The organism is Klebsiella sp. K-3 (genome assembly GCF_051207495.1).
Taxonomy (GTDB): Bacteria; Pseudomonadota; Gammaproteobacteria; order Enterobacterales; family Enterobacteriaceae; genus Klebsiella; species Klebsiella aerogenes.
The window spans coordinates 1-57,671 of record NZ_JBPNXF010000013.1 but is presented as its reverse complement, the minus strand read 5'-3'; the positions used below and the strand labels follow the sequence as shown (position 1 = coordinate 57,671).

General features: G+C 46.9%; 40 protein-coding genes (1 of these 40 running past the window's edge). 13 read left to right on the top strand and 27 right to left on the bottom strand.

Features of this window, described 5'->3' with window-relative positions; all coding sequences use genetic code 11:
• From ACSEMK_RS20570 to galF, 22 genes are all read right to left on the bottom strand, one after another.
• Positions 1-602 carry the 5' end (the start) of a TolC family outer membrane protein gene (locus ACSEMK_RS20570; RefSeq protein WP_228302325.1) on the bottom strand. The gene continues 751 nt to the left of window position 1, outside the view, so 602 of the gene's 1,353 nt are visible here — the first part of the coding sequence; the start codon lies at positions 600-602; the stop codon falls past the left edge of the window.
• Positions 603-625: 23 nt separating this feature from the next.
• Positions 626-1,957: an HlyD family type I secretion periplasmic adaptor subunit gene (locus ACSEMK_RS20565; RefSeq protein ID WP_087860461.1), complete on the bottom strand. Its 1,332-nt coding sequence runs from the start codon at positions 1,955-1,957 to the stop codon at positions 626-628.
• Positions 1,958-2,009: 52 nt separating this feature from the next.
• Entirely contained in the window at positions 2,010-3,785 is a 1,776-nt protein-coding gene (locus ACSEMK_RS20560; protein WP_087860460.1) for a type I secretion system permease/ATPase, read from the bottom strand.
• Positions 3,786-4,041: 256 nt separating this feature from the next.
• Positions 4,042-6,636, bottom strand: a complete 2,595-nt coding sequence (locus ACSEMK_RS20555; RefSeq protein WP_430914574.1) for a beta strand repeat-containing protein — start codon at positions 6,634-6,636, stop codon at positions 4,042-4,044.
• Between the two features lie 510 nt (positions 6,637-7,146).
• On the bottom strand, positions 7,147-8,208 hold the full coding sequence (locus ACSEMK_RS20550; RefSeq protein WP_430914575.1) for a glycosyltransferase family 4 protein: 1,062 nt from the start codon (positions 8,206-8,208) through the stop codon (positions 7,147-7,149).
• 156 nt (positions 8,209-8,364) lie between these two features.
• Positions 8,365-9,771: an NADP-dependent phosphogluconate dehydrogenase gene (gndA, locus tag ACSEMK_RS20545; RefSeq protein WP_113373497.1), complete on the bottom strand. Its 1,407-nt coding sequence runs from the start codon at positions 9,769-9,771 to the stop codon at positions 8,365-8,367.
• A gap of 219 nt (positions 9,772-9,990) precedes the next feature.
• Complete coding sequence (locus tag ACSEMK_RS20540; RefSeq protein WP_337071930.1) at positions 9,991-11,142, bottom strand: glycosyltransferase family 4 protein; 1,152 nt, start codon at positions 11,140-11,142, stop codon at positions 9,991-9,993.
• Positions 11,143-11,225: 83 nt separating this feature from the next.
• Complete coding sequence (gene cpsG, locus ACSEMK_RS20535; RefSeq protein WP_411325143.1) at positions 11,226-12,599, bottom strand: phosphomannomutase CpsG; 1,374 nt, start codon at positions 12,597-12,599, stop codon at positions 11,226-11,228.
• Positions 12,600-12,615: 16 nt separating this feature from the next.
• Complete coding sequence (locus tag ACSEMK_RS20530; protein WP_113373495.1) at positions 12,616-14,034, bottom strand: mannose-1-phosphate guanylyltransferase/mannose-6-phosphate isomerase; 1,419 nt, start codon at positions 14,032-14,034, stop codon at positions 12,616-12,618.
• A 55-nt stretch (positions 14,035-14,089) separates the two neighbouring features.
• Positions 14,090-15,079 carry a polysaccharide pyruvyl transferase family protein gene (locus ACSEMK_RS20525; protein ID WP_049047040.1) on the bottom strand — a complete coding sequence of 330 codons (990 nt, stop codon included), beginning with the start codon at positions 15,077-15,079 and terminating at the stop codon, positions 14,090-14,092.
• Position 15,080: 1 nt separating this feature from the next.
• Positions 15,081-16,622 carry a lipopolysaccharide biosynthesis protein gene (locus ACSEMK_RS20520; RefSeq protein ID WP_316424209.1) on the bottom strand — a complete coding sequence of 514 codons (1,542 nt, stop codon included), beginning with the start codon at positions 16,620-16,622 and terminating at the stop codon, positions 15,081-15,083.
• 60 nt (positions 16,623-16,682) lie between these two features.
• Positions 16,683-17,666 (bottom strand): glycosyltransferase family 4 protein, encoded by a 984-nt coding sequence (locus tag ACSEMK_RS20515; protein WP_430914576.1) that lies wholly within the window; start codon positions 17,664-17,666, stop codon positions 16,683-16,685.
• Positions 17,667-17,679: 13 nt separating this feature from the next.
• Complete coding sequence (locus ACSEMK_RS20510; RefSeq protein WP_316424211.1) at positions 17,680-18,726, bottom strand: glycosyltransferase family 4 protein; 1,047 nt, start codon at positions 18,724-18,726, stop codon at positions 17,680-17,682.
• Positions 18,719-19,945, bottom strand: a complete 1,227-nt coding sequence (locus ACSEMK_RS20505) for a hypothetical protein (protein WP_316424212.1) — start codon at positions 19,943-19,945, stop codon at positions 18,719-18,721. Before ACSEMK_RS20505 ends, ACSEMK_RS20510 begins: the two co-directional genes overlap by 8 nt.
• 37 nt (positions 19,946-19,982) lie before the next feature.
• Positions 19,983-21,347, bottom strand: coding sequence for a right-handed parallel beta-helix repeat-containing protein (locus tag ACSEMK_RS20500; protein ID WP_316424213.1), 1,365 nt, complete (start codon positions 21,345-21,347; stop codon positions 19,983-19,985).
• A gap of 20 nt (positions 21,348-21,367) precedes the next feature.
• Complete coding sequence (wbaP, locus tag ACSEMK_RS20495; RefSeq protein WP_316424214.1) at positions 21,368-22,798, bottom strand: undecaprenyl-phosphate galactose phosphotransferase WbaP; 1,431 nt, start codon at positions 22,796-22,798, stop codon at positions 21,368-21,370.
• 91 nt (positions 22,799-22,889) lie between these two features.
• On the bottom strand, positions 22,890-25,043 hold the full coding sequence (locus ACSEMK_RS20490) for a polysaccharide biosynthesis tyrosine autokinase (protein WP_316424215.1): 2,154 nt from the start codon (positions 25,041-25,043) through the stop codon (positions 22,890-22,892).
• A 16-nt stretch (positions 25,044-25,059) separates the two neighbouring features.
• Entirely contained in the window at positions 25,060-25,494 is a 435-nt protein-coding gene (locus ACSEMK_RS20485) for a protein tyrosine phosphatase (protein ID WP_072057560.1), read from the bottom strand.
• A 2-nt stretch (positions 25,495-25,496) separates the two neighbouring features.
• Positions 25,497-26,633 carry a polysaccharide export protein gene (locus ACSEMK_RS20480; RefSeq protein WP_316424216.1) on the bottom strand — a complete coding sequence of 379 codons (1,137 nt, stop codon included), beginning with the start codon at positions 26,631-26,633 and terminating at the stop codon, positions 25,497-25,499.
• 110 nt (positions 26,634-26,743) lie between these two features.
• A complete protein-coding gene (locus ACSEMK_RS20475; RefSeq protein ID WP_047046462.1) occupies positions 26,744-28,183 on the bottom strand; it encodes a capsule assembly Wzi family protein in 1,440 nt (479 codons plus the stop codon).
• A gap of 919 nt (positions 28,184-29,102) precedes the next feature.
• Entirely contained in the window at positions 29,103-29,732 is a 630-nt protein-coding gene (locus ACSEMK_RS20470) for a phosphatase PAP2 family protein (protein WP_430914577.1), read from the bottom strand.
• 448 nt (positions 29,733-30,180) lie between these two features.
• Positions 30,181-31,071, bottom strand: coding sequence for a UTP--glucose-1-phosphate uridylyltransferase GalF (gene galF, locus ACSEMK_RS20465; RefSeq protein WP_015706060.1), 891 nt, complete (start codon positions 31,069-31,071; stop codon positions 30,181-30,183).
• 854 nt (positions 31,072-31,925) lie between these two features.
• Here galF and ACSEMK_RS20460 point away from each other — a divergent pair.
• Positions 31,926-33,512, top strand: a complete 1,587-nt coding sequence (locus ACSEMK_RS20460; protein ID WP_430914578.1) for a TerC family protein — start codon at positions 31,926-31,928, stop codon at positions 33,510-33,512.
• Between the two features lie 48 nt (positions 33,513-33,560).
• Here ACSEMK_RS20460 and asmA read toward each other — a convergent pair whose 3' ends face one another.
• The 4 genes from asmA to alkA form a co-directional block, all read right to left on the bottom strand.
• Complete coding sequence (gene asmA, locus ACSEMK_RS20455; RefSeq protein WP_430914579.1) at positions 33,561-35,408, bottom strand: outer membrane assembly protein AsmA; 1,848 nt, start codon at positions 35,406-35,408, stop codon at positions 33,561-33,563.
• 27 nt (positions 35,409-35,435) lie between these two features.
• Positions 35,436-36,017: a dCTP deaminase gene (gene dcd, locus ACSEMK_RS20450; protein WP_015365790.1), complete on the bottom strand. Its 582-nt coding sequence runs from the start codon at positions 36,015-36,017 to the stop codon at positions 35,436-35,438.
• 90 nt (positions 36,018-36,107) lie between these two features.
• Positions 36,108-36,749, bottom strand: a complete 642-nt coding sequence (gene udk, locus ACSEMK_RS20445; RefSeq protein WP_015365789.1) for a uridine kinase — start codon at positions 36,747-36,749, stop codon at positions 36,108-36,110.
• A 114-nt stretch (positions 36,750-36,863) separates the two neighbouring features.
• Positions 36,864-37,712 carry a DNA-3-methyladenine glycosylase 2 gene (gene alkA / locus ACSEMK_RS20440; RefSeq protein WP_213316814.1) on the bottom strand — a complete coding sequence of 283 codons (849 nt, stop codon included), beginning with the start codon at positions 37,710-37,712 and terminating at the stop codon, positions 36,864-36,866.
• Between the two features lie 136 nt (positions 37,713-37,848).
• On the opposite strand from alkA, the gene yegD reads away from it, so the two are divergent.
• On the top strand, positions 37,849-39,201 hold the full coding sequence (gene yegD / locus ACSEMK_RS20435) for a molecular chaperone (protein WP_430914580.1): 1,353 nt from the start codon (positions 37,849-37,851) through the stop codon (positions 39,199-39,201).
• Positions 39,202-39,303: 102 nt separating this feature from the next.
• Here yegD and ACSEMK_RS20430 read toward each other — a convergent pair whose 3' ends face one another.
• Positions 39,304-39,363, bottom strand: a complete 60-nt coding sequence (locus tag ACSEMK_RS20430) for a type I toxin-antitoxin system Ibs family toxin (protein ID WP_113373696.1) — start codon at positions 39,361-39,363, stop codon at positions 39,304-39,306.
• Positions 39,364-39,616: 253 nt separating this feature from the next.
• On the opposite strand from ACSEMK_RS20430, the gene ACSEMK_RS20425 reads away from it, so the two are divergent.
• The 11 genes from ACSEMK_RS20425 (at position 39,617) to yegS (ending at position 57,520) form a co-directional block, all read left to right on the top strand.
• Entirely contained in the window at positions 39,617-40,861 is a 1,245-nt protein-coding gene (locus tag ACSEMK_RS20425) for an MdtA/MuxA family multidrug efflux RND transporter periplasmic adaptor subunit (protein WP_430914581.1), read from the top strand.
• Entirely contained in the window at positions 40,861-43,983 is a 3,123-nt protein-coding gene (locus tag ACSEMK_RS20420) for an MdtB/MuxB family multidrug efflux RND transporter permease subunit (protein WP_430914582.1), read from the top strand. Before ACSEMK_RS20425 ends, ACSEMK_RS20420 begins: the two co-directional genes overlap by 1 nt.
• On the top strand, positions 43,984-47,061 hold the full coding sequence (gene mdtC, locus ACSEMK_RS20415; protein ID WP_430914583.1) for a multidrug efflux RND transporter permease subunit MdtC: 3,078 nt from the start codon (positions 43,984-43,986) through the stop codon (positions 47,059-47,061).
• Between the two features lies 1 nt (position 47,062).
• Positions 47,063-48,478 carry an MFS transporter gene (locus ACSEMK_RS20410; RefSeq protein WP_113373482.1) on the top strand — a complete coding sequence of 472 codons (1,416 nt, stop codon included), beginning with the start codon at positions 47,063-47,065 and terminating at the stop codon, positions 48,476-48,478.
• Positions 48,475-49,929: a two-component system sensor histidine kinase BaeS gene (baeS, locus tag ACSEMK_RS20405; protein ID WP_213794955.1), complete on the top strand. Its 1,455-nt coding sequence runs from the start codon at positions 48,475-48,477 to the stop codon at positions 49,927-49,929. Before ACSEMK_RS20410 ends, baeS begins: the two co-directional genes overlap by 4 nt.
• Positions 49,926-50,648 carry a two-component system response regulator BaeR gene (gene baeR / locus ACSEMK_RS20400; RefSeq protein WP_087860434.1) on the top strand — a complete coding sequence of 241 codons (723 nt, stop codon included), beginning with the start codon at positions 49,926-49,928 and terminating at the stop codon, positions 50,646-50,648. Before baeS ends, baeR begins: the two co-directional genes overlap by 4 nt.
• A gap of 204 nt (positions 50,649-50,852) precedes the next feature.
• Positions 50,853-52,052, top strand: coding sequence for a cytoplasmic protein (locus ACSEMK_RS20395; protein ID WP_411325157.1), 1,200 nt, complete (start codon positions 50,853-50,855; stop codon positions 52,050-52,052).
• Complete coding sequence (locus ACSEMK_RS20390; protein ID WP_316424226.1) at positions 52,052-52,768, top strand: DUF1266 domain-containing protein; 717 nt, start codon at positions 52,052-52,054, stop codon at positions 52,766-52,768. Before ACSEMK_RS20395 ends, ACSEMK_RS20390 begins: the two co-directional genes overlap by 1 nt.
• An 11-nt stretch (positions 52,769-52,779) precedes the next feature.
• Positions 52,780-54,891: a DUF4034 domain-containing protein gene (locus ACSEMK_RS20385; RefSeq protein WP_430914584.1), complete on the top strand. Its 2,112-nt coding sequence runs from the start codon at positions 52,780-52,782 to the stop codon at positions 54,889-54,891.
• A gap of 116 nt (positions 54,892-55,007) precedes the next feature.
• Entirely contained in the window at positions 55,008-56,369 is a 1,362-nt protein-coding gene (yegQ, locus tag ACSEMK_RS20380; protein WP_213316811.1) for a tRNA 5-hydroxyuridine modification protein YegQ, read from the top strand.
• 257 nt (positions 56,370-56,626) lie between these two features.
• Positions 56,627-57,520, top strand: coding sequence for a lipid kinase YegS (gene yegS, locus ACSEMK_RS20375; protein ID WP_015365779.1), 894 nt, complete (start codon positions 56,627-56,629; stop codon positions 57,518-57,520).
• The last annotated feature ends 151 nt before the right edge of the window (positions 57,521-57,671 follow it).

Here is a 57,671-nt window from a genome sequence, read left to right as displayed (position 1 = left end):
ACCTGAGCTTCAGCAAGACTATACCGTGCCTGAGTCTCAGCAACGTCCGTCACAGTGCCCTCACCAGCGGACATCAGGCGATCATTCAACGCAAGTTGTTCTTTATAGGCTGCCTTTTGCGCCTCAGCTAGTGCAATTTGATCTTTGGCGTATGCAACACTGACGTAAGCCGAAATGACCCGGACTGCAAGATCGAGGTATTTACTGCGATATTTTTCGTCAGCCATCAAACTTTGTGCGACTCCGGTTTTATATTTCGCATAAGCCTCATAATCAAATAGAGGTTGCGTTAGGGTCACGGAACCCGCATAACTGCGGTACTGCTGTCGTTTAGTCACATCGCTAACATTGCCAAAAATATCACTCGTCTGATATTTTTGAGTCTGCCAATTACGTGGCGCATTCTGATAATTGAGAGAGACTTTTGGTAATAACCCTGCTCGTCCAATATTTTTTGCTTCATCCCCGGCTTCCTTTTCTTTAATCGCCGCCTGAAATGTCGGGTCTTTTTCCAGCGCTAGCGAATAGGCGTCCAGAATGCCCAATGCATACACCGGTGAGGATACCACCCACACTATCGAACTAAGGGTGAGATTAATCATCTTCCTTTTCATGAAAATCACGATTATTCCTCGGTCAATGAAGTACGCGCACGATCCAAAATTGGTTTAAACAGATAACTTAACAGCGAACGGGACCCCGTCCTTACGAACACCTCAACTGGCATCCCTGGTTTGATTTCCTCACCCTGGAGCATTTTGATTCCTTCCGGAGTGACCGTTACCTGCATCTGATAATAAGCTTCCCCATTTGCTTTATCGATTAAACGGTCGGCAGAAACAAGCGTCACCGTACCAGGTATTTTAGGCGTCCTGTTTTGGTTAAAAGCAGTAAACATAAGCTCAACGGGGAGCCCGGTATATACTTTATCGATTAGTTGTACTTTCAATTGAGCATCAACAACCAACGCAGCTTCACTGGGTACCACATCCATAAGGTGATCTCCAGCCCCCACCACGCCGCCTTGGGTAAATATATTCAGTCCAACAACGGTACCATCAACTGGCGAAATAATTTCGGTATTCCCTAGCTCAAAATTAGCCATATCCAGTTTGTTTTTATAATCATTTACATCCATTTGCGTTTGCGCTAACTGTGTTCTCACTTCACGCTGATAGTCCGCATACCGCTGGTCGATACGCTGCTGCGACTCCAACAGTTGCTTTTGTAGCTGTCCGATCCTGCCTATCGTCTCATCGATACTGCTACTGATCTCTGCAAACTGACGTTGAGCCTCCAGATAACGGTTGCGCGGCAAATACCCTTCCGCAGAAAGCTGTTTCATACTTGTCATCTGCTCACGGATGCTGTTTAGTTGAATCTGTTTGTTCGCCCGGGAATCCTGTAATCCCTTGAGCTGGAAACGGATACCGTCAATTGACTGCCTAAAACCATCGACTTCACTACGTAATGCCTGTCGGCGAGAAATAAAAAGCTGTTGCTGCAAGGCAATTATTTCCGCTGCACGAGGCTTATCTTTGATAGCATTGAAAACGTCAGAGAATTTAATTGCATCCAGATTATCTCTTTCAGCTAACAAACGCCCCTCTGTTGCCAGTGTTGTGTAATATTGGATCTTCAGGGAGTCCACCTGCGCCTGTGCCTGCACCTGGCTCATTTGAACCAGTACCTGCCCGGCCTTGACCTTATCCCCTTCTTTAACCGCGATATTGCTGATAATACCACTGGTTGGAGATTGAATAGTTTTACGGTTTCCTGAAACAGTTACCGACCCTTGAGAGGCAACGCCTTTATCCAGAGGAGCGAAAGCTGCCCATAACAGGAAACCGCATAAACCAATCGCGATCACCAACCAACCAAAGCGCGTATATTTCCGCTCATCAGTAGAATCTGATGGCACATCGCCACTAAAAGACTGATTCATTTGAGAAGACATATTCCCCCCTTTAACAACAGATAGTTGCAGCTTTTATCTGGCAAGCCGTTATTTAGTTTATTTGTGTTTTAGGGGTAACCCCGTTGCCGTCATGCGATTCACTATTAACTGCATGCATTGCCTGTTGCTGTGCTGCCTGAGTCCTCTGAGCATTATTCAAAGCCTGAAGTACCTGTTGTGTGGTACCAAACGCGTTAACCTTACCATTGACCAATAGTAACAACTTACTGGTCATTGAAAGCAAATTAGTTCGATGCGTAATCAGTACCACCGTTTTTTGCCGCTCCCGAAGAAAGGCAATAGCCTTATTAAGGGCCAATTCGCCAGCGTCATCCAGATTAGAATTCGGTTCATCAAGAACAATCAACGAGGGATCGCCATACAAGGCCCTTGCAAGCCCAATACGTTGCTTTTGACCTCCAGAAAGTCCGCTCCCGCCGTTGCCAATCACTGAGTCATAGCCATGTGGGAAACGTAAAATCAGTTCGTGTACCCCTGCCAGTTTCGCGGCAGCAATCACTTTCTCAGCATCGACGTCATTAAATCTCGCTATGTTCTCCGCTATGGTTCCAGCGAACAATTCAATGTCTTGAGGTAAATAGCCAATATGCGGCCCCAGTTCATCTTTATTCCACTGATAAATATCAGCGCCATCCAACCGAACAATTCCTTCACTTACCGGCCAAATCCCAACTAATAATCGTGCCAGGGTCGATTTTCCGGATGCACTAGGGCCAATAATGCCAAGCACATCACCCGCCTGTAAATTAAATGACACAGTGTGCAATACCGGTTCACCCTGTGCGCCCGGCGGTTTCGCCGATACATTTTCTACGCTCAGTACCCCTTCAGGTTTCGGCAGAGACATCCCGGTGCCACGGGGTGGGTTACTATCCAGTAATTTAACCAACCGGCGATAAGATAGTTTTGCCGAGCTCCAGCTTTTCCAGACGTTAATCACTTGTTCTATCGGAGCAAGCGTCCTCCCCATCAAAATAGAACCGGCGATCATCATTCCAGGAGTAATATGACCATCGATAGCCAGCCAGCCCCCCAGCCCGAGCACCAAAGATTGCAAGGAAAGACGCACAAATTTCGTAATAGAATTGATACGGGAAGCTCGTTCACTCGCGACTCGCTGACTGTTCAGAAATCGTTGATGTAAACTAAACCATCGTCCCTTGATATTTGGCAACATTCCTAATGCTTCTATAACTTCCGCATTGCGCAAGTTAGTACTGGCAAGACTTCCTGATTGCAACGCAAGCTTACTCGCTTCAGCCAATGGTTCTTTTGATACTATTTCATTCACCACGGCCAGCGCTATCAATATTAATGAGCCAATTAATGCAAACAACCCTAACCAGGGATTAAACAGAAAAATGACCAACAAATAGATCGGGAACCAGGGCGCATCAAAAAAAGCAAAAAGCGCGCTGCCGGTCAAAAACTGACGCATATTAGTAAGATCGTTAAGCATTTGCCCGGCATCAGCAGATTTATTTTTGAGATTATCTTCGTATGCTGCGGTATAAACACGTGTATTTAAACGCATATCTAGCTGCGCGCCAATCCGTATGACCACCATGCTACGGACATACTCCAGCAATGCCATCATACCAAACATGGCCAGCATGATAAGGGTTAGCATCAGCAGAGTGATTTCATTACCAGAGGGTAGCACCCGGTCATAAACCTGGAGCATATAAATCGAAGGTACTAACATTAAGATATTAATGAATGCGGTAAAAACACCGACTGTCCAGAATATTTTACTGCGAGTGCGTATTACGTCCGCAATTTCATTGCGCGGTAAATAGTGCTCCACTGCTTTTTCCCTTATTTTTGTGTACCTTCAGCCACACCTCTACCGACAGTAGAGCAATCAGATCCCAACAACTCAGGCTGGAGATATTTATAATATATAGATAGGAAAACACTAAAATATCAAGCTACCAAAAAAAATATTTTTTCATAATCCATGCAAAAATTAATGTTAATAAAAATACGACAAAGATCACAATAAAAAGGGGGAAGAGCATCCTCCCCCCTTTTTTTATAAAACAGCCATCACATCACGCTACTCAAGCGTAGTGCAAAGTATCAACCAACTGCTGATGGGTTTGCCCGTTGAGATACACTACTGTATCGTTCGCATCCAGAGTATGGTTGTTGTTGTTATCAACAATCAGGTAGTTACTAGCCTCGTGGGAGTTATCAGTCCAGACAACCGACGCGACACCCACCTTAGCAGTGAGATCACCGTTACCACCGATACCAAGGATTTGCCCTAACAGACCGACAACGCCGCCAACCACACCACCAACCAATGTACCTAACAACGCGTCAACAACATCAGTCGTACGTACACCATAATCAGCTACCTGGGTATGCGTGGCATCATTGTTAATAGTCAGACCTGAAGCAGTGTCAAAAATGCTATCTTTACCGCTATTAAAATCTGAAATGGTCACACCAGAGTTGACGGTGCTTGCTTTCAATTGGTAAAGGTTCGCACCGTCACCACCTGAAACAATGGTGTTACCGAGAACCTTAAAGGTATCCGCAACGCTAGTTCCTTGAACCGATAAGTTATGCCCACCACCTAACCCCAACAGATTAATAATCGTTGTTGTCACACCAGCAGCAGGAAGAATAGTCAGAAGTTGATAAAGGATTCCTTTACCAGTTCCCCCCACATTAGCATCCAGATTCAATCCTGCGGAATTTGCCGAAGCATTGATAGTCTCCAGGTTGCCGTAACCTGTGCCTACCGTCAGATTAAGCAAATGATCGCCGGTGACATTGATAGTTTGTAGTTGGCTACCGGTTCCCGCCAAGCTGATAGCGTTAGCGAAACTACCGGTACCACCCGAGCCGACATTCAGGGTTGTCAACGCAGTGGCGCCACTGCTGTTTAGGGCCAGCGAGCCTGCGTTGATATCGCTATTACTGGTTGCGGTGAAGTTAACATTGAAATGATCGGTGATACCTGGACGGAACGTAATATCGACACTACTTGCCGCAGTCGCGTTACCTGTGACTTCAAGTTGCGCGGAATTGCCACCTGCCGCATTGATCACATGGACATTACTTGCCAGGCCCGATAACACAAATCCCTGCGAGCCGACTGTTGAAGTTCCGGCCTGGGTGATATTTGTCCCAAGAGTACCAGTCAAACTCGATTCGGTGGATGCATTACCCGTTAATACGCCAAAGTCAAATGTATGGGCCTGAGCGGTAGAACTTGCACTAACAGTTGCCTGCCCTACATAGCCAGCAAGGTCCAGCTTTTCGAAATTACTGAACTGCGAAGAGTTGGAAGTGATAACTGCAGTTCGGGTAACAATATTCCCACCCATAACGACATTTTTCGTAATAAAGTTAGCCGAAATGGTATCAATCCCAGCTCCACCATCAGCGGTGACAGACGTGCTCACTGTATTTGCCCCGCCAGTAGAGTTACCGGCCCACTTCAGCGTATCGTTACCCGTTCCGAGGTTAAACTTAGCCGTGGCGGTGGTCATATTAACAAGGTTACTCACAATAACATCATCAGCGCCGGAACTGGCATTGAGGATCACGCTACCGTTGTTAACAACGATGTCTACCCCAGGGTTCACCCCATTATCGGACAGGTTAACAGTGGCTGCGCTTGAACCATTAATTTCTAGATTTGCCAAATGATCGGCGAATTTGAGGTTAACGGTGCTCGCCACGTTAGCATTGAGTTGCGCGTTAGTCAGAACCGCAGTTTCAGCATTAGTGAGCTGATGGCTAGCATTGGTATTGACTGTACCAGTGGCGTTGCCGCCTGTAGCGCTGGCGCTGAGGACAGCGCTAGTTTTATAAAGTAACCCGGTACCAATCTGATATTCAAAGGCATGCTGATTGGTTACAGTTGCCGCATCTGTAGCCGTAGAACCGCGTAAATCGTTGATAATTGCCTGGGTAATGGTTGCCTTATTGGTGCCGAGAGCGCTGTATTGCGCTAAAACCGCTGCACTAGGGGCGACGCCGTAAATTCCCTGGTAAACATGCGTGATAAAGGCATCGCCAGTTAAATTAGAACCTTTGCTTTGAAACTCAGAAGAAGCAATTAATTTTGTCAGTAATGAACTATATGTATTACCACCGGTGGCAAGATAATTAGTCCAGTCACCAAGCCCGCCCATGTCAACTGAACGTCCCACTAACGAAATGTACGCAGCTTCGACTTGCTCCTTACTACTTAGAGCAACGCTCCATGTATTCCAGTTCGCTGAGCCATAATCTTTGTACATGGCTTTATTCAGCGCATTATCAAAGCTATTTTGTGCCGTTAGCGTCGCAGAATCGAATCCTGTATAATTCAGAACACCATTAATTACATTATTAAGAGCCGCGTTTAAATTTGAGCCTGTTAAAAAAGTTTGGGCGACACTATCTGCTGGGGTGCTTCCCCAAATGGACGCATAGACAAGTTTAACTATCTCAAGATCGGTTTTGCCAGAATACAAAGTCTGACCCGCTGTGGATGCTAACAGGTTAGAAATATATTGTTCTTGGCTAATCGCCCCCGTACGAAACTGGCCTGCTACGGCATCATAGGTGGAAGCCGTCGTATAGGTGTTTTTCCCAAGAATTGCAAATTGTATAGCTGCAACTGCTTTTTGTGTGAGTAGCACTTGAGTAACCATTTAAGAATCCTCAAAATTTCGTATCAGGAGCAATCCAGGCCCAGAGTTATTGGGAGTTCATTGGAAGCGTTTGCATCAGCATAGATGCACCTTCCCCTTAATAAGAAAAGTCTAAAAAAATCACACCGTCAACACGCTAGAATAAAAAAATAAATTACGAATAGTTTCCATAAGTTATGTAGGTATGAATTAAAATCTCACTGCCCCACTCCCCACTAAATTCAGTAGGTAAAAAGACAAAAAGATAAATGTGTATTAGCAACGGCAGATACCATTACATAAAACAAGGACATTATAGATATTGATAGAATAACGGAAATTTTAAGGGTACCGTCAAAAGCAGGTGTGGTAAAAGTAAAAAACGGGGCAGAATTAGCAAATGCTGGCAGTTTGAGGTCAAAGCAAGTGGAGTTAACAATAAATGTTAATTAGCTAAAACAATTAACATTATCATGAGTAAAATAAATTTGTTGGCAGTTAATTAAGTTTAATGCGAACCATAGTGTATAATTAATAAATTTTAGCAATAAGTATATTCAGCTTTTCAGCAGAACGTTCCCATGAATACCTCTCTACATTAGACTTACCCTTATCAATCAACAGGTTGCGTTCGTCAGCGTTATTATTTAATTTAATGATCGCTTTGATAAGCTCATATTTTGAGTCTGGGTCAAAGTACAACACACTATCCCCCAAAGTCTCTTTAAGAGACGCTCTATTTGAGGAAATAACCGGACAAGAGCATGACTGGGCTTCAAGTGGAGGTATACCGAACCCTTCATAATATGATGGAAAAATAAAAGCCTTTGCGCCTCTATATAAAGCAATTAATTCTTCATCAGGTACACGCCCCAAAAAATCTATTCTTGGGTCATCAGTTTTGATATTTACACAATTAAATACCGTGTTCCTGTCACCTATTATCTTCAAATTTATATTTAAATCTGCAGATAGTAAAGTTTCAATAAGACCATGAATATTTTTATGATGATTAACCGAAGATACGGTCAAAAAGTAATCACCTTCACATATTTCATTGACCCTAACCATACTATCATCTGGTTTAAAAAAAACATTACTTACAGCATTCGGGATAATGTGAATTTTACTCGCATCACAATTATAATAATTTAATAGCTCACTTTTCGAAAAATCACTGACAGTCACTATTAATTTTGAATTCTTTAGTAAAACAGGAGTGAACAATGAGTATAACAGCCTGAAACCGAATGAAAAACTTTCAGGATAACGTATATAAGTAATATCATGTTGCGTTACAATCTGCCTTTTGAAAAACAAAGGGCCACTATTGCATAAATTGACTAGCACGCAATCTTTTTGTTTTTTTAGAAAAAGCGGTAATGTAAATTGTTCCCAAAAATGACCTCTCCCCCCCTTGATTTCTTTAATACTAAAACTTGAAATGTTATAGCTTTTATCAATGGCTGACATATCAGGCACCAATACCACAACATCATGTCTCAATTTTGATAACCTAAGACTCATTTCATAAGCAAATCGCTGCACACCGGTAAGTTTTTGAGTAAGAAAACGACCATTAACATAAATCATTAGCGACCTACTTGAGGTTTATTATTATAAGAAACTTATTATGACAGGATTATAAATTTAAAAAAACCATTTTCGAAGAAAATGTAATATCTGATTAGTCATAGGTAAAAAAAAAGCCCTGTAAAAACAGGGCTTAGAAAGTAAAACTTTACTGGCTTAGTTAATCCATTCAGTATGGAACACACCGTCTTTGTCAATGCGCTTATAAGTATGTGCGCCGAAGTAATCACGCTGAGCCTGAATTAGATTTGCTGGCAATACTGCAGAGCGATAACTGTCATAATAAGCGATGGCGGCTGAGAATGTCGGAACAGGGATACCATTTTGCACCGCATAAGCGACAACATCACGTAATGCCTGCTGATAATCATCAGCAATCTGTTTGAAGTAAGGAGCTAATAACAGATTAGCAATTTTTGCATCCTGATTATATGCATCGGTGATCTTCTGGAGGAACTGAGCGCGGATGATGCACCCTGCACGGAAAATTTTAGCAATTTCTCCGTAGTTAAGATCCCAATGATACTCATTCGAGGCTGCTCGCAACTGAGAAAAACCTTGAGCATAAGAAACGATCTTACCTAAATATAATGCTCTACGGACTTTCTCAACAAATGCTGTTTTATCACCAGCAAGTTTAGCTTGTGGGCCCGTCAATACTTTAGACGCTGCAACACGCTGCTCTTTAAGGGACGAGATATAGCGAGCGAAAACTGATTCCGTAATAAGGGACAATGGTTCACCTAAATCAAGAGAGCTCTGGCTTGTCCACTTACCAGTGCCTTTATTCGCGGCCTCGTCAAGAATGACATCAACCAAATAGTTACCTGCCTCATCTTTCTTGGTGAAGATATCTTTAGTAATATCAATGAGATAACTACTTAATTCACCTTCATTCCATTTGGTGAAAGTTTCCGCCAATTCCTGGTTGGAAAGATTTAAACCACCCTTCAACAATGCATAGGCTTCAGCGATTAGTTGCATATCGCCGTATTCGATACCATTGTGAACCATCTTAACATAATGGCCCGCGCCATCAGCCCCGATGTAGGTCACGCAAGGCTCACCGTCTTCCGCTACAGCCGCAATTTGTTTAAGAATTGGCGCAACCAGTTCATAAGCTTCTTTTTGACCACCAGGCATAATTGAAGGACCTTTCAATGCCCCTTCTTCTCCGCCGGATACACCTGTCCCGATAAAGTTGAACCCTTCAGCAGAGAGTTCGCGATTACGGCGAATAGTATCCTGGAAGAATGTATTACCCCCATCAATTATGATGTCACCTTTTTCCAGGTATGGCTTCAGCGATTCAATTGCACTATCAGTGCCGGCACCGGCTTTAACCATCAACAGGATACGTCGAGGGGTTTCCAGAGATTCAACAAACTCTTTCACTGTGAAATAAGGGACTAATTTTTTGCCTGGATTTTCAGCAATAACTTCTTCAGTCTTTTCACGGGAGCGGTTGAAAACAGAGACGGTATAGCCACGACTTTCGATGTTGAGCGCAAGGTTTCGGCCCATCACCGCCATACCAACAACCCCTATCTGTTGCTTGGACATTACTTACTCCTGTCTGGTGTGGTCACTGCGACACGTTCGCAGTTTAAATGTGATGTTTATATTAGCTCAAAGCCCGTATGACGTATAGTGTAAAAATGTTAACAAATGAAGAATAAAAAACATAACCCATTGAAAAATATGGCATTCTACTCTTACATACAGCACCATTAACGCAATAAAAGCCAACCGATATGAAATTGTTTAGTTTTTCTGCATTTATTAATAATTGATTTTTTTAGTTTCAATAAACTCCGAATATTTAGAATTAACGTATTCAGCAATTTCCTGGTTAAAGCGCTCGGTAGAAAATTTTAACGCATGTGCGCGGCAATCATTTGGAAGAATTTGATCTTGCATCGTTTCAAACTTTTGCACAGCATCAATGACAGAAGCTACATCCTGTTTGTCAAAAAGGATACCTGTTGGATTATCTACACCAAATGGTCTTACTGTTTCAAGTGAACCACCTTTTCCAAACGCAATTACAGGCGTCCCACAAGACTGTGCTTCAACTGGAGTAATTCCAAAATCTTCTTCTGCAGCAAAAACAAATGCTTTAGCATTCCTCATATGCTCTTGCATGACCTCATTTGATTGATAACCCAGAATTTCAATGTTAGCCGTGGCTTTAGACTTTATCTTTTGCATCTCCGGGCCATCACCAACGACGACGAGTTTACGATCTGGCATGTGACTGAAAGCCTCAACAATCAGATCAATACGCTTATAAGGGACAAGCCGTGATGCTGTAAAGAAATAATCTTCTTTATCTTCATTCAGAAGGAAGCGATTGACGTCAACAGGCGGATAAATGACATCAGCTTCACGCCCATAAACTTTTTTAATCCGGCGCGCGATGAATTGAGAGTTAGCAATGAAATGATCAACGCCATTTGCAGTTCGATAATCCCACATACGCATTTTATGCAGAATCAATTTTGCAATCATTCCCTTTAAGCCATGATCTAAACCTGCTTCTCGAAGATACTGATGCTGAAGATCCCAAGCATATCTTATAGGGGAATGAACATAACTAATATGGAGTTGATCAGGACCAGTTAAAACCCCTTTAGCAACAGCATGGCTGCTTGAAAGAATGACATCGTGCTTTGATACATCAAGTTGCTCAATTGCTATTGGCATCAAAGGAAGATATGTTTGATATTTTTTCTTCGCTTTCGGTAGGCGTTGAATGAATGTTGTGGTTATTTCTTTATTCTGAAAGTGTTTTTTATTTTCAGAGGAGAGAAAATCCACAACAGAATACAAGTGCGATTCTGGATAGGATTTAATAAGTTCAGCTACAACTTTTTCTGAACCAGCATAAGTTATAAACCAATCAGCAACAATACCAACATTTAAATCGCGCATAAAAACCCATCGTATATTTATAATTCAACATGCAAAATATATAAGGTGCTCCATAATTGCAAAGCACCTTTAGGAATTTAAATTTAAGCCCTTAATAATGCCAAAATCTCTGCAGTTTTGTTTTCCATTAAAGTAACATCACCTCTGGACTCTACATTTAGGCGAACTACAGGCTCAGTGTTAGAACTACGTAGATTGAAGCGCCATTCCGCAAACTCAAGGCTTATACCATCAGTATGGTTGATATCAAGGGCTTCCCCCTGATAGCGTTCAAGAACCCGTTTGATCGCAGACTGTGGATCGCTAAGGGAGCTGTTGATTTCTCCAGAAGCTGGGTAAGCTTGCATCCGCGTATTAACTAATTGGTTCAGCGTTTTATCTTTGATACATAGCAACTCGGCAACAAGGAGCCATGGGATCATCCCGCTATCGCAATAGGCAAAATCGCGGAAATAATGGTGAGCACTCATTTCGCCACCGTATATCGCATCTTCTGCGCGCATACGTTCTTTAATGAAAGCATGACCTGTTTTGGACATCACGGGAATGCCGCCCGCTTTATTTACAATATCAATTGTATTCCAGCTTAAACGCGGATCATGAATAATACGAGATCCTGGATTCTTTTCAAGGAATGCATCAGCCAAAAGACCAACAATATAGTATCCTTCAATAAAGTTACCCATATTATCGAATAGGAAGCATCGATCGAAATCACCATCAAATGCAATCCCCATATCAGCTTTATTCTTTATGACAGCGTCAGTGGTATCTTTTCTGCACTCAGGTAATAATGGATTAGGTATACCATTTGGAAAGGTACCATCAGGTTCATGATGCACCTTTATAAATTCAACAGGAACATTCTGTTTTATAAATCGCTTCTCAAGGGCATCAATAACGTGGCCAGCTGCGCCGTTTCCAGAATTAACAACTAATTTTAGCGTTCTATTAATATTATTAAGATTAATATAGCTCAATAATTTATCAATATATGCATCTAATACTGAAATCGATTGATAAGTACCTTTAGGCTGTGATGAGTTTATAGCAAAATTATTCTCTTCGGCCAGACGCTGGATCTCCCTTAGCCCAGTATCACCACTGATTGGCTTTGAGTTCTCACGCACGAGTTTCATGCCATTATAATCAATTGGGTTATGACTGGCTGTTACTTCCACTCCCCCATCAACACCGAGATAGGATGTAGCAAAGTAGATCTCCTCTGTACCTGATAATCCGATGTCAAGAACATCAGTACCAGCGTCCTGTAATCCTTTGGCAAGGGAAAGTTTAAGGGATTCACTAGTTAGTCTAACATCGCCTCCAACAACCATTTTTTTAGGCTTAAGATACTCACCATAGGCACGACCAATACGATATGCGATGTCCTCCGTAAGTTCAGAGCCTAACTTGCCGCGAATGTCATACGCTTTAAAGCAGGTTAATAATTCCATCATTTTCCCCAATTAATCAAATTCCATAATGATCTTTTAGACGAACAATATCATCTTCACCTAAATATGAACCAGACTGAATCTCAAGGATTTCAAGAGCTATTTTTCCTGGATTTTCCAGCATATGAGTCGAACCTGCAGGAATAAATGTTGACTGGTTTTCAGTAAGTAAAAACTCACGATCGTTTAAGGTAATCTTCGCTGTTCCTGATAATATAATCCAGTGCTCGGCACGGTGATGATGCATTTGTAATGAAAACTTACCGCCCGGTTTAACTGTGACTTTGTTAATATGATATTTAGTTGTATTAACAACTTTATCACTATGCCCCCAAGGGCTATAGGATTCGCGGTGGATTCTATACTCACGGCGCGAAGTCATTTTAAGATGTTCAACTACGCGTTTAACGTCCTGCACTTGGGATTTATCAATAACGAGCACAGCATCTTTGGTACTAACTACTACCAGATTATTAACCCCAACCGCAGCTACAAGTTGTTCTTCGCTGTTTATATAACAATTAGAAGAATCATGGACAAAAACATCCCCTGATAGTGAATTCCCTTTACCATCCTTGTCGTTAACTTCCCACAATGCGGACCATGAACCCACATCATTCCAACCAGCATCCAATGGTACCACAGATGCAGACTGCGTTTTTTCCATCACTGCATAATCAACTGACTCATCAGGACAAGCAGAGAAAGCATCTTTGTCAACACGAATAAAGTCACGTAAAGAATCGGTATGCACAGTCTGCATTGCCTGTTTACATGAACTGAGAATATCTGGACGGAACTCATCCAACTCTTGTAGAAAGCGACTTGCTCGAAACATGAACATGCCGCTATTCCAGTAATATTCACCGCTGTCTAGATATTCCTGTGCTGTAGGCAAATTGGGTTTTTCAACGAAACGTTTTACATCATAAGCTACATGATCATCAAAATGTTCTTCGCTACCCCGCTGGATATAACCATAACCCGTTTCGGGACCAGTAGGAACAATCCCAAATGTTACAAGCTTTCCTTGATTTGCATAAACTACAGCACTGTTGATTGCAGCTTGAAAAGCTTCATTATTCTCAATAACGTGGTCTGCAGCCAAAACAAGGAGCAATGGGTCATCATCATGTGCAACTGCGTGTAACGCGGCAAGAGCTATAGCTGGAGCCGTATTACGCCCAATGGGCTCAAGAATAATATTATTAGAGAGCTTCTCGATTTGACGTAGTTGTTCAGCGACTAAAAAACGATGTTGTTCGTTACAAATTACAATAGGTTCTTTAGTCTCTAAACCATTAAGGCGAGTAATAGTCTCCTGAAGCATCGATAGCTCGCCGTGTAAACGTAAAAACTGTTTCGGATATAGCTCTCGCGACATCGGCCATAAACGACTTCCAGTACCTCCAGCCATTATCACTGGGAGAATCATGACTTAACCTCATTTAGTATATTAACAGTTCGACATAGAGACATTAAGAATTAAATTAAACAACAAAACTTTTGCATTTATCAGCTAATTCATTAGCATATTGCTCATGCAAAGTTTTATTTTTAATAATGGTATTCATTCCAATTTTCTTACCATCAAATTCAAAATTAGCAGTCGCATTGGCGTTCATATCGACGTCAATTCTATTAAAGAAGTCAAACAATCCATCGAAACGGCAGTTATCAACTTTATTTTTAAAGCCACCATTTACAAAAATAACTGGAGTCCCCATAGCCAGGCACGGAAGAGCTGTATGGATCCTGGATGTTACAACCAGTTTTGCATTAGCTAATTTCCTAAGAAATTCATCAGCTAATTTAAAACCTTCATCCGCAGAAAGGTACGGGATGATCTGTTTTTCATATTTAGCATGCTTAAGTAATTCACTATCAAAAAACTGATTAAGGACTTTACTTCTATGATTAAATTCAAATGCACGACCATTTAGTAAGCGCTTACCAAAACGTAACGGTTGGCTAATTAACTCTGGTAATGACATTGAGTCATACATTACATCAATAAAATAAACATCATCCGTTACATTATCTCGTTTATATTTATTCCCCAAAGTAAGGGTCATGCAACCTGAATAATATGCATCAATTCCTTTTGAAATAAGCAAGTCACGTGTGTAAAAATCACGGCAACCTATAGGTGCATGCTTTTTAAAATGCTCGATACTCGCAGGTGTGAAAATTTTGTCTACAATAGTAGAGTTAATATGGATTGATACATATAAAGGAGTTATATCTTCAGATGGTGGAAAGTTTTCTGGTATATCCATGTACCACGCATTCATGATCATTTTTACTTTATTACCACTATAAGTATTCATATGATCTCGTGGTATATACTCATTCACGCAAGGTAAAAACTGGCGTGCTGCTGTACTTTGTACATAATCACCCAGATTGATCCAGTTTCTTTTGACATAGATGTCACTTTCGTATGTCAGGACGCCATATTGAGTATTGTTTACTTGCATGTTATTTCCTACCTAATTTTTTCTTTATTAAAGATATTAAATATTTTCTTTCTGAACTAATTAGCACCAAATAGAAAAAGAGTATAGTCACTGCAATTGTGTTTAAGGATATTAGAAGCAGTAATCCTAAAAAACCTACAGGAAGAACGGTGTTGATATAAAATGAAATTGCAAATGATATTAAAGAAACAGATAATAATCGCGGAAAAATATTAAGAAAAAATATTTTACTATTTAATCCTGTTACCTTTTCCACATACAGAACCCTGAATATAAGCATTGCAACTGCACAAAGTATACGACTCGAAACCGCCACGACCAATGCAAACCCTAATGAGTAAAGAGCATATGTAACTACTAAAGTTAAAAGCATTATCAATGATGCTATTAATTGATAGTTACGCAATTTCCCCACTGCATATGCTACTGTAACGAAAGGTCCTGAAAGAGAATCAACGATGACATACAGTATGACAATTCTTACCAACACCACCAAATGTTCTGGAACTTGTTTCAACCATAGGTTAATAACAAAAGGCGCATCTACAAAAGCAGGTACCGCTGCAATGAGTACGATAAAGCCAGTCAACTTACATGATAAAGACAGAAGAGAGGAAACCTCTTCATGATTTCCAGTTGAATGCTGCTTTATCAGTTGAGGATTAAATGCGGTTTGCAAAGTACCTATGACACGGTTAAATGCAATCAATACCTGCTCCGCTAACCAAACAGAACCATTCGCCACTACACCTACAAAGAAATATGTCAGCAGAGCGATACCTTGAGAAAGCCCAACTAAACTCAATGAGCCCATCATGGACCAACTCGAGAAGGTTAATATTTCTTTAAGCAGTTCTTTATTTTCTTTGAAACTCACCTTTACAGTGCATATATCTATTTTTCTAATACAGTTAACAAAATAGACAAAATACACTGAAATATATCCAAAAAGCAAGAACGCAGCATACCATATCAATTTCGAGTCGAAATCAAATAAGGTAAATAAATACACCATCCCCCAACGCTGAATGGCATCAAATATCCCTATTTTTGCAAACAAATCCATTTTTTCAGTAGCGATTAAAGCTGCGATAAATGGTGTTTGCATTATCTGAACGAGGAGAGATACGACAGATAGTTGATACACCCAAAATATTTCTGTCATACGCTCAGCAGGAACTCTTAATTTATAGATTAAGAACCATAAGCCAATTGTTTCAGCGAGGAATAAAACAGCACCGCATATTATAAAATGGACCAATATACTTGTCGAAAATACTCTTTTAGTCCAGGAAAAATCCCTTCTACCTAAACCAACTGACAAGAACCTTTGAGTTGCCAAAGCCGACACGTTTTGAATGAACGAAAATAAAACGATAATACTGCCAATGACACTGTAAAGCCCAAAGTCATAAACCCCAAGCGCATTTAAAACCAAGCGTGAGGTATAAAAAGTTGCAAACATTATCAGTAGCATCCTGCCATAAAGCATGAATGTGTTCTTTGCAACTATTTTTTTATTTGTAGCGTATTTTTCACTCATTTTTACCAACATTATCGTCAACACAGAAAAATTAATTCTTGTTTTACGATTTCTATACTCTTAATTACTTGTTAGATACGTATTAACAAGTTCAGCGGTAGCACTCCACGAATATTTACCGACCTGTTTAGAGCCTTTTCTAATAAGTTGGTTTTTAAGTTCAATATCAGAATGTAATTTAGATATTGCTGTTGCTATTTGCTGTATATTCTCAGGGTCGACCACCAGTGCTGCATCGCCAGCGACCTCTCCGAGGGAGGTTGTTTTGGAAGTAATAACGGGCACACCACTGGCCATTGCCTCAATGACCGGAAGACCAAAACCTTCATAGAAGGAGACAAAAATCAGTCCTTCTGCACCACGGTATAACTCAGGTAATTCTTCGGTTTTAACGAATCCAGTAAATACAACTCTATCAGTAAGTTCATTGATTTCAATGAGAGTCGCTAACTCATCTGTTTTCTTCCCAGTAAAAACAAGTTTTACGCTTTTAGGGATATCTGCTCTGGCAAAGGCCTGAATCGTTCCAACCTCATTCTTATGGCTTTTTCTGTTGCTGACACATAAATAATAAGGATAGCCAAACTCTTTCTTTTTCCCATCAGGTCTGAAATCGTTGGATACTCCATTACCGACATTTACAACCTTTTCAGCAGGAACTCCGGACCATTGAATGATTTTTTGTCGAGAAAACTCGGAAACAGTAAAAATATACTTAGCTTTTTGACACCCTCTTTTTATGACAACCTTATAAAATATTTTTTTTAACAAGCTGGAGTTTTCAGGACGTTCCAAATGATTCAAATCATGGATTGTAAATACATATGGTACCCTGGTAAATAACGGGGGAATATAACCTGGAAAAAAAACAATACCATCACGCATCTTCAACATCTTTAATGATGTTTTTATGCAATCAACAGGGCTGAATGGTTTGCCAGTGAAACCCGCACTTTTATAATTTGTTATTTTATTAATTTCTTCAGCAAATGTTCCGATTCCGCCTGAACCTGACCATCGGTCATCAATTAGAATGTTTTTCATAAATATCCATTGGTTAGTTGCTACTTATAATTTCTTTTAACTTTTGCGATAATGCTTCTATTTCTTCTTCTTCACTACCAGTTTTATATAAATAACCCTGAGGTATATAATCACGCATACCATCACGAGCAGGAGCTATAATGGAGACATTTGCCTTAATTGCTTCAAGCATTACAAGCGGTACCCCTTCATACAATGAAGGTAAAACTAATGCATCCACATCTTTGGTATGGTCCCATATATTATTCTTCCAGCCCATGTATTCAAAAGTCACATTAGAACTCAATGCGTCTGACATCTCTTTCATTTTGTTAAGGTCTGGACCATCACCAATAACCTTAACTCTTATATTTTTCTTGACATTAATTTTTTTTAAAGCGCCAACTAGTAAGTGTTGTCCTTTTTGCCGAAAATAGACCCTTCCAGCCATAAGCAAAACAAATTCATTTTCCTTGGGACGGTAAGTGTAACCACTCCCTCTTATATTTTCAGGGTTAAAATTAACTATAACATTACGCAACACTCTAACAGCAGCATTTGGGTTTCTTTTTGTAAGCTCACTAGCAAATATATTACTAATAGAGATATATTTGTCGCATTTTTTATAAACACTTCTTGATAGAATATCTTTAATCAAGGAAAGCTTACTTCCCATTAAAGAAAAACTATGTGTGTAAGGGATATAGCTAATTATTTGTTCCCTACAAACCCTAACCCCTTCATTTAAGAAAACAGACCCTAACTCAATATCACCTTGAACAATGATAATATAGTCATAATCAGTACTTATTTTTTTTAAGAAATTCCTTGCCAGTGTTCTATATTTGAGATTAAAAAAAGAGTGAAGGATTTCTAATCTTTTATGACAAATCGCATGCGTATTATATTCCACACCTTGATTCGCAAGGATTTTTTTTAATTGTGAATTATCATCTGGTACAAAACATGATAAATCAATCCCTTTATTAAGGAATCTTTTTATATGAGCTATGGTCATTAATTCATGACCACCCACGATTGATGCAGTAAATACAACCGCTGTTTTAAATTTATTAATCATTTGCACCTTCAGTTTTATTTTTATAATCTTGGTTAAACCAAACCGTACACAACCCCATCATGATAAATAGATTTGTTGCAGTCGGGGGCAGCCAAAAAGCACCATCTGATAATGCAGCGCAAAAATATGCGACAAATGGCAGAATATAAGGCGATCTTAACAACGGTTTTAATTTAAGAAAAATAAAACTCAAGAAATATAACATCATTGGCACACCAAAAATTTGCGCTATTGAAGCTGGGAGAACTTCATAAATCTCATAAAACGTTCTGTTGTAAGATAACATACCATTTAGCAGTATTAATGGGTGCTCTGTAATAATATCGATATAATATATAATCTTTTCAATTCTTCCGCTCCCTTGACTTAGGTCACGGTTAACCAATCTTTCATAAATTATTTTTGAAAAAATATTATCGGTATTTAATAAAATTAAAAACATGACTACCGAGGCTACGATTACAAGTAGCATTATTATCAATGCCATTGGTGATTTTTTTTCTGCGGTAAAAAACATCCATAAAAGCGCGCCAATCATACCAAGATATATAGATGCTGAGGCTGTCAATAATACGACTATTCCAAGTAAAGCCAATGGGACAATTGTCCCCTTTAACTCATTTCTTAAATTTGCAATAACAGCGAAACCAATTAATAATAGATTGGCGCCAAATACATTACCGTTTTGATATGTGGATGTGGCTTTTAGATAATGTATCCCCCAAATCATATTGTTTTTGTCTGCAAGAAAGTTTGGCGTTACTGCATCCTGGAAATTGGCTGTAATACCAGGAATAACCACAGTATAGTCACCAATTATCTTTTGCATTAAAGCATAAATAACAAGGATGTAAAAAATTAATTTTAAATAACGTTTCCAATTGTCAGCATTGTTGATACCAAGAGCGCCATAATAACAAAAAAAAGCAAACATCGAACTAATATATGCTATTTGAGATGACAATGGTAAAAATGGTGACCCCGAAAAAAACAATGCATTGTATGAAGATTGATTTATTAAAAATGAAAGCAATAATAATATTAATGGTATTAATGCGAGTAAAAGTTCTTTCGGTCTTGTCAGTGCATGCAGGGCTCCCATGAACATAAAATACATACTACTCAACAGGGAAATATATAGTGGGAACCCTCCGATTTTAGCACCTGCTTTGGGGATCGCAAATGTTATGAAAAGCAGTGCATCTTTTAACCTACTCATATTTCTTATCCATTTTTATATTCTTAATTTCAAAAAATCAATTTTGATATGATATTTGCTCTTTATTTATTAAAATATCATTTAATACATTGTTATTCGTTTTTACACTCAATTTCTTATTTATCTCAGTCTTAAAAAACTGTATAGCTTTAAAATTTTTTGATGGAACATTTATGAACGAATTATTAGCAATTGTTATGCTTGCATTCGGCTTCTTAACATTTCCAACCTTGATTGTGCTAGCCAGTTCATCAATTACAGTATCATATTTAAACTTATTATCGGAAATGTCAATATCGCCATTATTATTGCTAGTAAAATCAACAACCACATTGCCAAAATAATTATTTCTAACATTTAAATAATCAGCCGCACCATTTTGTTTGAAATACGAAATCAAACCTTCACTAACAAACACATTACCGATAAAGTTAATATTTTTATTAAGAGGTCTTTGACTAGCATTAAATATGGCAGCAATCGATTTGCCATAAACACCAGTGTTAAGTGCAAGATTATTTTTAAATATAATATTATCGCATATAAAAAAAGTAGCTAAACAGCCATGCTTAAAATTTTTGACAATATTATTTTTAGCAATGCTATTGTTACAACCTTCAAAATCGATACCCACATCACCGCCGTTTTCTACATAATTTGCAGCAATGTTTACACGATCCCCCATTGACCCCCAAATTCCCCCTAATCTAACATCACGAATTATATTATTATTAATTACTAATTCCGTACATTTTCTTTCATTATTCGGCTCACCATCTTTAACGGGATCCGAATCCCCCCCCCAGAACATAACTCCATGATAGAAAGCTGAGATTATATTATTACTACACCGCCCTCCATTTATATAACTAAGTTCAATACAGGCATGATTAGTTTTTATTTGTTTTGCATTAGCGCTACAAGATGACACATTTATATCCTGACTTATTTTTCCGATAAGAATATCAGAATATCTTTGTGTCATTTTGGAAGCAAAAATCCTACACCCTATACATTTGATTTTTTTTACAGTGATATCTTTAACATAGTCTATACACTGTACTACTACCATCATATCGTCTTCAGCAATGAAGGTCCCTCCTGAAATCTGTATATTTTTAGCATCTTTAATATTAAATATCGCAGTGCTATTATTACTTTTTTGTGTATTAATATAAATATTAGCCCCATCTGAGAAAATTATTTCTGACATCGAGCTAATGTTAATAGATGTTCCATCAAAGTAATAATCTCCAGAAGGGATTACAATTTTCTTACTATTTTGACCTTTAAATAATTCTGATAAATTTTTTTTAGTATTATTTATTGTTACTGCGCGTGCAAACTGACTGCTTAATGCTACACTAGAAATTGTTGATAACAAGAATGCTCTTCTATTCATGTTCACACCCACAGTAATTATTAATAAGCACCATCTTTTTTCAAAACAACTGTAATTGTTTTGAATAATATGGCTATATCATTCCACATTGACCAGTTTTTAACATACCAAGCATCGAGATATACTCGTGTGTCATAGTCAACATCACTTCTACCACTTACCTGCCATAATCCAGTCATTCCTGGTTTGCTCAGAAGGTAGTACTCCACTTCATCGTTATATCTTTCTAACTCAGCAGTGATAATTGGTCTGGGGCCAACCAGGCTCATCTCACCTTTTAAAACATTAAACAACTGAGGTAACTCATCCAAACTCGTTTTCCTCAGGAATTGACCAATCTTGGTAATTCGTGGATCATTTTTTAACTTAAATGTTGCATCCCATTCCGCTTTAGCATCAGCATCTGTAAGGAGTAACTCTTCCAAAACCTGCTTTGAATTAACAACCATTGAACGAAATTTCAAGCATTTAAAGGATTTACCGTCTTTCCCTACTCGTTCATGACCATAAATTGCCGGCCCACCATCCTTTTTAACCTTGCGGCTGATATATATCAGAAGTGGTGACAATATCACTATAATACTTATTGACCCTAAAATATCAAAAGTTCGTTTAAGTATTCTTGACGAAAGCTTCGCTAAATTTTGTTGAACTCGGAATATCATTACCTCATGACTAAAAATAAATGACATATCCGTACTGTCGAGTGGTACACCCCGTAACGTTGGAATAACCGATACGAATCGGTATCCTTTAATCATGAAATCTCTTAACCAAGCATTTCGTACATCGCCTTGATTTGCTTCTACTGCTACAATGAACTGTGTTCTTTTATCAATGCTATTCAGCCAGTTTTCTTCTGGCTTCAAAACATTTGCATTTTTTAACTTTTCTTTTATTAAATCCTGTTGCTCACCATCTGAAATAAAACCAACAATATTTAAACCAAGGTTTTTTTCACTTTGTATCGCATTATATGCATCTAATGCATTTTTACCACTGCCAACAATCCAAGTATCCCTTAGCCATAGCCCAATCTTTTTGAGTATCCATTTTGCAGCGATTCTTGACAATGGAACTAAAGCAAGGGCAAATAACCATGTCAGCAACCATACATATCTTGAAAAATACCATTTAGCAAATGCAATGACAGCGATCTCTATAACAGCAAAAATTATTAATGTCCGCAATATTTCTTTTAATTCAAACCAAAATGTTTTCCGATAAAAATAATGTCTGAGTCGTACTCCATACCAGCATATGCAACATACTCCCAGCAGCCAATGTAAAGCAACCCACCCGGATATTTGTTCTTCTGGCACGCGTTCTTCAAAGTGACTTAGCGTAACTGAAAGAATTCCTAAGGAAAGATATAAAGAGAGAACAAAGCCAAAAAAATCGGCAAGCGCGAGGATTACGCTGCAAGTTATATTTTTAGAAAAGTGCGTCATAGCTCCCTCTGTGTACACATAGAGATTTAAATTGTATATGACAATATTTAAGGTGAGCTATATTGCTCACCTTTAATATCATAAAAATTTATTATTCTTTATTTGAATATGAATAACCATAATGATTATATCCATAACCATAATAGCTACTAGCTTTCTTTAACACACCATTCAATATACAACCTTTAATATTGACACCACTTTGTTCAAATCGCTTAACACTTACTGAGATTTCTTTCGTAGTATTAGCCTCGAAACGAGCAACCAGCAATGTCGTTCCTGCGTAGCGACCAATGATTGCAGCATCGGTAACTGCAAGAATTGGTGGTGTGTCGACAATTACAAGGTCATAATTACTTGATGCCCATTCGATCATGTCAGAGAAACGGGTATGCATTAGCAATTCAGCAGGATTCGGAGGTATTTGTCCACGGCCGATATAATCAAATTCGCCACCGGGAACTCGTTCGATGACTTTTTCAATTGATTCTTGACCAGATAATATCTCAGAAAGTCCCTTGGCATGCTGTTTACCCAACATTTTGTGTACATAGCCCTTACGTAAATCAGCATCCACAAAGAGAACTTTTTTTCCTGTTAAAGCAATTATTGCAGCTAAATTAGTACTAATAAAAGTTTTACCTGCATTAGGGCTAGCACCAGAAATCATAAGAACATTATTCTTTGCTTCCATCATTGCAAAGTGAAGACTGGTACGTAAACTACGGATAGCCTCAACAGCCAAATCAGCTGGATTCTCTACAGCAAGTAAAGTGCTGGATTGATTTTTATTGCGCTTAATTTTTCCGCTATTTTGTTTTGTTAACCATTCAGAAACCGGTACACTTGCATAAACATTTACACCGAGTTCTTCTAATTGTTCAGGAGATTCGATTCCTCTACGTAAGACGACACGAATCAATACAAGCCCTACCGAAATAAATAACCCCAATATAATTCCGATTACGATAACAAGGATTTTTTTGGGTTTTACCGGACTCGGTTCTGTTATTGCCTGATCAATTATACGGACATTACCAATAGCACTCGATTTAGCAATACTTAACTCCTGTTGCCGGTTGAGTAACTGCATATACACAGCTCGCCCTGACTCAACATCACGGCTTAATCGGAGTACTTCTTGTTGAGTTGATGGCATCGCGCTTACGCGCTTACTTAGTTTTCCTTTTTCTTGTTGCAGAGTTTTACGTTTTTCCATCAATGCTTTATATGTAGGATGCTCTTTCGTATATAACTGCGAAATTTCAGCCTCTTTAAATGTCAATGTATTCAATTGGTTATCGACATTTACAATTTGATCAAGTACTGATTTTGCCTCCATAGACAAATCAACTGAGTCTTTTTGTTTCCTGTATGCATTTAATTTATCCTCAGCAGCATCTAAATCAGAGCGAACAGTCGGCAACTGATTACTCAAAAACTCTAAACTCTTTGCATCTTGTGCTGCTTGCCGATCAACATTCTGTGTTAGATAATTTTGACTAATATTATCTAACATGTGAGCAATAAGCTCAGGATCATCTCCGGTTAATGTCAAATTAAGCATCCCGGTATCTTTGCCTTGATCGACAACGCTAAAGGAATCTTGAAGATTACTTATTGCTAAAAGTCGTGGTAAGTATCTTATTTTAAATTGTGTTCCCGGTTCTGCGTCAATTGATTGAACTAATAATGATATTCCTTTATCTTCAATCAACTTACCAACAATTCCATTAATGACCAAATCACCACTTTCAATTTGGTAATTATTTTTATCCTTAACTGTCAGTATGATTTCAGGTGTATCGCCTTTCAGGCTTTTTGGCAAATACAGCCTGGATACATTTATTTTGCCTCGTTTTTCACCTAGTATTCTGGATAAACCTTTCCCAAACACGGGAAAGTAAATCTGCTCTGTCTGAGCTTGAAGATTTAAATCATCAACAGATTTGCCAAGAATCATTCGCGATTGTAGTAATGCTATTTCAGGTGCAGACTGAGGTTGACTATCGGGCAACATCTGACTGAGACTGTCTAAAAGTGCATTCCCTTGTTTTTGCTCAACTTGAATTAAAGCATTTGCTTGATATATTGGAGTAGCTAACAGTGAGTACAAGACCGCCAGTACTGTAAAACCAGCAGTAACAGCAATGATGAGTTTTTTATGGTCAATCAACTCACCAATCAGCCGCCCGAAATCAATGTCGTTACTATCTTGCGAAGTATTGTTATTTAATGATGCCATGCAGAAAATTCCTGAATTATCTACCTAGTTTCTCTGCCCAGTGCTGGCAGCTTTGGTCTATTAATCGATACACCGACTCAAATGCCTCATCACTTTTGCGATAAGGATCGGGGATTTCTTTTCCTTGCAGCCAATGTCCAAGTAGCATCGTCTTGCCTCTAACCTCTGGTGCAATTCGACTAACTTGTTCTAAATGCTCAGTTTCCATTACAAGTAGCAGATCGTATTGTCGACCCAAAGCACTAGTAAATTGTATTGCTTTATGTCCTTCAAGGGATATGCCATGGTTACTAGCTACCCTTATCGCTGAATTATCTGCTGCATGACCTACCAATGCACCAACACCAGCTGAATCAATTTTTTTGTCTGGAAAAATACTACGTAGTATTCGCTCTCCTATTGGAGAGCGACAAATGTTACCTGTACAGATCACTAATATGGAATCAAACATTATTATGGCCACGTTTTGATATATCTAACAGTTTCAGTCATATCATGCACACCACTAATTGTTGGTACCAATTGTGAAATAACGCGGTTCCATCTAACCAGCGGAGCTGTTGTAACATAAACAATGTCATATGGCTGTAATTGGAATTCAGTACCTAATACCATTGCGGATGCATCTTGAGCATTAAGTTGGTAAATATTAGCAATTTTGCCCTGTTTATCACCCTTAAGCTGGCGAACAACAAATACTCCTGTTGCATCGCTCATTGCTTGGGAAATTCCTTCTGCATTCCCTAGAGCTTCTGCAAGCGTCATGCCACTTCGATCCATTTTCATGGTGCTTTGCTTGCCCACTTCTCCCATTACAAATACCTTGAGATCATCATTTCTTGGTACAAACAAAATATCACCCGGATACAGTAAGTGGTTTTGAGTTAAATCTCCTTTTTGCATCAAAGCATATAATGAAATCTTAGTATCTTTACCATTATGCGTCAGGACTACATTTCTCCAATCAGCATCAGGTGCTAACCCACCCGCGTTATTTATTGCGTCCATAACTGTCAGCGGTATATTGGTTATCGGTTGTTGACCTGATTTAACCACTTCACCTGTAACATATGCTTTTTGAGAGCGGAAAGCTGCCACGCTGATGTCGACTTGTGGACTCTCGATGTATGTTGTCAATCTGCTCGCTATTTCTTGTCTAACTTGACTCAACGGTTTTCCTGCTACCTGAACTTTACCTATATAAGGATAAAATATTGAGCCGTCAGAATTTACCCAGTTGCCTGTGTCACTTGCACTACGATACTGGCCAGCTGGTGTAGTTAACTCTGGATGATCCCATACAGTGACCATTAGTACGTCCCCCACCCCAATACGGTACTCATAATTTTTCAATAAGTTATCTAATTGGGGGTTTGGGCGAGCCAACACAGTCTCAGGTCTAAGCTGCTCCACCAAACTCGGAGTCATTGGATATACGTTCACCAACTTGTCCAGGTCATAATCGCTATCCGGAAGTTCAACTACATTTTTGCGTAAGCTGTTCAGCCCCTGACCCGGAACAATAGTACACCCCGTCAAAAAGCTAATTGCCAATGCCACTGCTGAAACCCTAACAATTTTTTTCTTCATAATGTCACATCATCAATAAACCAAATTTTTTCAATTACTGATTTGCTGTCTGAGTTTTACCGATTAACAATTTACAATCAGTAATCCTTACCCTCTTCTCAGCATCCAGCCTATAAACTAAATGGAATCTCTATCCCTGCACTGGCGCCAACATCGTCACTATCGCTGTTATCGGCATTGGTATACCAAAGATTAGTATTCAATCGAACAGATTTATAGACATCGCCACTCCAGCCCAACTGTATCCCTTTTAAGGTGTCTGAATTAGGAAACGCTTTATTGATAGTCTGATTTTCCGGGTTCACTTTCGCGTACACCAGACGGGTACTCCAGCGTTGATTATCTTCAGTCACCAACTCAACTTTGCCTGCAAACAACTGGCCATCACCCCCCATCGCGTCACCAAGTGGATAGCCTTGCTGATAATAACCATCTTTATAGATGTGATGGGTATAACTGTAATTGGTGCGACTCATATTCGTACGGGTATCATGCGCTTCCACATACCAGTTAATCGCATCTTTACCCCAGCCGTGGTGGCCTTCAATACCACCAAGATACATATTCGCCGAAGGTAAGAATCCTGACTCATCTTCGCCAATCATTTGGCCATAGAAACTCACCGGCCAGCCCAGGGTAGGTTCGAGCTTAAACTTAAAATCAAAACCGGCAAGTTGGTTGCCCGGTTCATTTGGGTCGTTGGCTGAGGTGTTGTCTTTACCGGTGAACCCATCCCAGAAGTTGCTAAACGACTGAGGGCGTCCCTCCCCCCCCCACTGCATTATTCTTGAAGCGCCAAGCTCAAGTGACTGGAACGGGGTAAAGGTAAAACGGCCACCGATAATTTTGGTATGAGGTACGGCCGTGTATTGGTTCATCTGGCTAGCGGAAATCTGATACTGCCACGGACCAATCCAGCGCAGCCACCATGTCTCAGGAGCAGCTTGCTCAGCACGTTGCATTAAAAAACCGGTCATCGGTCTGGCCGCATCGCCACGAATCAGGCTACCTTCATAACCAGGGCCCCACCACTGAGGCACCTGCCCGAATGATAACCACTGGTTCCAGAACTTGACTGCGCCATAAGCGCCGTTGGCATTAAAACGTGATCCATTGCTAATTCGCTCCCCGCCTTCGACATTCCCCTGTAGATGTACATCCCACCACTCACCGCTGTTGTTGAAGGCAAGAGACAAGGAGTTATCCGCTGGTTGACTTTGGCCAAATCCCTGCGGTGTTCCTGGTTGGTCAGTCGACGTATAGCCGCTTACGCGAAAATCCGCCTTCAAATTAGAAAGACGTTGATTGATGCGCGCAAGGACAACTTGTTCAGAGGAATATGAAGGTTTTGCTTTTTTCAGCGCTCGGGTAATTTCTTCCTGGCTGAGCGGCCAGGTGGAGAGACTTAGATGAATGACTCCGCGATCGGATAACCATGCCAGGTCGTTGCGAAGTTCATTATCATTTTGCACCAATCCTGCTGCATATACCTGCGAGCTAACTGATGCAACCAGACCCAAAGCAAGTGCGATACGAGCAATTTTTATCATTGTTCAAGTTCCATTTACGAGTCCCTTCCCACCAGGTGGGTACGGCAATGGGGATTTTTAAGAATCAGGAGCTTATGAGTTCGACAAGCCTTTTTTTACAACAGCGATCCATTGCCTCGATGGACAACTCCTCAAGCACGAGCGGTTTGCTGCAAACGGATGTGAACTTAACGCATTCATAATGTAAGCGATATTGGTTGCTAAGGCTACTTTCATGGCCTCAATAATGTGCACATGATCAGAAGTCTGACCACGTCGCTAAGCGTAGGATGAGTATTCAAAACGCTGGGTACCGTGAGTGTCAGGATACGCTACCGCCCTTGGCTTAACAGCTACCAACGCACTGTACCTCTAACCCAGCAATTTTCTTTACATTGACTGTTGGTGAATTAACCACAGCAATTATTTTTTACCGCCTCGAGTTTACGAGATTCTTCTCTTAATTGGGAGTATAAATTCAACCCTACAAAGCGGATAAAGCGATATTTTTCATTTTTACCGGCAAGGATTCATCTGTTAATAAGATTATTTAATGGAATCTCTCAGCAACCGGCCAGATTATTACCACTCAAAGCGCAACGCCTTGTAACCACATGATTTTAAAGGGATAAAAATAAATCCTTTGTTTAAGAAAAAAATAACCATGCAGTAGTCAACTACAAAATATGATAGCTATCATTACCCACTTCTTTTTTGGGTTCCAGAACGACAACTCTGATTTCCGTTATTCTCTTTTCATTTAAGAATCATCTTACTCGTAATAACATGCTGAACCGTGCTTTCAGATAGTCTGTTACCATTATTATGTTTCACCATTATGAAAGTCACGATTCTAAAATCCCCATGTTATCGATGGACAAGCTATTTATCATACTAATCACTACAGCAGTTAATTTGTAAACTTATCGAACCAGTATGATTAATATATATGCTTATGTAGATCGGCTCTGGTGAATGGCTTCTCAAATGGTCCGATCATAGTTGCAACCTCGCCTAACAACGACTGCGTCGGCGCTTTAACCCCAGTGTTTAATAATATGAGCGGGATGATGACCACGCTCAACGCCCCCATCCATGAAATCTGCGCAGAGCGTGAGGCCGGCGTACGCCATTGCAACAGCAGAAAAGTCAAACTTCCGCAAGCGCCCAGCATAAATCCACTTACTACTTCAGATACCGAATGTGCATGAATCATCAAACGGGAATAACCAACAATGCCCGCAAGAACAAAGCCCATAAGTACGGCCCCCCCGCGAAGGGATGATGAAGCACGGGAAGTTAACAGCCATATGAGTATTGGCCAAAATGCGGTAGAGAGCGCGGTATGTCCGCTGAAACCAGTAAAATCGATTTCACGTATGCCAATCCCCCAGCCCATAAAAGCCAGCTTTGAAATGCACACGACAGTTCCCGTAATCCCAAAAAGCAACGCCCATTGCCAGGCCAGCGTCCGGGATGTTTTACGAAGCACCAGCACCGCGAACAGCACCACCGCGCTGGGCAGTAACACGGTACTATCGCCAAAAAAAGAGACAAATTGCCAGTTCATTTACGCTTCATCCTCTGACGATACATCCCTTTTCCCTGTACCTTATCCATGAATTCCTTATGGGCATATTCATCCATTAACATCACGTTTATATGCATACATCACCGTTGTTTAATGGCTAAACATGATCTCAGTCAAGTTTTATTTCGCATCTCTAACTGTGCTGCAGTGCGCTTGTTTAAGAAAGAGCGCACTAAACAACTATCAGTTAAGCAATTTTTTGACTCATCTGACCAAATGACAGCCCCACGCGCGACAATCACCGATAAGCCGTTACGTCTACGTACTCAATAAGATTCAACTGAGATGAAAATTCTTCATTGCAATTAATGAACCGAATAAATAAGAATCTCGGTTTCATTTCAGTTGGATCTTATAATGCTGGCGTGGCACTCAACATAGTGATGTCACCTGTACGCCAGCTCTCGCTCGTATTAACCGTTTAGTTTCACGCCAGCAGCTTTTTGATGCTCTCGCGGAATTTGGTTCCTTCTTTATGGTTACGTAAGCCGTAGCTTACAAACGCCTGCATGTAACCCATTTTTTTGCCGCAATCGTAGCTCTCGCCGGTCATCAACATGGCATCGACAGACTGTTTCTTCGCCAGGGCAGCAATAGCGTCTGTCAGCTGAATACGACCCCATGCGCCAGGTTCAGTACGCTCAAGTTCTTCCCAGATATCAGCGGATAGCACATAACGGCCAACGGCCATCAGGTCGGAGTCGAGCGTTTGCGGTTCGTCTGGTTTTTCAATAAATTCAACAATACGGCCAATCTCCCCTTCCACTTTCAAGCCATCTTTGGTTTGAATGACGGAATACTCGGAGAGATCGCCTGGCATTCGTTTGGCCAGAACCTGGCTGCGCCCGGTTTCATTAAACCGCGCTACCATTGCCGCGAGGTTATAACGCAGTGGATCCGCGCTTGCGCCATCAAGAATGATATCCGGTAACACCACAACAAATGGATTATTGCCAACCGCCGGACGCGCACAGAGGATAGAGTGACCCAGGCCCAGTTGCTGACCTTGTCGAACGTTCATTATTGTTACACCTGGCGGACAAATCGCCTGCACTTCGGCTAATAATTGGCGCTTAACACGTTGCTCCAGCAGCGCTTCCAGCTCATAAGAGGTATCGAAATGGTTTTCTACAGCATTCTTAGATGAATGGGTGACCAGCACAATTTCTTTGATTCCGGCGGCGACAATCTCATCGACGATATACTGAACCATCGGCTTATCAACGATCGGCAGCATCTCTTTCGGTATCGCTTTGGTCGCAGGCAACATATGCATCCCTAACCCTGCTACCGGAATAATTGCTTTCAAACTCACCATTATTTCATCCACCTATATGGTTATAAACTTTCGAATTTTTGTCAGAACGTTGATGTCACTGGCATTTGTTTGTGATGGTACAGCATCGTACCGTGCACGACTTTAACCAAAATCCTAAATTACTCTCTTAGTCCAAGAATACACGCAAAAAATGCTAGCTGACAGGTAGCTTTAAGAAAATTCTCACACTTTTGTCCTGGCCAATCGCCGCTTGAGGAAATAGAGCAAAAACAACGTTTAATACATTGTTATTTAACAATAATAATTGACAAACTCTCCTGATGATAAGCTACTGTCTTTGCGGATTTAACACCATCATTCTTAAAAATGACAGTGATGAGCCACTTCAGGAAAAGTCAAATCCCACGCGAAATAGCAATTTGCCGATAGTAATCAGTAAAATCGTCTAAACTTTGGACAAAAGCTTCTCTGACTAACCTTCTTACCCGCGGATTAACCCGTTGACCATCGCTGATACTGCTGCTTTTATGCAACAATGAGCCATCTTAAGGGTCTTATTAAACCCGAGTCCTGACAAGCTACGGAATTCAGTAGGAATATTCCCCTTAATAACATTTTGGTGAAAAATACGGCAATATTTTGGCATTGCCCGTAGTTAATAACTCTTCCTTATCCTTGCTATTACCGCACAGTAATTGCATGGATTTCTAATTAATTCCGAAACAGCCCAGATAGATCTTAAACGCCCGATATTTAACCATCGTTTATTACGTTATAACTTTCGTTTGTATCCCAACCCACTGCCCATTACTACGATAAAACGTTGCATTTTACCTGGCGCTTATCCATGATCGGTAGATGATTCGATTAGGTTGTAAAGGTTCTTAGTGATTATGGAATGGATTGCCGATCCCTCAATCTGGGCTGGTCTCATTACGCTTGTGGTTATCGAACTGGTTCTTGGGATAGATAACCTGGTATTTATTGCGATCCTTGCCGAAAAGCTCCCCCCTGCTCAGCGCGATCGTGCACGCGTTACCGGTCTGTTGTTGGCAATGGTGATGCGTCTGGTTCTGCTGGCGTCAATTTCCTGGTTAGTCACCCTCACCACACCGCTCTTCAACTGGCATGACTTAAGCTTCAGCGCCCGTGATTTAATTATGTTATTCGGCGGGTTGTTCCTGTTGTTTAAAGCCACCGTAGAGCTTAATGAGCGGCTGGAAGGAAAAGACAGCAATAACCCCACCCAGCGTAAAGGCGCGAAGTTCTGGGGCGTGGTGACGCAAATAGTCGTGCTTGATGCCATTTTCTCGCTGGATTCGGTCATTACCGCAGTGGGTATGGTTGATCATCTGGCGGTGATGATGGCCGCGGTCATTATCGCCATTACGCTGATGTTAATGGCCAGCAAAGCCCTTACCCGCTTTGTCAACAGCCACCCCACGATTGTCATTCTGTGCCTGAGCTTTTTGCTGATGATCGGTTTTAGCCTGATCGCCGAAGGATTTGGCTTCCCAATCCCGAAAGGCTATCTGTATGCCGCCATCGGTTTCTCGGTAATGATCGAATCGTTCAACCAGTTAGCCATCTTCAATCGCCGACGCTTCCTCACAGCCAACCTCACCATGCGGCAGCGGACGACTGAGGCGGTGATGAATCTACTAAGCGGGCGTAAAGAGAACGCTGAGCTTGATGCTGAGACGGCAACCATGGTCGCGAACCAGGGAGAAAACCCGCTGTTTAATCCGCAGGAACGCTTAATGATTGAGCGCGTCCTGAATCTGAATCAACGCACCGTCAGCAGCATTATGACTTCACGTCATGATATCGAACACATCGACTTAAGCGCGCCCGAAGAGGAAGTTCGCGCACTGCTGGAGAAAAACCAGCATACCCGAATTGTCGTCACCGGCGGCAACGACAATGAAGATCTTTTAGGAGTTGTTCATGTTATCGACTTGCTACAGCAGTCGTTACGTAATGAGCCGCTCGATTTACACATTTTGCTGCGCCAACCGCTTATTTTCCCGGAGACCTTGCCGTTGCTCCCGGCGCTGGAGCAGTTCCGCCTGGCGCGGACGCACTTTGCTTTTGTGGTCGACGAATTTGGCTCCGTTGAAGGGCTTGTAACCATCAGCGATGTTATGGAAACCATTGCGGGTAATCTGCCTAATGAAGTAGAAGAGATCGATGCTCGTCATGATATTCACAAAAACGCCGATGGCAGTTGGACCGCTAACGGCCATATGCCGCTGGAAGATCTGGTGCAGTACGTTCCACTGCCGTTGGATGATAAGCGTGAGTACCACACGATTGCCGGGTTACTGATGGAGTATTTGCAGCATATTCCTGCCGCTGGCGAGGAAGTGAAAATCGGCGGTTATACCCTGCGTACACTGGAAGTTGAAAGCCATAGGGTGCAGAAAGTACAGATTATCCCGCCGGTTGAAGTAGAAGATGAATTAGATTATGAAGTGTGAATGAAGTTGAGGGCTCAGCCGCCGCGAGCAACTCGCGGCGGCTGATGGTTACAGCTTATCGAGTAGTTTCTTCACGTCTTTGCCGTTCTGGCTATTGCTATTGCGTTCCGCCCATTCATTCAAACGCTGTCTCGCTTCATCCTGCAACTGCTTACGCAGGATCTGATCTACCTGCAGGCTATAGCTTAACGACTGCCACTTACCATAAATGCGCAGCGGAATTGCCGTCTGCTTGAGGCGATCAATAAGCTTGCTTTCGCCTTTCCAGCCACCTAACACCCGCACGTTGAAATGCATGTCGCAATCCTCTGCGAGCAGATTCAGATTGCCTTGTCCATTCAACGCCATCATTGCCGACTGTCCCTGCAAGTCGTTAAGCGTTATCTGGCCATTGTTCAGGGTTAAATCACTGCTTAGTGCGTCAAGTTGAGTTGCGTTATCGAAGTTTTCCTGCGCCTGAACATTGGTGCTCCTCGCTACAGCCTGCTGTACTAGCTGCTGGAAGTTGAGCCCTTCGGTACGCGTATCCTTCATTTGCAGCTGCGCCTGTCCGCGCCAGTTGCGACGGAAGTCATCTGCATCAATGCGCGGCCCGGAGAAATCCCCATTCAGGGATAATTTCCCCGTCAGGCTAATCGGGTAGTTAAACGCCTGCAAGATAGTACCGATTTCTACATTATCCAGTTGCGGTTGGAAAGCAGCATGCGCAGTGTCGCCTCTGACATCCAGCACCCCTGGTAACGAGAGACGCCCTTCCCCCAGACTACCCTGCAGTTGTTTCACCGTCAGCAGCCCCTGCTGGTTAGTGATATCACTCCTCACCTGGCTGAATCGCATACCGCGCCACTGTACCTGGTCCGCCGAAATCGCCAGCTGGCCATTAAAGCCAAGCAGACTATGATAATCCTGCTGGATATCGCTATCGGCAATCACAGGGCGCAACTGTCTCGGCTGGCTTTGTCCACGCTGATCGGCATTGCCTTCATTAGCCGCCGCGCTTTGCGCAAGCAAACTATCCAGATTCAGAGTGGTTGCCTTCAGATTTAGCAGCCAGTCAGGTTTATCCCCCAGCACAACGCTACCGATACCGGTAATTGCGCTGCCATTAGCAGTGAGATTGAGATTGTCGAAATTGAGTTTTTTCGCCTCTTCAATCCAGCTGGCTTGCAAACTTCCTTGCCCGCTCAGGCCGTCCGGCGGCAACTCCGCACCACGTACCTGCCAGTTGAGCTGCGAAAAATCCGCTTTCAGAGAGTGAGGATAATCGCCGCCCTGGACCTGGGCTGTAAACGACAACGCTAAGTCACGTTGATCGCGATTGACCCTGCCGGAGAAATCAACCGTCGCCAGATGGTTGTCATCCTGCTCCATTTGTAAGCGTATATCGCGCACGGTGACCTGTTCGCCATTTTCATGCTGGAAGAACAGGACACTATCGGCCACCTGCAGTTTACGGACATCGTATGACCATCCGCGATCTTGCGGTGCCTGCGGCAACGTATTGTCATGCGGCACCACCGGCGCGTTCTGGTCACGCACAGCTTCCGTTTTGGCGGTCAGTTGAATAACCGCGCCTTTCAGCATCACCTGCTTCACTTGCAGCTGATGAGAAAGTAGCGGCATCAGCGCAACATCCAACCGCATGTTATCGGCACGCACCACCGGTTCGGAAGCGCCTGGCGCCGTCAGCGCCATACGGCCGGAGAGAATACTCAGCTGCGGCCAGACATGCCAACGCAGCGGTCCATCAAGCTTCAGCTGATAGCCGCTACGCTCCGCCACTTCCTGCACCATATAGTTGCGGAAGTCATTAGGGTTGACCAACAGCACCAGCGCAGCGAGCCCCGCGACAATGACGGTCAACAAGATCATCAGCGTGGTCAGAATTCGTCTCATGGCATCCTCGATAAGCCGCTAACTTTATCAATCCTTGTCAATTCGACTAGCCACCGCGCCCTGCTGGTCGCGATATTTAGCGTCTTCACGGCGGTTATATGGCCGAGCCGCCGGGCCCGAAAGCGGCTCGAAGCTTAGCGCGCCGATGGGCATTCCTGGACGCAACGCCAATGGCAGCTTGCCGGAATTATAGAATTCCAGCACGATGCAGCCAGACCAGCCAGGATCAATACGGTGCGCAGTGACGTGAACCATGAGTCCGAGACGCGCCAGCGACGAACGGCCATCAAGCCAGCCGACGAGGTCTGCCGGAAGCGTTACAGACTCATAAGTCACTGCCAGCGCTAATTCTCCAGGATGAAGATAGAAAGCCTCGCCTTCCGGCAATACGATCTCTTCGCTCATGACCCGGTCCAGCGCCGCGCTCACTTCCGCCTTCGGGCCGCTCAGGTCAATAAATGGCGCCGTATGACCGCGGAAAGTACGGAATTTATTGCCTAAGCGAACGTCAACGGTCGCACCGTTAATTCGATCCACCGGAGGACGTGGGCTGATTGCCAGGCGCCCTTCATCCAACCAGGCTTCTATATCTCGGTCACACAGACGCATGAGCTTTCTCCTTTAAGGCATCTAGCCCTTACGCTTTCCGGGAATAAGGGCAATTGGGATTCTCTTTGCACGTTACACAATTAGTACGTGTTATTCAAAGAACTGACTGATTTTGGCCTTCAGAATATCGATGGCAATACGGTTTTTACCGCCGCGCGGGACAATGATGTCAGCATATTGCTTGGAAGGTTCAATAAATTGCAGGAACATTGGCCGCACCGTCTTCTGATACTGCGCCATCACCGAGTCCATGGAACGGCCACGCTCGTTAACATCACGCTTGATGCGGCGCATCAGACAGATATCCAGCGGCGTATCAACGAAAATAGAAAAGTTTAATTCATTGCGCAGTCTGGCATCCGTCAACAGCAGGATCCCCTCCAGAATGATCACTTTCTTCGGTTGAATATGAATAGTTTCCGGCATACGCGTATGTTCAACGTAGCTATACACGGGTAATTCAATTGGCTGGCCGCTTTTCAGCGTCTGCAAATGCTGGAACAGCAAGCTATGGTCCATCGAGCTCGGATGGTCATAGTTGGTTTTTACACGCTCTTCCATCGACAGATGGCTTTGATCTTTGTAATAGCTGTCTTCTGGAATAACGCCAATATGCTCATCGCCAACTTGTTCACGTAATTCACGATAAAGTGTGCTGGCGATAAGGCTTTTGCCCGAAGCCGATGCGCCGGCGATGCCTACAATGACGCACTGATGAGACGTATCAGTCATAAATTTTTGCGACCCGATTAACCTGGATGTAGATGGAGGGTGACGGTTGACCGTCAAACGCGGCAATTATAGGGATTTCAGGGCGGCGATACCAGTGATATGCGCCCTGTACGCCTATTCCTCGTCCGGTGTCCAGCCTTCGGTATACCAGATATGCAATAAAGCATAGGAGCGCCAGGGCTGCCAGCGGCTGGCATAGCGGGCAATACGCGCAGGCGTCATTCCAGGAAAACGCTGTTTAATCAGATAGTCATCGGGCAGAAAAATATCTTTTGCCTGCCAACCGCGCAGCGCGTAGTAATTTGCCGTCCAACGACCAATGCCAGGCAGGCTCTGCAACTGCTTCATACCGGTTGCAATATCAGCAGGCGCCGATAGCGGCAATTCACCGCTCAATGCCGCTTTGCCAAGGTGAATCAATGCCTCCGCGCGGCGAAGCGGCATACCCAACGCCTTGAGCGCCAAAGGGTCGGCTTGCGCCAGTTTCTGTGGCTCAGGGAAGACAACATAGCCTGGCGCTTCACTTAACGCTTCTCCATAGACCGCGGCCACTTTTGCCGTCAGCTTCGCCGCCATCGCTACACTCACCAGTTGACCCAGCACCGCACGCACCGCCTGTTCGAACGCATCCAGCGCCCCCGGCAAGCGAAGTCCTGGTCGCGGCTGCGCCAGTTTGCCTAAGGTTTGCGAAACCTCCTGCGGGTCGCAGGCCAAATCCAACAGTTGCGTTACGCGCGCCAGACACTGGTCTGCTACCGGTAATAGTCCGCGAGAGAGCGTCACCCGGAAACCCTGGCCGCATTCATCCGCTTTAACCGAGATCAATCCACGATGTCCATCGATACTAAAGCTGCGGGTATATTCATCTTCATGGAAGGTTTCAATTCCCGCCACCGCACGCGCGCTAAGAAACGCGAACATCCATCGCCAGTCATAGGGGGGTTGCCAGGGTAATAATGTCATGCACTCTCCTTATTAATCGCAACAAGCATAGATGCTCTGCGCCAGATGCGCCTTGCTTTTAAATTCCAGTTGTCGGCATGGCGGCAATCCGCTAAAGTCGCCCCCCTTCTTCACTGGCATGGGGATTTTTCCGGTTATGTTTATTGGTTTTGACTATGGTACCGCCAACTGTTCGGTCGCCGTTATGCAGGGTGGCAGCCCACGGCTTTTAACGCTGGAAAACGGTAGCCCATTGCTGCCGTCGATGCTTTGCGCCCCGACGCGCGAAGCGGTCAGCGAATGGCTATACCGCCATCACAATGTCCCGGCCGACGGCGCGGAAAACCAGGCGCTGCTACGACGCGCCATTAATTATAACCGTGATGAAGATATCGAAGTCCTCAGCAACAGCGTTCAGTTCGGACTCGCCTCTCTGCATCAATACGTTGACGATCCGGAAGAGGTCTACTTCGTTAAGTCGCCAAAGTCGTTTCTTGGCGCTAATGGCCTTAAACCCCAGCAGGTCGCGTTATTTGAAGATCTGGTCTGCGCGATGATGCTGCATATTAAACAGCAGGCGCAGTCTCAGCTTAGCGAACAGATTACCCAGGCGGTCATTGGTCGACCGATTAACTTCCAGGGTCTTGGCGGCGATGACGCTAACGCGCAAGCCCAAGGAATCCTTGAGCGGGCAGCGAAACGCGCTGGCTTCAACGATGTCGTGTTTCAGTTTGAACCCGTTGCAGCAGGGTTAGATTTTGAAGCCACGCTCGACGACGAAAAACGCGTGCTGGTCGTCGATATCGGCGGCGGTACCACCGACTGCTCGCTGCTGTTGATGGGGCCACAGTGGCGGCAGAAAGCCGAACGTCAGAATAGCCTGCTCGGCCACAGCGGCTGCCGTATCGGCGGTAACGATCTCGATATCGCCCTGGCCTTCAAATGCCTGATGCCGTTACTCGGCATGGGCGGCGAAACGGAAAAAGGCATCGCGCTGCCGGTACTGCCCTGGTGGAATGCGGTGGCGATTAACGACGTCCCGGCGCAGAGCGATTTTTACAGCGCCGCCAACGGTCGTATGCTTAATGACCTGCTGCGCGACGCTCGCGATGCCGACAAGGTCGCACTGCTGCTTAAAGTCTGGCGACAGCGTCTGAGCTATCGCCTGGTGCGCAGCGCGGAAGAGAGCAAAATCGCCCTTTCCGCTCAGCCGGATTTCAACGCCGAACTGCCGTTTATCAGCGATGAGCTGGCAACCGCTATCAGCCAGCAGGGGCTGGAAGAGGCGCTCAATCAACCGCTGGCTCGCATTATGGAGCAGGTAAAGTTAGCGCTGGAAAGCAGTCAAGAAACCCCGGACGTTATCTATCTCACCGGCGGTAGCGCACGATCGCCGTTAATTAAGAAGGCGCTGGCCGCGCAGCTGCCGGGGATACCGATCGCCGGCGGCGATGATTTTGGTTCCGTTACCGCCGGGCTTGCCCGCTGGGCGCAGGTGGTTTTCGCCTGAAACGCGAGCGCCATTCGGTAACCTGAGTTGACTTTGCCGCTTTTTCGTCCTAATTTGCAGGATGAAGGGTAAGGGAGGATTTCTCCTCCCCCTGATACACTGTTAGTAAGTCGGGAAACTTATCAGTAACAGCACTATCAGTATGATGACCAGATTCATCATAACCCTTTCCTTATTTAAGGCCCCTTCCTCAGGAGGGGCTTTCCTGTATTTAGCCTCCGCTAAATCAAGCTGACGTTACCATGCCGCGTCTGACACATTTCTTTTCAGCGTTCGGCTTTGCGATCCTCCTCGTGAAAGCCCGCCAATTCAGACCTTTCCATACGCTCTTTTCATAATTCCTCCATTTTTGCGGGGCGTTCCGTTACTAAACTAGTATCATTCAGCGAAAGCTTCAGGATGAGATAGCAAAACAATGAAAAGCAGTAACACACTTCGTTGGGGAATAGTCCTGACGGTAATTTTGGTGGCGGGAGCCGCCTATTGGTTCTGGCACGATCGTTCCGAAGAGACAACCGCAGGCGCCGCTGGCGCAAGTCAGCAAGGAGCAAAAGCGCCTGCCGGGGCGCGTCACGGGCGTTTTGGGGCAACGCTGGCCCCGGTGCAGGCGGCAACCGCCACCAGCGAAGCCGTCCCCCGCTACCTTACTGGTCTTGGGACCATCACCGCGGCGAATACCGTGACCGTGCGCAGTCGGGTTGACGGCCAGTTACTGAGTATTCATTTCCAGGAAGGTCAGCAGGTCAAAGCCGGCGATCTGCTGGCGCAAATCGATCCCAGCCAGTTCAAGGTGGCGCTGGCCCAGGCGCAGGGGCAGCTTGCCAAAGATAACGCCACCCTCGCAAACGCGCGCCGCGATCTCGCCCGCTATCAACAACTGGTGAAAACCAATCTTATCTCCCGTCAGGAGCTGGATACCCAGCAGTCGCTGGTGGTCGAATCCGCCGGTACGGTTAAAGCCGATCAGGCCGCCGTCGCCAGTGCGCAACTGCAGCTGGACTGGACCCGCATCACCGCGCCGATTGACGGGCGCGTGGGCCTGAAGCAGGTCGATATCGGCAACCAAATTTCCAGTGGCGACACCACCGGCATTGTCGTTCTCACGCAAACTCACCCTATCGATTTGGTCTTTACCCTGCCGGAAAGCGATATCGCCACCGTGGTACAGGCGCAGAAAGCCGGTAAAACGCTGGCCGTCGAGGCCTGGGACCGAACCAATAAACAGAAGATCAGCACAGGCAGCCTGCTGAGCCTCGATAACCAAATCGATGCCACCACCGGCACTATTAAGCTTAAGGCCCGCTTTAATAACCTCGATGACGCATTGTTCCCGAATCAGTTCGTCAACGCCAGAATGCTAGTGGATACCGAGCAGGATGCGGTCGTAATCCCCACCGCCGCGCTACAAATGGGCAATGAGGGGCACTTCGTGTGGGTGCTGAACAGTGAGAATAAAGTCAGCAAACATACGGTCACGCCGGGTATTCAGGATAGCCAAAAAGTGGTGATTAACGCCGGACTGTCAGCGGGAGACCGGGTGGTGACCGATGGTATCGACCGCCTTACCGAAGGCGCTAAGGTCGAAGTCGTCGAAGCTCACAGCGCCGCGCCGGAACAACCTGCCGCCCGCCAGAGTGGTAAAAACGGAGCGGGCGCCTGATGCAAGTCTTACCCCCGAGCAGTACGGGCGGCCCTTCCCGGCTGTTTATTATGCGTCCGGTGGCGACAACGCTATTGATGGTCGCCATTCTGCTGGCCGGTATCATCGGCTATCGCTTCCTGCCGGTCTCCGCGCTGCCGGAAGTTGACTACCCGACCATTCAGGTAGTAACACTCTACCCCGGCGCCAGCCCGGATGTGGTGACGTCATCGATTACCGCGCCGCTGGAACGCCAGTTTGGCCAGATGTCCGGCCTTAAGCAGATGTCCTCGCAAAGTTCGGGCGGCGCGTCGGTCATCACCCTGCAGTTCCAGCTGACCCTGGCGCTGGATGTCGCCGAACAGGAAGTGCAGGCGGCCATCAACGCTGCGACCAATCTGCTGCCGTCTGATTTACCCAACCCGCCGGTTTACAGCAAAGTGAATCCGGCGGATCCGCCGATCATGACCCTGGCCGTCACCTCCAGCGCGATGCCGATGACGCAGGTCGAAGATATGGTGGAAACTCGGGTGGCGCAGAAGATTTCTCAGGTTTCCGGCGTCGGTCTGGTGACGCTTGCCGGCGGCCAGCGTCCTGCGGTACGCGTTAAGCTCAATGCCCAGGCGATCGCCGCGTTAGGTTTGACCAGCGAAACCGTGCGTACCGCTATTACCAGCGCCAACGTGAATTCAGCGAAAGGTAGTCTTGACGGCCCGGCCCGCGCGGTCACCCTTTCCGCCAACGATCAGATGCAGTCGGCAGAAGATTACCGTCGGCTGATTATCGCCTATCAGAACGGCGCGCCGATCCGTCTTGGCGATGTCGCGACCATCGAGCAGGGCGCCGAGAACGCCTGGCTTGGGGCGTGGGCCAATAAGCAGCGGGCGATCGTGATGAACGTCCAACGCCAGCCGGGAGCGAACATCATCGCCACCGCCGACAGCATCCGCCAGATGCTACCGCAACTGACCGAGAGCCTGCCTAAATCCGTTAAGGTACAGGTGCTTTCTGACCGCACCACCAATATTCGCGCGTCGGTCAGCGATACCCAGTTCGAATTGCTGCTGGCCATCGCGCTGGTGGTGATGATCATTTATCTCTTCTTACGCAATGTCCCGGCGACAATCATCCCCGGCGTCGCCGTGCCGCTGTCGCTGGTCGGCACCTTCGCTGTCATGGTGTTCCTCGATTTCTCGATTAACAACCTGACGCTAATGGCATTGACCATCGCCACTGGTTTCGTGGTCGATGACGCCATCGTGGTCATTGAAAACATCTCCCGCTATATCGAAAAAGGTGATAAACCGCTCGCCGCCGCGCTGAAAGGCGCGGGGGAAATCGGCTTCACGATTATTTCATTAACCTTCTCGCTGATTGCCGTACTGATCCCGCTGCTGTTTATGGGTGATATCGTTGGGCGATTGTTCCGCGAATTCGCCATTACCCTGGCTGTGGCGATTCTGATTTCGGCGGTGGTCTCGCTGACCCTGACGCCAATGATGTGCGCGCGGATGTTAAGCCACGAATCGCTGCGCAAACAAAACCGCTTTTCACGGGCCAGCGAACGTTTCTTCGAGCGGGTGATTGCCGTCTATGGCCGCTGGCTAAGCCGGGTACTGAACCACCCATGGCTAACGTTGAGCGTAGCGTTAAGCACCCTGGCGTTATCGATTCTGCTGTGGGTCTTTATCCCGAAAGGCTTCTTCCCAATCCAGGATAACGGCATTATTCAGGGCACCTTACAGGCCCCGCAGTCGGTGTCGTTCGCCAGTATGGCGCAACGCCAGCAGCAGGTGTCCGACCTGATTCTGAAAGATCCGGCGGTTGAAAGCCTGACGTCGTTCGTCGGCGTTGATGGCACCAATCCGGCGCTGAACAGCGCGCGTCTGCAGATTAACCTTAAACCACTGGATGAACGCGACGATCGCGTGCAAACGGTCATCAGTCGTCTGCAGCAATCGGTGGCAAGCGTCCCTGGTATTGAGCTCTATCTCCAGCCAACGCAGGATCTGACTATCGATACCACCGTCAGCCGAACTCAGTATCAGTTTACCCTGCAGGCTAATTCGCTTGATGCGCTGAGCAACTGGGTGCCGCAATTGCTGTCGCGCCTGCAATCCTTACCCCAGCTTGCCGACGTCAGCAGCGACTGGCAGGATAAAGGGCTCGCGGCTTATATTAATGTCGATCGCGATAGCGCCAGCCGGCTGGGTATTTCCATGGCGGATGTCGATAACGCGCTGTATAACGCCTTTGGCCAACGGCTGATCTCGACAATTTATACCCAGGCCAACCAATATCGCGTGGTACTGGAGCACGACACCCAGGCGACGCCGGGGCTGGCGGCGCTGGATAATATCCGCCTCACCAGCAGCGACGGCGGCATCGTGCCGCTGAAATCCATCGCCAGCGTCGAGCAACGCTTTACCCCGCTGTCGGTTAACCATCTCGATCAGTTCCCGGTGACCACCATTTCATTCAACGTGCCGGATAACTACTCCCTCGGCGAAGCGGTAGAGGCTATTTTGTCCGCCGAGCAGTCGCTGGATTTCCCAACCGACATCCGCACCCAGTTCCAGGGCAGTTCCCTCGCGTTCCAGTCGGCGCTCGGTAGCACCGTCTGGCTGGTCGTCGCGGCGGTCGTCGCCATGTATATCGTCCTCGGCGTACTGTACGAAAGCTTCATTCATCCCATCACCATTCTTTCAACCCTGCCGACCGCGGGCGTCGGGGCGCTGCTGGCGCTATGGCTGGCCGGTAGCGAGCTGGACGTGATTGCCATCATCGGCATCATTCTGCTGATTGGTATCGTGAAGAAAAACGCCATCATGATGATTGACTTTGCCCTCGCCGCCGAGCGCGAGCAGGGGATGCCGCCGCGCGAAGCCATTTACCAGGCCTGCCTGCTGCGTTTCCGGCCAATCCTGATGACCACCCTCGCCGCCCTGCTTGGCGCGCTACCGTTGATGCTTAGTACCGGCGTCGGCGCCGAATTGCGCCGCCCACTGGGCATCGGTATGGTCGGTGGCCTGATGCTCAGCCAGGTACTGACGTTATTCACCACGCCGGTCATTTATCTGCTGTTCGACCGGCTATCGCTGTATATGAAGAGCCGCTTCCCGCGTCGTGAAGAGGAGGCGTAAGTGAAGTTCTTCGCTCTCTTCATTTATCGGCCGGTGGCGACGATTCTTATCTCGCTGGCGATTACCCTATGCGGGATCCTCGGATTCCGCCTGCTGCCGGTCGCGCCGCTGCCGCAGGTGGATTTCCCGGTGATCATGATTAGCGCCTCGCTGCCCGGCGCCTCGCCGGAAACCATGGCCTCATCGGTGGCAACACCGCTGGAGCGCTCGCTGGGGCGCATTGCCGGGGTCAATGAAATGACCTCGTCGAGCTCGCTTGGCAGTACCCGCATCATCATGGAGTTTAATTTCGATCGCGATATTAACGGCGCCGCCCGCGACGTGCAGGCGGCGATTAATGCCGCGCAAAGCCTGCTGCCGAGCGGGATGCCCAGCCGCCCCACGTATCGCAAAGCTAACCCGTCCGATGCGCCGATCATGATCCTGACGCTCACCTCGGACACCTATTCGCAGGGCGAGTTGTACGATTTCGCGTCAACCCAGCTGGCGCAAACCATCGCGCAGATTGACGGCGTCGGCGATGTCGACGTCGGCGGCAGCTCACTGCCGGCGGTGCGCGTCGATCTTAACCCGCAGGCGCTATTTAACCAGGGCGTCTCACTGGATGCCGTGCGCAGCGCCATTGATAACGCCAACGTGCGTCGCCCGCAGGGCGCGCTGGAAGATGAAACCCATCGCTGGCAGGTGCAGACCAATGATGAACTGAAAACCGCGGCGGAATATTTGCCGGTGATCGTCCACTACAACAACGGCGCGGCGGTACGCCTTGGCGACGTGGCAAAAGTGACGGATTCAGTGCAGGATGTGCGTAACGCCGGGATGACCAACGCCAAACCAGCGATCCTGTTAATGATTCGCAAGCTGCCGGAAGCCAACATTATTCAGACGGTCGACAGCATCCGCGCCCGCCTTCCTGAGCTACAGCGTACTATCCCGGCCGCCATTGATTTGCAAATCGCCCAGGATCGTTCGCCCACTATCCGCGCTTCGCTGGAAGAGGTCGAACAAACGCTGGTGATCTCGGTCGCGCTGGTGATTCTGGTGGTCTTCCTGTTTTTGCGCTCCGGGCGCGCAACGCTTATCCCGGCCGTCGCCGTACCGGTGTCCTTAATTGGTACCTTCGCCGCCATGTATTTATGCGGTTTCAGCCTCAATAATCTGTCGCTAATGGCGCTGACCATCGCCACCGGTTTCGTTGTCGATGACGCCATCGTGGTGCTGGAGAATATTTCCCGCCATCTTGAGGCGGGAATGAAGCCGCTGCAGGCCGCGTTACAAGGCAGCCGTGAAGTCGGCTTTACCGTGCTGTCGATGAGCCTGTCGCTGGTGGCGGTGTTCTTACCGCTGCTGCTGATGGGTGGCCTGCCGGGGCGCCTGTTGCGCGAGTTCGCCGTCACGCTATCGGTAGCGATCGGTATTTCGCTCGCCGTGTCGCTCACGCTGACGCCAATGATGTGCGGCTGGCTGCTGAAAAGCGGCAAACCTCATGAACCAACGCGGAATCGCGGCTTTGGCCGTCTGCTGGTCACTATTCAGGGGGGCTATGGCAAATCGTTAAAATGGGTGCTGAAGCATAGTCGCCTGACTGGCCTGGTGCTGCTCGGTACGATGGCGCTCAGCGTGTGGCTGTATATCGCCATTCCGAAAACCTTCTTCCCGGAGCAGGACACCGGGGTGCTGATGGGCGGCATTCAGGCGGATCAGAGTATTTCCTTCCAGGCGATGCGCGGCAAACTGCAGGACTTTATGAAGATCATCCGCGAGGATCCGGCTGTCGATAACGTGACCGGCTTTACCGGCGGCTCGCGGGTGAATAGCGGTATGATGTTTATCACCCTGAAACCACGCGACCAGCGCCACGAAACGGCGCAGCAAATCATCGACCGGCTGCGAAAAAAGCTGGCGAAAGAGCCCGGCGCGAATCTGTTCCTGATGGCGGTGCAGGATATCCGCGTTGGCGGGCGTCAGTCGAACGCCAGCTACCAGTACACCCTGTTATCGGACGATCTGTCGGCGCTGCGTGAATGGGAGCCGAAAATCCGCAAGGCGCTGGCGGCGCTGCCGGAACTGGCCGACGTTAACTCGGACCAACAGGATAACGGCGCGGAGATGGATCTGGTCTACGACCGCGACACCATGTCACGCCTGGGCGTCAGCGTGCAGGATGCCAACAGCCTGTTAAACAACGCTTTCGGCCAACGGCAAATCTCGACCATCTACCAGCCGCTCAACCAGTACAAAGTGGTAATGGAAGTCGATCCGCTTTATACCCAGGACGTTAGCGCGCTGGAGCATATGTTTGTCATCAGTAAAGACGGGAAACCTATTCCGCTGTCATATTTCGCCAAATGGCAACCGGCGAACGCGCCGCTTTCGGTCAACCACCAGGGGCTATCGGCCGCCTCGACCATCTCCTTCAACCTGCCGACCGGCAAATCGCTGTCGGAAGCCAGCGACGCCATTGACCGGGCGATGACCCAGCTTGGCGTGCCGTCGAGCGTCCGTGGATCCTTTGCAGGCACCGCGCAGGTATTCCAGCAGACGATGAACTCACAGGTGATCCTGATTATCGCCGCCATCGCTACGGTGTATATCGTGCTGGGGATCCTCTACGAAAGCTACGTGCATCCGTTAACCATTCTCTCAACCCTGCCGTCAGCGGGGGTTGGCGCGCTGCTGGCGCTGGAATTATTTGGCGCCCCATTCAGCCTAATCGCCCTGATAGGGATCATGCTATTAATTGGCATCGTGAAGAAAAACGCCATCATGATGGTCGATTTCGCCCTCGAAGCGCAGCGCAACGGCAATCTGGCGCCGGAAGAAGCCATCTTCCAGGCCTGCCTGCTACGTTTTCGCCCGATCATGATGACCACCCTGGCGGCGCTGTTCGGCGCGCTACCGTTGGTGCTGTCTGGCGGGGATGGTTCAGAGCTGCGGCAGCCGTTGGGGATCACCATCGTCGGCGGTCTGGTCATGAGCCAGCTGCTGACGCTGTACACTACCCCGGTGGTCTATTTGTTCTTTGATCGTCTGCGGCTGCGTTTTACGCGCAAGTCTGCTCAACCGGTAAGCGAATAAGATGACAGATCTGCCCGCCAGCGTACGCTGGCAGTTATGGATTGTGGCCTTCGGCTTCTTTATGCAGTCGCTGGATACCACCATCGTCAACACCGCCCTCCCCTCGATGGCCAAAAGCCTTGGGGAGAGCCCGCTGCACATGCATATGGTGGTGGTCTCGTATGTGCTAACGGTGGCAGTCATGCTACCGGCCAGCGGCTGGCTGGCGGACCGGGTTGGCGTGCGCAATATTTTTTTCAGCGCCATTGTGTTGTTTACCGTCGGCTCGCTGTTCTGCGCCCAGGCAACCACCCTCGATCAGTTGGTGATGTCCCGCGTGCTGCAAGGCGTCGGCGGCGCGATGATGGTACCGGTCGGGCGGCTAACGGTGATGAAAATCGTTCCGCGCGATCAGTATATGGCGGCGATGACCTTCGTCACCCTGCCCGGCCAGGTTGGACCGCTGCTCGGCCCGGCGCTTGGCGGGGTACTGGTCGAATATGCTTCCTGGCACTGGATTTTCTTGATCAACATCCCGGTTGGCATCATCGGCGCTATCGCCACATTATGCCTGATGCCGAACTACACCCTGCAGACCCGGCGCTTTGATATCCTTGGTTTTATTCTGCTGGCGGTGGGAATGGCCACCCTGACGCTGGCGCTCGACGGTAAAAAAGGGCTCGGTATCTCGCCGCTGCTGCTCGCCGCGCTGGTCGCCGGTGGCCTGATGGCCATAATTTTTTATTTGTGGCACGCCCGCGGCAACGTTAACGCATTGTTCAGCCTCAATCTGTTTCGCAATAAAACCTTCTCGCTCGGTCTTGGCGGCAGCTTTGCCGGGCGTATCGGTAGCGGGATGTTACCGTTTATGACTCCGGTATTCCTGCAAATTGGCCTCGGCTTCTCGCCGTTCCACGCCGGGCTGATGATGATCCCGATGGTGCTGGGCAGCATGGGGATGAAACGCATCGTGGTGCAGGTAGTAAACCGCTTTGGCTATCGCCGCGTACTGGTTTTCGCAACCCTCGGCCTGGCGCTGGTGAGTTTATTGTTCATGGCCGTCGCTCTGGCCGGCTGGTACTGGCTGCTGCCGCTGGTGCTGTTTCTGCAGGGTATGATTAACTCCAGCCGTTTCTCATCAATGAATACCTTGACGCTAAAAGACCTGCCTGATGAGTTGGCCAGCAGCGGCAACAGCCTGCTCTCAATGGTTATGCAGCTCTCGATGAGTATCGGCGTGACCATCGCCGGGCTTTTGCTGGGTATGTACGGCCAGCAGCATATCAGCGCCGATGCGCCAGCCGTTCATCAGGTTTTCCTCTACACCTATCTGAGCATGGCGGTGATTATCGCCCTCCCGGCACTTATCTTTTCCCGTGTACCGAACGATGTCGGCAGCAACACCGTCATCCGCCGACGCAAAAGGAGTGAATCGTGAAACTTTGGCGCCCGGGTATCACCGGTAAGCTGTTCCTGGCTATTTTCGCCACCTGTATCGTGCTGCTGATTAGCATGCACTGGGCGGTGCGCATCAGCTTTGAGCGCGGCTTTATCGACTATATAAAACGCGGTAATGAACAGCGATTAACGATGCTCGGCGATGCGCTCAGTGAACAGTACGAGCAGCACGGCGACTGGAAGTTTTTGCGCAATAACGATCGGTTTATCTTCCAGTTACTGCGCACCTTCGAGCGCGATAACGACGAACGTCCACCGGGTGGTCCGGGCCCGCATGGCGAGCCAGGGCCAATGCCCGGGCCTGGCCCGCGGCCCGATATGCCGCCGCACGGCTGGCGCACGCAATTTTGGGTTGTCGATCAACAAGGGCGCGTGCTGGTAGGCCCGCGGGCGCCGGTACCGCAGGACGGCACCCGGCGCAACATTGTCGTCGACGGCGTGACCGTTGGGGCGGTGATCGCCTCGCCGGTCGAGCGGCTCACGCGCAACACGGATATCAATTTCGACCGCCAGCAAAAACGCACCAGTTGGCTGATCGTCGCCCTCGCCACCCTCCTCGCCGCTCTGGCTACTTTCCCGCTGGCCCGCGGGCTGCTGGCGCCGGTCAAACGGCTGGTGGAAGGCACCCATAAGCTGGCGGCGGGCGATTTCTCTACCCGCGTCACGGTCACCGGCGGGGATGAACTGGGTCGTCTGGCGCAGGATTTCAACCAGCTCGCCAGTACGCTTGAGCGTAACCAACAGATGCGCCGCGATTTAATGGCCGATATTTCGCATGAACTCCGCACGCCGTTAGCGGTCCTGCGCGGTGAACTGGAGGCCATTCAGGATGGAGTGCGAAAATTCACCCCGGATTCGATCTCTTCGCTGCAGGCGGAAGTCGGCACGCTCACCAAGCTGGTGGACGATCTGCATCAGTTGTCGATGTCCGATGAAGGCGCGTTAGCCTACCAGAAAGAGTCGGTGGATTTAATTGCGCTGCTGGAGGTCGCCGCAGGGGCGTTCCGTGAACGTTTCGCCAGCCGCGGGTTAACTATCGGCGTCTCGCTGCCGGATAACGCTGTCGTGTTCGGCGATCGCGATCGGCTGATGCAGTTGTTCAATAACCTGCTGGAAAACAGCCTGCGCTATACCGACCACGGCGGACGCCTGCTGATTAGCGCCAAACAAAACGGCCGCAGATTAATACTCGATTTCGCCGATAGCGGCCCCGGCGTTAGCGACGAGCAGCTGGCGCGGCTGTGCGAGCGTTTTTACCGCACCGAAGGTTCGCGTAACCGCGCCAGCGGCGGATCCGGCCTTGGGCTGGCAATCTGTATGAACATTGTCGCGGCCCACGGCGGCAGCCTGAACGCCAGCCATTCGCCTTTTGGCGGGGTTAGCATTAAAGTAGAATTACCTCTGGAACAGGATTTATCGAGGGACGTATGAGCGAATTACCCATTGATGAAAACACGCCGCGTATTTTAATCGTGGAAGACGAGCCTAAACTCGGTCAGTTGTTAATCGACTATTTGCAGGCCGCGAGCTATGCGCCAACGCTCATTGCGCATGGCGATCGCGTACTGCCCTATGTCCGCCAGACGCCCCCGCATTTAATCCTGCTGGATTTAATGCTGCCCGGCACCGACGGCCTGACCCTGTGCCGTGAGATCCGCCGTTTTTCCGATGTGCCAATCGTGATGGTCACCGCCAAAATCGAGGAGATCGATCGCCTGCTAGGGTTGGAGATCGGCGCCGACGACTATATCTGCAAACCGTATAGTCCGCGTGAAGTCGTGGCTCGCGTGAAAACGATCCTGCGTCGCTGCAAGCCACAGCGCGTTCTGCAGGCGCTGGATGCGCAAAGCCCGCTTATCGTTGATGAGAGCCGCTTCCAGGCCTCGTGGCGCGAAAAATTGCTGGATCTGACTCCCGCCGAGTTTCGGCTATTAAAAACGCTGTCGCAGGAGCCGGGTAAAGTCTTCTCCCGTGAACAACTGCTCAATCATCTGTACGACGATTATCGCGTGGTGACCGACCGCACCATAGATAGCCATATTAAAAACCTGCGCCGTAAGCTGGAATCGCTGGATGCCGAGCAGTCGTTTATTCGCGCCGTCTACGGCGTCGGCTATCGCTGGGAAGCCGACGCCTGTAGAATGGCATAGAGAGCTCCTCTCTGCGTTTGCCTCCTCCTCGCTACAATGAAAGGGTTACCGGTTCACCAACGTGTATGAATCTGTAGCCCAAAAAACACCTCACGGCGCAGACACAATATTTCCACGCCCTCTACGTTATAATCAGATAATAACTGGAACAGTCCGTGGTATAGTATATTCCTTTCATCACTACTCAACTGCGCAAGGAATGCCATGAGTAATATTCATAAAAAATATAAACCACGAAATATTATAAATGCACCACATATCAAATCCGCCATTATTTCCCGCAGCCAACAGCGTGGTGATAATGATAATATTCAAAGCTGGTTGACTAATCATTTTTATAGATGGACGATTGGTGATTTCTCGCCTGTTTATCCGGTACGTTCCGCTGAGGATTACACCATCTATTTCGGCACTCATAGCGAAATACCCACCTGGCTGATTCCAAAACTGGATAGCGAAGAACGCTTTTATTACCTTAACCCCCAGCATCCACAACTGCTAGGAATGGAAAGAGACATTCTGGAGTTTCTTTCCCGGCAAAAAGGCACACGCTTAGAGGCTAAGCTACAGCGCATTAACTGTTTTACCTTGCTGGCTATGCGCGATGCGGAACACCTGAAAATGCAGCATCTGCGTGAACAGGGCTGGTATCCTTCCAACAGTGAGGCGCTAAAGCTAGTGCTATCAGTCCAAAACGGCAGGTTTGTCGAACTTGATGCGACCCACGCCGACCTGCGCAGTGAAATGGCGTATGAATCCTGGCATATGCAGCATTGCGTTGGGCAATTCGATGATAAAGGAACGCTTTCCGGGGGATATGGCGAATATTATGCCAGGCAAATTGAGCAAGGCATGCTGCGCCTGTTTAGCCTGCGCGACAACCACAATATTCCTCATGTCACAATAAGCCTGATTGTGAATAATGACGGACTAAGCATTGAGCAGATTAAAGGTAAACAGAATTGTTATCCTATTAAGAAATATGTCGCAGATGTTTTATCTCTTATCAGTCTTATCAATCCTCATCATGAACGTCACAAAGATTGCGAAGGTATGGGAATTGTGTATGAAAATACGCCGGAATATTCTGGTTGGAAATTCATTACCGATATTCATGATTTCAACTTTTTGCTTAACGTCCTGCATGATAATTTTCATTTAATGAAACACTTTCCTGCTCCACCGGTAGCTTTGCAGTGGTTGCTGTTACACAGCGCACCGGATGCGCTGCGTTATCTTCAGATGATTGATCCCAACGTGGCGACCGCGGCGGAAATGCTGTTCCCACAGCACGAATGGCACCCTACGCTTGCCGGCAAAAACACCAGCAATATCCCCTTCGTAATTGAAAGTCTGACACTGCAAACCACGCGTTACCTTTCTTTCTGTGGAGATAAACACTAATGTTCTGGATCGTTCTCATTATTTCCACAATATTTTTTGGCTGGCTGAATTACATAAAAAATAAGCCGCAGATTGCCGCCCGCCTCGACGAGGAGAAAAAACAGGATCGCCTGAAAGATCTCCGGCATGATACCCGACGGCGACAATGGGCGTTATCTCTGGCCGATATTCTTGCCCAACGAAATGGCCTTCCTTCGAAAGGCGTAACGCTGAAGTTTACCCTTGATGATGACCAACGCCAGCATTTGGCTCAGCAGGTCAGAAAAGAACTCAATCTGCACGAAAACCTCAACGATATAGCGCTGCGCCAGCAGGTTGCGGATATTTTGCGCCGCTGGCCCTCGGGCATAGGCAATTCACCACGCACGTTCTACCACCATCTTGCGATTCTGGGCCAGGTTCGCGACGCATTGGCGTTTGACTGTATGCGCACAGCCTTTCTCACCCGCTGTATCGCGGGGCTCGGCTGGTGTGACGAAAATCAGGCATGGTTGGTGCTGCTACTTAACGCCCAGCGTGCACAGGACTGTTTTCATTCCTGGGAAGATTATACCACCGCCTACGTTCGTGCCCGTCAGGTATGGCTAAAGCTGAATGATATACCAACGTCAATGGTTGGACGTGATTTACAGGAAGCCACTCATTTTCTGAAAGACCCTTTCAGCCGCTGGCGACAACTACCATGGAATGAATTCAAAATTTTCGACCCAATGTAAAAGGAGTAGTTATGGAAAAGGACGACCGTTTGGCCAAGGCCATGCTTGAGATGTGTAATTATACGATGCCGCTTAATAACGGACAACGCGAATGGTCCATCGCAGATATTTCCGGCTTGCTACGCGATGCGCGATATGACGAACTTGATACGCTTTATATGCAAGCGCTGGCGGATAGTTTTACCAGCCGTGAAGCGGAAAAGCGTTATTTCCTTGCCTGGACGCAGATGTGTAACCATTTTTATGATATGGACGCGCTGGTCGAGGCCGGGCCGGAAGGGTTAGCACTGATCAAAAACTGGCAGCGCGCCCGCCCTCGCTCCACGCATGCCTGGCTTGCAGAAGCGCAATACTGGAACCACCGTGCCTGGCTCTACCGCAGCTACGGCTGGGCGAAAGAAACCACCCAGGCAATGTGGATCTGCGCCGCCGCCTGTAACGAACGGATGGTAATTGCCGCCCTCAATGCAATCGACTGCGAACCACGCCAATGGATGGCTGCCGCGTTGACCAGCACCAACTCCAAGGTCTTCGGCCAGCCGGACTGGCTGGTTGAATTTCTGAGAGGAGCAGAGGTTTCAGGACAGCCATTGATGGTAGAACTTGTCGAATATCATCGCCAGTCACCTCAGGAGATGGACGCGTTGATGGCGCATTCCGGGCTGTCGTTTGCGGACGCAATTTGCCCCCCTCTACCGCGTCCGTTTTTACTGACTGAACGCGATGACGCTGATGCACAAACCATTTGGCTCGCGACTTGCCTGACTATTTTCCCAACCGCTTTCTACGTGCTGGATGAATATATACCGTTTCGCATGCCACGCTGGGGCGGCTCACATGAAGAGATCCGCCACTTTTTGGCATTACCTGAGTGCGATCATCTTTCCGCCGCGGAACGCGAGAATCTGGAGCTATTGATCTGGTGGGATATTCACCGCGACCTGGAGATCAAAGAGGTCGACTCTCCATCAGAACGAGAACGCATTATCGCCAAAGCCGAGGACATTGCCCAGCGAGCGCATCTGCCGGAGTCTCGTCATAACGCGCTAGAATGGCTGCAGGTTTGCTATAGCGATCTGGAAGATAATGACGCACTCTGGCGAATCCTTCAGCGTTCGATCGCGGAAAAAGTTAAGCTCAACAATTACTTCACCGCCTATGCAATAAAGTTTGCGCTACGTGATTTCCCGGACAGCAGGTGGATTTATAATTTCCTCTGCCAGAATACGCAGCAATCAGAGCACTGTGCACCGAAAATCTATCGTGGCTACTTTCAGTATGTGGGATTATTCGGGTATGAAAAAGATGAAACACAAGGCGCAGCCTGGCTGGATAGTGTTGCCGATATCGAATACAACCATAACTGGCAGGACGTAATTAAAGATTTCCATTGGCTAGGGCTTCCGCAGCATTTCGTGCCGCTGGCGGAACTGGGAGCTCAAAGAAATATACCCGCCGCACTGAATCTGCTGGGTCTTGAGTACATCGATAAAGCCGAAGATAGTCTGCTACCTTACGATCCTGTTACCGCCCTGAATTACTTTCAGCACGCGGCGGAGATACTGCAGGAACAGATTGAGCTGCGCGATAGTCACCCGCACAGCCTAATCGTGAATGGGGGATATACCGAGTTTGAAGACGATCTGCAAAATATCCATTTCAACATTGCCATCTGCTATCAGAGACTGAGCAAACAAGAATTCGAAGCAGAAAAACGTTCCGTTTATGAAAAAGCGCTGCTCGATCATCTCTGGCTCGCGCATCAGTTTGGCCATAAAGCGGCCCGGGGATTATTTCTGCTAAATATTTTTGAAGTGAAGGATATTACGCTGGCGCATGAGCATTTAGAGCTGGTGCGGGAAGAGGCCAATAAAGGCACGCTGGAAGCGATGGTCACCCTGTCGCGCCTGTACGGTAATAAGCTTGATAAGTCATTATTCAACATGAAGCTTAGTGCGCGCTGGACACATTTTGCTGTCACGTTATACCCACATAGTGAAATCATTGAGGATTGCCTTTACCATCTGCATTTTTCTAGTTTAAGCAAACGTCTTCGCTTTGCCTGGTACACCTTCCGCATTCCGGACACCGAGCTACCGGGACAAGTCAACACCATGGTGTAAGGTGGTTTACTCCCTCTTTCCACGGCGCTACAATGCCCGCCCTTAATGTGGGGACACTCCCCCGAATCGCCGTACCTGGTGCGGCGAGTCTGACCTGTCATCAGAACGAGAACATCATGTTTAAACCGGAACTCCTTTCCCCGGCGGGAACGCTGAAAAATATGCGTTACGCTTTCGCTTATGGCGCCGATGCAGTCTACGCCGGCCAGCCGCGTTACTCACTGCGCGTGCGCAACAATGAATTTAACCACGAAAACCTGCAGCTCGGCATCAATGAGGCCCACGAGCTGGGGAAAAAATTCTACGTAGTGGTTAACATCGCGCCGCATAACGCCAAGTTGAAAACGTTCATTCGCGATCTCAAACCGGTAGTGGAGATGGGCCCGGACGCGCTGATTATGTCCGATCCCGGTTTAATCATGCTGGTGCGCGAGAACTTCCCTGATATGCCGATACACCTTTCGGTACAGGCTAACGCCGTCAACTGGGCGACGGTGAAATTCTGGCAGCAAATGGGACTAACCCGCGTGATCCTGTCCCGCGAGCTGTCGCTGGACGAGATCGCCGAAATTCGCAGCCAGGTGCCGGAAATGGAAATCGAGATTTTCGTCCATGGCGCGCTGTGCATGGCCTACTCCGGCCGCTGCCTGCTCTCCGGCTATATCAACAAACGTGACCCTAACCAGGGTACCTGCACCAACGCCTGCCGCTGGGAGTACAACGTCCAGGAAGGCAAAGAAGATGATGTGGGTAATATCGTCCACAAGCATGAGCCTATCCCGGTGCACAACGTTGAACCCACTCTCGGTATCGGCGCGCCAACCGACCAGGTATTTATGATTGAGGAAGCCAAACGTCCGGGCGAGTACATGACCGCCTTCGAAGACGAACACGGCACCTACATCATGAACTCTAAAGATCTCCGCGCAATCGCCCACGTGGAGCGCCTGACCCAGATGGGCGTGCACTCGCTGAAAATTGAAGGCCGCACCAAATCCTTCTACTACTGCGCGCGCACCGCCCAGGTGTACCGTAAAGCGATTGACGACGCCGCCGCCGGTAAACCGTTCGACACCAGCCTGCTGGAGACGCTGGAGGGTCTGGCCCACCGCGGCTATACCGAAGGCTTCCTGCGTCGCCACACCCACGACGACTATCAGAATTATGAATACGGCTATTCGGTTTCCGAACGCCAGCAGTTTGTCGGCGAATTCACCGGCAAGCGTAACGGTAATTTGGCCGAAGTGGCGGTGAAAAATAAGTTCTCGGTCGGCGACAGCCTGGAGGTCATGACTCCGCAAGGCAACGTCAACTTTACGCTCGAACATATGGAGAACGCCAAAGGCGAAGCAATGCCGGTCGCGCCGGGAGACGGTTATATCGTCTGGCTGCCGCTGCCGGAGGATATGGCGCTGGAGTATGGTTTGCTGATGCGTAATTTCAACGGCGAGTCGACGCGCAATCCGCATAAAAATTAGTTTATTGGCGTTATTTTTTCACTATGTATGGATATTAGAATCGGATCACATACCGTTCCGTTCGAAGCAGGTATCATCCATTTCGCTGAAAAACATAACCCATAAATGCTAGCTGTACCAGGAACCACCTCCTTAGCCTGCGTAATCTCCCTTACGCGGGCTTATTTTTTATGCATCCCATTTTCCCGACTTTCTTATTCCATGACGCCATTCATGCGATACACTGAGGATGACGACTAAGAATGAGGCGATAAAGGATGACCCAATTTCCAGCCAGCTTATTAATTCTCAACGGTAAAGGCGCAAATGAACCCCAACTGCGCGAAGCCGTTAATCTCCTGCGCGAAGAAGGTATCGAGATACACGTCCGCGTGACCTGGGAGAAAGGCGATGCGATTCGTTTTGTCGAGGAAGCCGAAACGCTCAAGGTGGCGACGGTAATTGCCGGCGGCGGCGATGGCACAATTAATGAAGTCGCCACCGCGCTGGTCCAGCGCGGCAGCAACATGGCGCTGGGATTACTCCCCCTCGGCACAGCCAATGATTTCGCCACCAGCGTCGGCATCCCGCAGGATTTAGCCAGCGCGCTGAAGCTGGCGATAGCCGGGCGCGATGTCCCTATTGATGTGGTACGCGTTAACAACGAGGCCGGGTTTATCAATATGGCCACCGGCGGCTTTGGCACCCGTATCACCACCGAAACGCCGGAAAAACTGAAAGCCGCGCTCGGCGGCGTCTCCTATCTGATTCACGGCCTGACCCGCATGGATACCCTGAAGCCGGACCGCTGCGAAATTCGCGGCGAGAACTTTCACTGGCAGGGTGACGCGCTGGTTATCGGCATCGGCAATGGCCGTCAGGCCGGCGGCGGCCAGCAACTGTGTCCTGAGGCATTAATTAACGACGGGCTACTGCATCTGCGTATTTTCACCGGCGAAGAGTTGCTGCCTGCGCTGTTTAGCACCCTCGCTAATCCCGATAATTCGCCAAATCTGATCGATGGCGTATCGCCGTGGTTTGAAGTCACCGCCGCCCATGAAATGACCTTCAACCTTGATGGCGAACCGCTAAGCGGCAAATCTTTCCGGATGGAAATCCTCGGCGAGGCGCTACGCTGCCGTCTGCCGCCGGACTGTATGCTACTGCGTTAAAACATCAGGGCGGGATATACCCGCCCTGACAACGTTATGAATATTCTACCCCTTCCCTGACGCCGCTTGCCTTACGGGCAAAGCCCGGCTGATCGACGCGAATAAACGGGCACAGACAAAACGCCAGCAGATAGAGCGCGGTATAAGCCAT

Bases quoted from the DNA above. Each gene is read 5' to 3' on its own strand.
- ACSEMK_RS20565 (WP_087860461.1), bottom strand. From the start codon at position 1,957: ATGTCTTCTCAAATGAATCAGTCTTTTAGTGGCGATGTGCCATCAGAT.
- ACSEMK_RS20555 (WP_430914574.1), bottom strand. From the start codon at position 6,636: ATGGTTACTCAAGTGCTACTCACACAAAAAGCAGTTGCAGCTATACAA.
- ACSEMK_RS20550 (WP_430914575.1), bottom strand. From the start codon at position 8,208: ATGATTTATGTTAATGGTCGTTTTCTTACTCAAAAACTTACCGGTGTG.
- gndA (WP_113373497.1), bottom strand. From the start codon at position 9,771: ATGTCCAAGCAACAGATAGGGGTTGTTGGTATGGCGGTGATGGGCCGA.
- ACSEMK_RS20540 (WP_337071930.1), bottom strand. From the start codon at position 11,142: ATGCGCGATTTAAATGTTGGTATTGTTGCTGATTGGTTTATAACTTAT.
- cpsG (WP_411325143.1), bottom strand. From the start codon at position 12,599: ATGGAATTATTAACCTGCTTTAAAGCGTATGACATTCGCGGCAAGTTA.
- ACSEMK_RS20530 (WP_113373495.1), bottom strand. From the start codon at position 14,034: ATGATTCTCCCAGTGATAATGGCTGGAGGTACTGGAAGTCGTTTATGG.
- ACSEMK_RS20525 (WP_049047040.1), bottom strand. From the start codon at position 15,079: ATGCAAGTAAACAATACTCAATATGGCGTCCTGACATACGAAAGTGAC.
- ACSEMK_RS20520 (WP_316424209.1), bottom strand. From the start codon at position 16,622: ATGAGTGAAAAATACGCTACAAATAAAAAAATAGTTGCAAAGAACACA.
- ACSEMK_RS20515 (WP_430914576.1), bottom strand. From the start codon at position 17,666: ATGAAAAACATTCTAATTGATGACCGATGGTCAGGTTCAGGCGGAATC.
- ACSEMK_RS20510 (WP_316424211.1), bottom strand. From the start codon at position 18,726: ATGATTAATAAATTTAAAACAGCGGTTGTATTTACTGCATCAATCGTG.
- ACSEMK_RS20505 (WP_316424212.1), bottom strand. From the start codon at position 19,945: ATGAGTAGGTTAAAAGATGCACTGCTTTTCATAACATTTGCGATCCCC.
- ACSEMK_RS20500 (WP_316424213.1), bottom strand. From the start codon at position 21,347: ATGAATAGAAGAGCATTCTTGTTATCAACAATTTCTAGTGTAGCATTA.
- wbaP (WP_316424214.1), bottom strand. From the start codon at position 22,798: ATGACGCACTTTTCTAAAAATATAACTTGCAGCGTAATCCTCGCGCTT.
- ACSEMK_RS20490 (WP_316424215.1), bottom strand. From the start codon at position 25,043: ATGGCATCATTAAATAACAATACTTCGCAAGATAGTAACGACATTGAT.
- ACSEMK_RS20485 (WP_072057560.1), bottom strand. From the start codon at position 25,494: ATGTTTGATTCCATATTAGTGATCTGTACAGGTAACATTTGTCGCTCT.
- ACSEMK_RS20480 (WP_316424216.1), bottom strand. From the start codon at position 26,633: ATGAAGAAAAAAATTGTTAGGGTTTCAGCAGTGGCATTGGCAATTAGC.
- ACSEMK_RS20475 (WP_047046462.1), bottom strand. From the start codon at position 28,183: ATGATAAAAATTGCTCGTATCGCACTTGCTTTGGGTCTGGTTGCATCA.
- ACSEMK_RS20470 (WP_430914577.1), bottom strand. From the start codon at position 29,732: ATGAACTGGCAATTTGTCTCTTTTTTTGGCGATAGTACCGTGTTACTG.
- galF (WP_015706060.1), bottom strand. From the start codon at position 31,071: ATGGTGAGTTTGAAAGCAATTATTCCGGTAGCAGGGTTAGGGATGCAT.
- ACSEMK_RS20460 (WP_430914578.1), top strand. From the start codon at position 31,926: ATGGAATGGATTGCCGATCCCTCAATCTGGGCTGGTCTCATTACGCTT.
- asmA (WP_430914579.1), bottom strand. From the start codon at position 35,408: ATGAGACGAATTCTGACCACGCTGATGATCTTGTTGACCGTCATTGTC.
- dcd (WP_015365790.1), bottom strand. From the start codon at position 36,017: ATGCGTCTGTGTGACCGAGATATAGAAGCCTGGTTGGATGAAGGGCGC.
- udk (WP_015365789.1), bottom strand. From the start codon at position 36,749: ATGACTGATACGTCTCATCAGTGCGTCATTGTAGGCATCGCCGGCGCA.
- alkA (WP_213316814.1), bottom strand. From the start codon at position 37,712: ATGACATTATTACCCTGGCAACCCCCCTATGACTGGCGATGGATGTTC.
- yegD (WP_430914580.1), top strand. From the start codon at position 37,849: ATGTTTATTGGTTTTGACTATGGTACCGCCAACTGTTCGGTCGCCGTT.
- ACSEMK_RS20425 (WP_430914581.1), top strand. From the start codon at position 39,617: ATGAAAAGCAGTAACACACTTCGTTGGGGAATAGTCCTGACGGTAATT.
- ACSEMK_RS20420 (WP_430914582.1), top strand. From the start codon at position 40,861: ATGCAAGTCTTACCCCCGAGCAGTACGGGCGGCCCTTCCCGGCTGTTT.
- ACSEMK_RS20410 (WP_113373482.1), top strand. From the start codon at position 47,063: ATGACAGATCTGCCCGCCAGCGTACGCTGGCAGTTATGGATTGTGGCC.
- baeR (WP_087860434.1), top strand. From the start codon at position 49,926: ATGAGCGAATTACCCATTGATGAAAACACGCCGCGTATTTTAATCGTG.
- ACSEMK_RS20395 (WP_411325157.1), top strand. From the start codon at position 50,853: ATGAGTAATATTCATAAAAAATATAAACCACGAAATATTATAAATGCA.
- ACSEMK_RS20390 (WP_316424226.1), top strand. From the start codon at position 52,052: ATGTTCTGGATCGTTCTCATTATTTCCACAATATTTTTTGGCTGGCTG.
- ACSEMK_RS20385 (WP_430914584.1), top strand. From the start codon at position 52,780: ATGGAAAAGGACGACCGTTTGGCCAAGGCCATGCTTGAGATGTGTAAT.
- yegQ (WP_213316811.1), top strand. From the start codon at position 55,008: ATGTTTAAACCGGAACTCCTTTCCCCGGCGGGAACGCTGAAAAATATG.
- yegS (WP_015365779.1), top strand. From the start codon at position 56,627: ATGACCCAATTTCCAGCCAGCTTATTAATTCTCAACGGTAAAGGCGCA.